This is a genomic window from Euryhalocaulis caribicus, from assembly GCF_000412185.1.
GTDB lineage: Bacteria > Pseudomonadota > Alphaproteobacteria > Caulobacterales > Maricaulaceae > Euryhalocaulis > Euryhalocaulis caribicus.
This window is the reverse complement of sequence record NZ_ASJA01000008.1, coordinates 53,305-106,736: the sequence shown is the minus strand read 5'-3', so window position 1 is coordinate 106,736 and position 53,432 is coordinate 53,305. Positions and strand designations below refer to the sequence as shown.

General features: G+C 61.8%; 66 protein-coding genes (2 of these 66 only partly in view). 13 read left to right on the top strand and 53 right to left on the bottom strand.

Translation table 11 applies throughout. The annotated features are described in order from the left end of the window. Window positions 1–2,094, top strand: partial view of a S46 family peptidase gene (locus L338_RS08555; RefSeq protein ID WP_027068397.1) — the 3' portion only. Its footprint begins 78 nt before the window's first position; the window shows 2,094 of its 2,172 coding nt (coding positions 79–2,172); its start codon lies beyond the left edge, outside the window; its stop codon occupies window positions 2,092–2,094. Between the two features lie 166 nt (window positions 2,095–2,260). Beyond that, window positions 2,261–2,596: an Hpt domain-containing protein gene (locus tag L338_RS08550; protein ID WP_022697960.1), complete on the top strand. Its 336-nt coding sequence runs from the start codon at window positions 2,261–2,263 to the stop codon at window positions 2,594–2,596. On the opposite strand, the gene L338_RS08545 is transcribed toward L338_RS08550, so the two are convergent. From L338_RS08545 to L338_RS08525, 6 genes are all read right to left on the bottom strand, one after another. Further along, window positions 2,561–3,688: a hypothetical protein gene (locus L338_RS08545; RefSeq protein WP_152485855.1), complete on the bottom strand. Its 1,128-nt coding sequence runs from the start codon at window positions 3,686–3,688 to the stop codon at window positions 2,561–2,563. The genes L338_RS08550 and L338_RS08545 overlap by 36 nt on opposite strands. A 74-nt stretch (window positions 3,689–3,762) precedes the next feature. Then, on the bottom strand, window positions 3,763–4,122 hold the full coding sequence (locus tag L338_RS17825) for a hypothetical protein (RefSeq protein WP_206740810.1): 360 nt from the start codon (window positions 4,120–4,122) through the stop codon (window positions 3,763–3,765). Between the two features lie 9 nt (window positions 4,123–4,131). Continuing rightward, window positions 4,132–5,190 carry a glycosyltransferase family 2 protein gene (locus L338_RS08540; protein ID WP_206740809.1) on the bottom strand — a complete coding sequence of 353 codons (1,059 nt, stop codon included), beginning with the start codon at window positions 5,188–5,190 and terminating at the stop codon, window positions 4,132–4,134. Then, entirely contained in the window at window positions 5,187–6,242 is a 1,056-nt protein-coding gene (locus L338_RS08535) for a HEAT repeat domain-containing protein (RefSeq protein WP_022697958.1), read from the bottom strand. The genes L338_RS08540 and L338_RS08535 overlap by 4 nt, the downstream gene beginning before the upstream one ends. Next, window positions 6,242–7,312, bottom strand: coding sequence for a YaiO family outer membrane beta-barrel protein (locus L338_RS08530; RefSeq protein ID WP_152485854.1), 1,071 nt, complete (start codon window positions 7,310–7,312; stop codon window positions 6,242–6,244). The genes L338_RS08535 and L338_RS08530 overlap by 1 nt, the downstream gene beginning before the upstream one ends. Window positions 7,313–7,344: 32 nt before the next feature. Continuing rightward, a complete protein-coding gene (locus L338_RS08525; RefSeq protein ID WP_022697956.1) occupies window positions 7,345–7,725 on the bottom strand; it encodes a response regulator transcription factor in 381 nt (126 codons plus the stop codon). A gap of 154 nt (window positions 7,726–7,879) precedes the next feature. Between L338_RS08525 and L338_RS08520 the strand changes: the two genes are divergently transcribed. After that, window positions 7,880–9,751 (top strand): polysaccharide deacetylase family protein, encoded by a 1,872-nt coding sequence (locus L338_RS08520; RefSeq protein WP_022697955.1) that lies wholly within the window; start codon window positions 7,880–7,882, stop codon window positions 9,749–9,751. A gap of 9 nt (window positions 9,752–9,760) precedes the next feature. Here the strand turns inward: L338_RS08520 and L338_RS08515 are convergent, their stop codons facing one another. From L338_RS08515 to L338_RS08495, 5 genes are all read right to left on the bottom strand, one after another. Continuing rightward, window positions 9,761–10,147 carry a response regulator gene (locus tag L338_RS08515; RefSeq protein WP_022697954.1) on the bottom strand — a complete coding sequence of 129 codons (387 nt, stop codon included), beginning with the start codon at window positions 10,145–10,147 and terminating at the stop codon, window positions 9,761–9,763. Then, complete coding sequence (locus tag L338_RS16510; RefSeq protein ID WP_022697953.1) at window positions 10,147–13,629, bottom strand: PAS domain-containing protein; 3,483 nt, start codon at window positions 13,627–13,629, stop codon at window positions 10,147–10,149. Before L338_RS16510 ends, L338_RS08515 begins: the two co-directional genes overlap by 1 nt. A gap of 2 nt (window positions 13,630–13,631) precedes the next feature. Then, a complete protein-coding gene (locus L338_RS08505; protein ID WP_022697952.1) occupies window positions 13,632–14,030 on the bottom strand; it encodes a response regulator in 399 nt (132 codons plus the stop codon). A 308-nt stretch (window positions 14,031–14,338) separates the two neighbouring features. After that, window positions 14,339–14,863 carry a hypothetical protein gene (locus tag L338_RS08500; RefSeq protein WP_022697951.1) on the bottom strand — a complete coding sequence of 175 codons (525 nt, stop codon included), beginning with the start codon at window positions 14,861–14,863 and terminating at the stop codon, window positions 14,339–14,341. 49 nt (window positions 14,864–14,912) lie between these two features. After that, entirely contained in the window at window positions 14,913–15,566 is a 654-nt protein-coding gene (locus L338_RS08495) for an SOS response-associated peptidase (RefSeq protein ID WP_022697950.1), read from the bottom strand. A 92-nt stretch (window positions 15,567–15,658) separates the two neighbouring features. Here L338_RS08495 and L338_RS08490 point away from each other — a divergent pair, with 92 nt between their 5' ends. From L338_RS08490 to L338_RS08470, 5 genes are all read left to right on the top strand, one after another. Next, window positions 15,659–15,892 carry a hypothetical protein gene (locus L338_RS08490; protein ID WP_022697949.1) on the top strand — a complete coding sequence of 78 codons (234 nt, stop codon included), beginning with the start codon at window positions 15,659–15,661 and terminating at the stop codon, window positions 15,890–15,892. A 74-nt stretch (window positions 15,893–15,966) separates the two neighbouring features. Then, complete coding sequence (locus L338_RS08485) at window positions 15,967–16,149, top strand: hypothetical protein (RefSeq protein ID WP_022697948.1); 183 nt, start codon at window positions 15,967–15,969, stop codon at window positions 16,147–16,149. Beyond that, window positions 16,150–16,509 carry a hypothetical protein gene (locus L338_RS08480; protein ID WP_022697947.1) on the top strand — a complete coding sequence of 120 codons (360 nt, stop codon included), beginning with the start codon at window positions 16,150–16,152 and terminating at the stop codon, window positions 16,507–16,509. Continuing rightward, window positions 16,500–16,877, top strand: a complete 378-nt coding sequence (locus L338_RS08475) for a thermonuclease family protein (RefSeq protein WP_022697946.1) — start codon at window positions 16,500–16,502, stop codon at window positions 16,875–16,877. Before L338_RS08480 ends, L338_RS08475 begins: the two co-directional genes overlap by 10 nt. A gap of 44 nt (window positions 16,878–16,921) precedes the next feature. After that, window positions 16,922–17,491: a hypothetical protein gene (locus tag L338_RS08470; protein WP_022697945.1), complete on the top strand. Its 570-nt coding sequence runs from the start codon at window positions 16,922–16,924 to the stop codon at window positions 17,489–17,491. Between the two features lie 83 nt (window positions 17,492–17,574). Here the strand turns inward: L338_RS08470 and L338_RS08465 are convergent, their stop codons facing one another. From L338_RS08465 to L338_RS08440, 6 genes are all read right to left on the bottom strand, one after another. Next, window positions 17,575–17,913, bottom strand: a complete 339-nt coding sequence (locus L338_RS08465; RefSeq protein ID WP_152485859.1) for a helix-turn-helix domain-containing protein — start codon at window positions 17,911–17,913, stop codon at window positions 17,575–17,577. A 32-nt stretch (window positions 17,914–17,945) separates the two neighbouring features. After that, window positions 17,946–18,359, bottom strand: coding sequence for a hypothetical protein (locus tag L338_RS08460; RefSeq protein WP_022697943.1), 414 nt, complete (start codon window positions 18,357–18,359; stop codon window positions 17,946–17,948). Window positions 18,360–18,468: 109 nt separating this feature from the next. Beyond that, complete coding sequence (locus L338_RS08455) at window positions 18,469–18,858, bottom strand: DUF1353 domain-containing protein (RefSeq protein WP_027068394.1); 390 nt, start codon at window positions 18,856–18,858, stop codon at window positions 18,469–18,471. Window positions 18,859–18,860: 2 nt separating this feature from the next. Then, window positions 18,861–19,355 carry a hypothetical protein gene (locus L338_RS08450; protein ID WP_022697942.1) on the bottom strand — a complete coding sequence of 165 codons (495 nt, stop codon included), beginning with the start codon at window positions 19,353–19,355 and terminating at the stop codon, window positions 18,861–18,863. 67 nt (window positions 19,356–19,422) lie between these two features. Further along, complete coding sequence (locus tag L338_RS08445; RefSeq protein WP_022697941.1) at window positions 19,423–19,983, bottom strand: glycoside hydrolase family 108 protein; 561 nt, start codon at window positions 19,981–19,983, stop codon at window positions 19,423–19,425. A gap of 13 nt (window positions 19,984–19,996) precedes the next feature. Next, window positions 19,997–20,419, bottom strand: a complete 423-nt coding sequence (locus L338_RS08440) for a hypothetical protein (RefSeq protein WP_022697940.1) — start codon at window positions 20,417–20,419, stop codon at window positions 19,997–19,999. Window positions 20,420–20,493: 74 nt separating this feature from the next. On the opposite strand from L338_RS08440, the gene L338_RS17590 reads away from it, so the two are divergent. After that, window positions 20,494–20,670, top strand: a complete 177-nt coding sequence (locus L338_RS17590) for a hypothetical protein (RefSeq protein WP_161624614.1) — start codon at window positions 20,494–20,496, stop codon at window positions 20,668–20,670. Here L338_RS17590 and L338_RS08430 read toward each other — a convergent pair. The 8 genes from L338_RS08430 to L338_RS08395 are packed head-to-tail and all read right to left on the bottom strand — an operon-like array spanning window position 20,663 to window position 31,951. Next, window positions 20,663–21,400 carry a hypothetical protein gene (locus L338_RS08430; protein ID WP_152485852.1) on the bottom strand — a complete coding sequence of 246 codons (738 nt, stop codon included), beginning with the start codon at window positions 21,398–21,400 and terminating at the stop codon, window positions 20,663–20,665. The genes L338_RS17590 and L338_RS08430 overlap by 8 nt on opposite strands. 39 nt (window positions 21,401–21,439) lie before the next feature. After that, complete coding sequence (locus L338_RS17820) at window positions 21,440–23,938, bottom strand: hypothetical protein (protein WP_022697937.1); 2,499 nt, start codon at window positions 23,936–23,938, stop codon at window positions 21,440–21,442. A 4-nt stretch (window positions 23,939–23,942) separates the two neighbouring features. Beyond that, complete coding sequence (locus L338_RS08420; RefSeq protein WP_022697936.1) at window positions 23,943–24,158, bottom strand: hypothetical protein; 216 nt, start codon at window positions 24,156–24,158, stop codon at window positions 23,943–23,945. 40 nt (window positions 24,159–24,198) lie between these two features. After that, window positions 24,199–27,561, bottom strand: a complete 3,363-nt coding sequence (locus L338_RS08415; RefSeq protein ID WP_022697935.1) for a phage tail protein — start codon at window positions 27,559–27,561, stop codon at window positions 24,199–24,201. After that, window positions 27,554–27,964 carry a DUF6950 family protein gene (locus L338_RS08410; RefSeq protein WP_022697934.1) on the bottom strand — a complete coding sequence of 137 codons (411 nt, stop codon included), beginning with the start codon at window positions 27,962–27,964 and terminating at the stop codon, window positions 27,554–27,556. Before L338_RS08410 ends, L338_RS08415 begins: the two co-directional genes overlap by 8 nt. Then, window positions 27,961–28,647, bottom strand: a complete 687-nt coding sequence (locus L338_RS08405) for a hypothetical protein (RefSeq protein ID WP_022697933.1) — start codon at window positions 28,645–28,647, stop codon at window positions 27,961–27,963. The genes L338_RS08410 and L338_RS08405 overlap by 4 nt, the downstream gene beginning before the upstream one ends. A gap of 2 nt (window positions 28,648–28,649) precedes the next feature. Next, entirely contained in the window at window positions 28,650–29,264 is a 615-nt protein-coding gene (locus L338_RS08400; protein ID WP_022697932.1) for a hypothetical protein, read from the bottom strand. Continuing rightward, window positions 29,264–31,951, bottom strand: a complete 2,688-nt coding sequence (locus L338_RS08395) for a tape measure protein (RefSeq protein WP_022697931.1) — start codon at window positions 31,949–31,951, stop codon at window positions 29,264–29,266. Before L338_RS08395 ends, L338_RS08400 begins: the two co-directional genes overlap by 1 nt. On the opposite strand from L338_RS08395, the gene L338_RS08390 reads away from it, so the two are divergent. Further along, window positions 31,932–32,639, top strand: coding sequence for a hypothetical protein (locus tag L338_RS08390; protein WP_152485851.1), 708 nt, complete (start codon window positions 31,932–31,934; stop codon window positions 32,637–32,639). The two genes, L338_RS08395 and L338_RS08390, sit on opposite strands and share 20 nt — an antisense overlap. Here the strand turns inward: L338_RS08390 and L338_RS17585 are convergent. The 19 genes from L338_RS17585 to L338_RS08300 all read right to left on the bottom strand — a co-directional run bounded on the left by L338_RS17585 (window position 32,636) and on the right by L338_RS08300 (window position 44,464). Further along, window positions 32,636–32,776, bottom strand: a complete 141-nt coding sequence (locus L338_RS17585) for a hypothetical protein (RefSeq protein WP_022697929.1) — start codon at window positions 32,774–32,776, stop codon at window positions 32,636–32,638. The two genes, L338_RS08390 and L338_RS17585, sit on opposite strands and share 4 nt — an antisense overlap. A 62-nt stretch (window positions 32,777–32,838) precedes the next feature. Further along, the gene (locus L338_RS08385) at window positions 32,839–33,231 is read right to left on the bottom strand and encodes a gene transfer agent family protein (protein ID WP_022697928.1); all 393 of its coding nucleotides are present in this window, start codon (window positions 33,229–33,231) and stop codon (window positions 32,839–32,841) included. Next, the gene (locus tag L338_RS16505; protein WP_022697927.1) at window positions 33,231–33,680 is read right to left on the bottom strand and encodes a phage tail tube protein; all 450 of its coding nucleotides are present in this window, start codon (window positions 33,678–33,680) and stop codon (window positions 33,231–33,233) included. The genes L338_RS08385 and L338_RS16505 overlap by 1 nt, the downstream gene beginning before the upstream one ends. 98 nt (window positions 33,681–33,778) lie before the next feature. Then, the gene (locus L338_RS08375; protein WP_022697926.1) at window positions 33,779–34,201 is read right to left on the bottom strand and encodes a DUF3168 domain-containing protein; all 423 of its coding nucleotides are present in this window, start codon (window positions 34,199–34,201) and stop codon (window positions 33,779–33,781) included. Continuing rightward, window positions 34,185–34,427, bottom strand: a complete 243-nt coding sequence (locus L338_RS08370; RefSeq protein ID WP_022697925.1) for a hypothetical protein — start codon at window positions 34,425–34,427, stop codon at window positions 34,185–34,187. The genes L338_RS08375 and L338_RS08370 overlap by 17 nt, the downstream gene beginning before the upstream one ends. Before the next feature lie 3 nt (window positions 34,428–34,430). After that, on the bottom strand, window positions 34,431–34,841 hold the full coding sequence (locus L338_RS08365) for an HK97-gp10 family putative phage morphogenesis protein (protein WP_022697924.1): 411 nt from the start codon (window positions 34,839–34,841) through the stop codon (window positions 34,431–34,433). Beyond that, window positions 34,841–35,206, bottom strand: coding sequence for a hypothetical protein (locus tag L338_RS08360; RefSeq protein ID WP_022697923.1), 366 nt, complete (start codon window positions 35,204–35,206; stop codon window positions 34,841–34,843). The genes L338_RS08365 and L338_RS08360 overlap by 1 nt, the downstream gene beginning before the upstream one ends. 3 nt (window positions 35,207–35,209) lie before the next feature. After that, window positions 35,210–35,569, bottom strand: coding sequence for a DUF4054 domain-containing protein (locus L338_RS08355; RefSeq protein ID WP_022697922.1), 360 nt, complete (start codon window positions 35,567–35,569; stop codon window positions 35,210–35,212). A 4-nt stretch (window positions 35,570–35,573) separates the two neighbouring features. Then, entirely contained in the window at window positions 35,574–35,942 is a 369-nt protein-coding gene (locus tag L338_RS08350) for a hypothetical protein (protein ID WP_022697921.1), read from the bottom strand. A gap of 102 nt (window positions 35,943–36,044) precedes the next feature. After that, window positions 36,045–36,998, bottom strand: a complete 954-nt coding sequence (locus tag L338_RS08345) for a DUF2184 domain-containing protein (RefSeq protein WP_022697920.1) — start codon at window positions 36,996–36,998, stop codon at window positions 36,045–36,047. 60 nt (window positions 36,999–37,058) lie between these two features. Next, window positions 37,059–37,502 carry a structural cement protein Gp24 gene (locus tag L338_RS08340; protein WP_022697919.1) on the bottom strand — a complete coding sequence of 148 codons (444 nt, stop codon included), beginning with the start codon at window positions 37,500–37,502 and terminating at the stop codon, window positions 37,059–37,061. Beyond that, complete coding sequence (locus L338_RS08335) at window positions 37,502–38,635, bottom strand: DUF2213 domain-containing protein (RefSeq protein ID WP_022697918.1); 1,134 nt, start codon at window positions 38,633–38,635, stop codon at window positions 37,502–37,504. The genes L338_RS08340 and L338_RS08335 overlap by 1 nt, the downstream gene beginning before the upstream one ends. Before the next feature lie 14 nt (window positions 38,636–38,649). After that, the gene (locus L338_RS08330) at window positions 38,650–39,264 is read right to left on the bottom strand and encodes a sulfotransferase (RefSeq protein ID WP_022697917.1); all 615 of its coding nucleotides are present in this window, start codon (window positions 39,262–39,264) and stop codon (window positions 38,650–38,652) included. Continuing rightward, window positions 39,261–39,866, bottom strand: coding sequence for a hypothetical protein (locus L338_RS08325; RefSeq protein ID WP_022697916.1), 606 nt, complete (start codon window positions 39,864–39,866; stop codon window positions 39,261–39,263). The genes L338_RS08330 and L338_RS08325 overlap by 4 nt, the downstream gene beginning before the upstream one ends. After that, window positions 39,836–40,126, bottom strand: a complete 291-nt coding sequence (locus L338_RS08320) for a hypothetical protein (RefSeq protein WP_022697915.1) — start codon at window positions 40,124–40,126, stop codon at window positions 39,836–39,838. The genes L338_RS08325 and L338_RS08320 overlap by 31 nt, the downstream gene beginning before the upstream one ends. Continuing rightward, window positions 40,123–40,926 (bottom strand): phage head morphogenesis protein, encoded by an 804-nt coding sequence (locus tag L338_RS08315; protein ID WP_022697914.1) that lies wholly within the window; start codon window positions 40,924–40,926, stop codon window positions 40,123–40,125. The genes L338_RS08320 and L338_RS08315 overlap by 4 nt, the downstream gene beginning before the upstream one ends. A gap of 4 nt (window positions 40,927–40,930) precedes the next feature. After that, entirely contained in the window at window positions 40,931–42,826 is a 1,896-nt protein-coding gene (locus tag L338_RS08310; protein ID WP_022697913.1) for an anti-CBASS protein Acb1 family protein, read from the bottom strand. Further along, window positions 42,826–44,265 (bottom strand): PBSX family phage terminase large subunit, encoded by a 1,440-nt coding sequence (locus L338_RS08305; protein ID WP_022697912.1) that lies wholly within the window; start codon window positions 44,263–44,265, stop codon window positions 42,826–42,828. Before L338_RS08305 ends, L338_RS08310 begins: the two co-directional genes overlap by 1 nt. Further along, the gene (locus tag L338_RS08300; protein WP_152485850.1) at window positions 44,234–44,464 is read right to left on the bottom strand and encodes a hypothetical protein; all 231 of its coding nucleotides are present in this window, start codon (window positions 44,462–44,464) and stop codon (window positions 44,234–44,236) included. Before L338_RS08300 ends, L338_RS08305 begins: the two co-directional genes overlap by 32 nt. 205 nt (window positions 44,465–44,669) lie before the next feature. On the opposite strand from L338_RS08300, the gene L338_RS08295 reads away from it, so the two are divergent. Continuing rightward, the gene (locus tag L338_RS08295; protein WP_022697910.1) at window positions 44,670–45,197 is read left to right on the top strand and encodes a YfbU family protein; all 528 of its coding nucleotides are present in this window, start codon (window positions 44,670–44,672) and stop codon (window positions 45,195–45,197) included. 262 nt (window positions 45,198–45,459) lie between these two features. Then, the gene (locus L338_RS08290; RefSeq protein ID WP_022697909.1) at window positions 45,460–45,906 is read left to right on the top strand and encodes a helix-turn-helix transcriptional regulator; all 447 of its coding nucleotides are present in this window, start codon (window positions 45,460–45,462) and stop codon (window positions 45,904–45,906) included. A 191-nt stretch (window positions 45,907–46,097) separates the two neighbouring features. Here L338_RS08290 and L338_RS08285 read toward each other — a convergent pair whose 3' ends face one another. The 9 genes from L338_RS08285 to L338_RS08245 form a co-directional block, all read right to left on the bottom strand. Beyond that, window positions 46,098–47,075 (bottom strand): hypothetical protein, encoded by a 978-nt coding sequence (locus tag L338_RS08285; RefSeq protein ID WP_152485849.1) that lies wholly within the window; start codon window positions 47,073–47,075, stop codon window positions 46,098–46,100. 578 nt (window positions 47,076–47,653) lie between these two features. Continuing rightward, on the bottom strand, window positions 47,654–48,325 hold the full coding sequence (nusG, locus tag L338_RS08280) for a transcription termination/antitermination protein NusG (protein ID WP_022697907.1): 672 nt from the start codon (window positions 48,323–48,325) through the stop codon (window positions 47,654–47,656). Further along, window positions 48,322–48,552 (bottom strand): hypothetical protein, encoded by a 231-nt coding sequence (locus L338_RS08275; protein ID WP_022697906.1) that lies wholly within the window; start codon window positions 48,550–48,552, stop codon window positions 48,322–48,324. Before L338_RS08275 ends, nusG begins: the two co-directional genes overlap by 4 nt. Beyond that, window positions 48,549–48,920 carry a hypothetical protein gene (locus L338_RS08270; protein WP_022697905.1) on the bottom strand — a complete coding sequence of 124 codons (372 nt, stop codon included), beginning with the start codon at window positions 48,918–48,920 and terminating at the stop codon, window positions 48,549–48,551. The genes L338_RS08275 and L338_RS08270 overlap by 4 nt, the downstream gene beginning before the upstream one ends. Continuing rightward, window positions 48,898–49,695, bottom strand: coding sequence for a hypothetical protein (locus L338_RS16500; protein ID WP_152485848.1), 798 nt, complete (start codon window positions 49,693–49,695; stop codon window positions 48,898–48,900). Before L338_RS16500 ends, L338_RS08270 begins: the two co-directional genes overlap by 23 nt. Before the next feature lie 599 nt (window positions 49,696–50,294). Then, window positions 50,295–50,906 carry an SAM-dependent methyltransferase gene (locus L338_RS08260; protein ID WP_022697902.1) on the bottom strand — a complete coding sequence of 204 codons (612 nt, stop codon included), beginning with the start codon at window positions 50,904–50,906 and terminating at the stop codon, window positions 50,295–50,297. Between the two features lie 307 nt (window positions 50,907–51,213). Then, window positions 51,214–51,600 (bottom strand): helix-turn-helix domain-containing protein, encoded by a 387-nt coding sequence (locus L338_RS08250; RefSeq protein ID WP_206740808.1) that lies wholly within the window; start codon window positions 51,598–51,600, stop codon window positions 51,214–51,216. Continuing rightward, window positions 51,597–51,764 carry a hypothetical protein gene (locus tag L338_RS17580; RefSeq protein WP_161624613.1) on the bottom strand — a complete coding sequence of 56 codons (168 nt, stop codon included), beginning with the start codon at window positions 51,762–51,764 and terminating at the stop codon, window positions 51,597–51,599. The genes L338_RS08250 and L338_RS17580 overlap by 4 nt, the downstream gene beginning before the upstream one ends. A gap of 193 nt (window positions 51,765–51,957) precedes the next feature. Beyond that, window positions 51,958–52,422 carry a hypothetical protein gene (locus tag L338_RS08245; RefSeq protein WP_022697899.1) on the bottom strand — a complete coding sequence of 155 codons (465 nt, stop codon included), beginning with the start codon at window positions 52,420–52,422 and terminating at the stop codon, window positions 51,958–51,960. Window positions 52,423–52,883: 461 nt separating this feature from the next. On the opposite strand from L338_RS08245, the gene L338_RS08235 reads away from it, so the two are divergent. Beyond that, window positions 52,884–53,432: the 5' portion of a hypothetical protein gene (locus L338_RS08235; RefSeq protein WP_152485847.1), read on the top strand. Its footprint extends 24 nt past the window's final position; the window shows 549 of its 573 coding nt (coding positions 1–549); its start codon is at window positions 52,884–52,886; the stop codon falls past the right edge of the window.

Sequence of the window (53,432 nt, the reverse complement as noted above, 5' to 3'; positions counted from 1 at the left end):
GACCAGCTGCCCGAGCTCTCTGACGAGCTTGAGGCGCTGGGTCTGGACATTCCCGCCAGCCAGCTTTCCGACCTCACTGAATGGCCGATGAACGCGGTGATCAGCCTCGGCGGCTGCACCGCCTCCTTCGTCTCGCCGCAGGGCCTGGCCGTGACCAACCATCACTGCGCCTATGGCTCCATCCAGTTCAATTCCTCGGAAGAGAACAACTATCTGGCCGACGGCTTTCTGGCCGAGACGATGGGCGACGAGCTGCCGGCCGCGCCGGGCAGCCGCATCTATGTCACCACGGCCATCGAGGACGTGACGGACCGCGTGCTGGAAGGCCTGTCGCCGGAAACCGATCCGCGCGACCGCTATCAGCAGATCGAGGACCGCGAAAAGGCCATCGTCGCCGAGTGCGAGGAACAGGAAGGCCATCGCTGTCAGGTCGCCGGGTTCCACGGCGCCAAGGAGTTCCGCCTGATCGACCGTCTGGAAATCCGCGACGTGCGCCTGGTCTACGCGCCGCCCGAATCCATCGGTAAGTTCGGCGGCGATATCGATAACTGGATGTGGCCGCGCCAGACCGGCGACTGGGGCTTCTACCGCGCCTATGTCGGCCCGGACGGCCAGCCGGCCGACTACGCCGAAGAGAACGTGCCGTTTGAGCCGGACTCCTATCTGAAGGTTTCCTCCAGCGGTCTGGGCGACGGTGATTTCGTGATGGCCGCGGGCTATCCCGGCTCCACCAGCCGCTATGCCCGCCTGTCGGAAGTCGAGTCCGCCTTTGACTGGCGCTATCCCACCGTGAAAGCGATCTACGAAGAATGGATCGACACGATCGAGGCCGCGACCGCGGACAATGAAGACGCGGCGATCAAGTACGCCTCCCTCATGGCCGGCCTCAACAACGCCTCCAAGAACTATGGCGGCCAGATCGAGGGCGCGGCAAAAGTCGGTCTGAAGGACCGCCGCGCCGAGCGTGAAGCGGCCCTGAACGCCTGGATCGCCGAGATGGGCGAGGATGGCGCGCAATACCGCGAGGCCATCGACGCGATGGACGCGTTGGTCGAGGAGAAACAGGCCACGCGCGAACAGGATTTGTGGTATTCGCTGGTCACCCGCGCCGCGCCTCTGTCCACGGCCCAGCGCCTCTACCGCCTGTCGGTCGAGCGCCAGAAGCCGGACGCCGAGCGCGAGCCCGGCTACCAGGAACGCGACATGGCCTTCTTCAAGCAGTCCATGGAAGCCATGGAGCGCCGCTTCGACCCGGCCGTCGACAAGGCCGTATGGCTGATGTTCCTGGAAGACTATCTTGAGCTTCCGGCCGATCAGCAGATCGCGGCCTACAACACGGCCATGGGCATCGATGAGTCCACCACGCTGGAGAGCCTCTCCGCCAAGCTGGACACGCTCTATGCCGAGACGGACATCACCGATCTGGAGACGCGCCTGGCGCTCATGGAGGCCGAGCCGGCCGACTTCGAAGCCAGCGAAGATCCGTTCGTGGAGCTGGCCGTCGCCCTGCACGATTATGAAATGGCGGAGGAAGAGGCCGACAAGACCTATGCCGGCCACATGCAGGCCGCGCGTCCGCAATATATGGAAGCCATCATCGCCTGGCAGAACGACCAGGGCGACGCGGTCTATCCGGACGCCAACTCAACCCTGCGCGTGACCTATGGCACGGTGAAACCGGCCTGCCCGGAAGACGGCCTCTGCTACACGCCGTTCACCACGCTGGAAGGCATCGCGGCGAAATATACCGGCGAGGATCCGTTCGACTCCCCGGCCCGCCAGCTTCAGCTTATCGAGGAAGGTTTCTATGGCGATTACGCCTCGGACGCCGTCGGCTCCGTGCCGGTGAACTTCCTCTCCACGCTGGACTCCACCGGCGGCAATTCCGGCTCTCCGACGATGAACGGCAACGGCGAACTCGTCGGCCTGCTGTTCGACGGCACCTATGAGAGCATCAACGCCGACTGGCTGTTCGACGACACCATCACTCGCACCATCCATGTGGACTCGCGCTACATGCTCTGGGTCATGGACCATGTCGACAACGCCGACCGCCTGATCGAGGAAATGGACGTGGTCTCCGCTGAGGAGTAACGCGCACCTTTCCATTCTGGACAGGCAATCAGCCCGGCGGGAGAAATTCCGCCGGGCTGATTTGTTCCGGAAACCGGCCATCGGCAACGCGCCCCGCAACCTGTTAGGCTCAAATGCGACCGAACCTGTTCGTATTCATTCAGGGATATTTCTCTAGGGTGGCCCCATGGACGAAGATGAAGCCAGAAGATCAACCGAACAGGCTATCGCGCTTTTTAGAAGCCGGTTCATAGAGCGGTGCGCCAATGATGGGGAGGCCGTTCGGGACTGGCGAAAGGGCCGCCTGTCAGACGATCAGGACATCATAAGCCGCCTCCACAAACTCGCCGGCCTCGCCGGCACTTTCGGTTTCCCGGAACTTGGCCGTGAGGCCGCCGGTATTGAGGACGCATTAAGCGATGGCGATGAAGTGTCCGATGCGGCCTGGGACTCCTTCCTGACGCGGGTTGATAATGTCGTCTCCGGCTCAGAAGACCCCGTGCAGGGCAATCCCGGCGAATGAGGGATGCGCGGCAAGCCGCGCGCGGGTCTCATTCAACGCCGCTTCAAGGGCTTCCCCGTCACCCAGGAAACTGACCCGGCTGGCCGGCGCGGTGACGGAATGGCTGTAGCTGAACGCCGCCGCATCACCCTGCGGATGAACCGCATCGCTGAACAGACTGACAGTCTGTTCCGGCCCCTGGTCAGGTGACAGGAGGAGTTCGCCCGACGGGCTGCGCCTGTAGACGAACAGATATTCATCCTCCAGCGGCCCGGCCTCCAGCGCGACGTTTACGGGAAGGCCCAGTTCCTGTCCTGCCGCCAGGACCCCGGACGCCGCGGACGCGATAGCATCAGGGTCGGTACGGTAGGCCATGGCGGTCAACGAACGGATCGACGGTGACGCCGCGGTCAGCGCCGGCATTCCGCCCGGCGCGGCGGGCATCCAGAACGGAATGACCGCGCCGACGCGGTCTCCGTAAGCCGCCGACAACGCCGTAATTGCGGCGGACCATTTTTCCAGAACGCCGGCGGGATCGGCTTTGTAAATCTCGAGAAGATAAGGTTCGATATCGTATTGCAGACCCGCCAAAGGCGTCTCCGGCCGTACCTCGTTATAAGCGGCGATCGCCCGCGCCCGGCCAAGGGCGTATTCCAGACCTTCCGGAGTCACCATCCGCGGATCGCCCTCAACGGCCAACACCTCCACGCCCTGCGCAAGACCGCTGCGTATGAAGGCCGCAAGGGCGTCCTGATGGGCCACCACGCCATCTTCAATTTCCAGCGCGATAAACAGCCGATCGTAACCGCCGTCAGAGGCGCGTTGGAGCAAGCCCAAAGGATCCTCCCGCCAGAGGCCGGTTTCCCAGATCCAGGCCGACTTCCGGAACGTGTAAGCCTCCGTTGGCGGCGCGGGTTCGGTAACAGGCGCTGGCGGCGGCGGCGATGTCTCCGCTTCGTCCGTCGGGCAGGCCGAGAGTTGAGGTTCGGCCCGCAAATAATCCAGCCGGCCCTCTGCCTGCCTGTAATAGACATAGACGGCCTCGACGCAGGACAAATCCGTCACGTGGACAGGGGCGGTCCAGACGGCGGCGCGCGCATCATCCTGCGCCATCGCAATCGTTCCTTTCAGGTTCAGAACAAGCACGGCGCAAATGAGTAAAACGCGTTGAGACGCGCGGATCATGCTCATGCTTCTTCCTGGTCAAATCCCTTGCGGGTCATGACGCCCCAGCTGTCCGACCCTTTCAAATATTGCCACCAGCCGCGCATGCGCCAGAGATTGTTGAGTTGCCGGTATCCAAAGTTTTCCAGCACCGCGGCGATGGTCAGAACCGCGAGATCGCGGGCGCGTGGAAAGCGCCGCAGCTGGATTTCCTCTAGCGCCAGCGAACAGACGCTGATGGTTATGCCAAAAGTGAAACTCACCGCCAGGAACGCCAGAAGATATTCAACCGACAACAGGCCCAGAAGCCACAGGATCGGGATCAGCAGATAGCCGAGAATTTCGATTACGGGGCCAAGCACGTCGACCAGGAAAATATGCATGAAGCCGATCTAGCCCACACGTCCGTAACGCGGGTTCAGGAACATGCCCAGGTGCCGGAAAAAGGTCTCAAGGGAGCCCCGGTGCCAGCGCGCCCGCTGGCGTCCTAGAACGCGCAGCGATTCCGGCGCTTCGGTCCAGCATACCGGCTCCGGGATATAGGCAATGCGGTAATCCCGCTTTTCGCGGCGCATGTAACGATGAAGCTTCACGACCAGCTCCATGTCCTCGCCCACCGTGCCGCGCGTATAACCGCCGACCTGCAACACAGGCTCACGGCGGAACAGGCCGAACGCGCCGGAAATGATGGTCAGCGCGCCAATACGGCTCCACGCCAGCCGCGCCATCAGGAAGGCGCGCAGATACTCCACCGTCTGCAGCAGGGCGAGCGGGTTTCGCGACACTCCGATTTTCGTCACGCGGCCATCACTGATGGTGCAGCCATTGGCAAGGCGCACCGTGCCGCCGACCGCGATCACCCGCCCCGGATCCTCGACAAACGGGCGAACGGCGCGCAGCAGGGAGTCCGGTTCAAGGATCGAATCCGCGTCCATTGAGCAAAGCACCGGCGCGCGGGAAATATTGATCCCGGCGTTCAGGGCGTCGGCCTTGCCTCCGTTTTCCTTGTCGACCACCACCAGCCGGGGAATCCGCTCCGATCCATAGACGCCGCGGATCGGCTCATGATCAATCGCAAGATCATAGGCCCTGGAGACAGGCTTCAGATCGAACCCGTCGATAAGACGCTGCAGGGTCGAATCTTTGGAACCGTCATTGATGACCACCACCTCATAAGAGGGGTATTGCAGGGAAAGCAGCGACCGCACGCTCTGAACGATGGTCATTTCCTCGTTGAAGGCGGGCGATAGCAGCGAGATCGGAGGCGCCAGATCGGCGTATCGCCGCCACAGGATAGCCGACCGCCTGACGGGAGGGTCCGCAGACAGCGCCCGGCCCGCGATCAGAAGCTGTATGAGATAAAGCGCATTCTGGGCCAGCCCCACCAGAATGATGGCCAGCGCGGTCCAGCGCGCAATCTGTTCCCAGTCGAAACCCGCCAATGCGCTCATGCCATCGCCCTTTCGGCCAGCACCAGCGCGGCTGTTCGGGCGCCTCGCTCTCCCTTGCCGTCGGCGATCAGGCGCAGCCGTTTCCGGCCATCCTCGCCAAGCTCGACCAGCGCATTCGCCGCACGGAAACGGACGCCCCAATCGAAATCGGACAGACGGGCTTCAAGCGCGGGCATCAAATCGACCAGCGCCGCCTGGCCAATGGCTTCCGCCGCTTCCGCCCGCACGTCCGGTTCGGGGTCGTCGATGGCCGCGGCCAGCGTCTCCTTCGCCTCTGGCAGCCCGAGGCGTCCCAGAGCGTCGACAGCGGCCGCGCGGATGCGGACATCGCTGTTGCACGCCTCGCTCAGAAGCAGGGGCAGCGCGCCATAGACCCTGGCGCGGCCCATCACGTCGATCATCATCGCCCGCACCGAGGGCGGATCAATATCCTGTTCAAGCCGATGGCTCAGCACCTCGGGCTCGCCGGTTGCGATTGCTGTGAGTATGGCGGAGAGCTCGCCCGGCGCGACCGTGTCATCGATATCGAAGGCAGAGAGCAGATCGCCGATATCCGGCCTCTCCCCCATCGCCAGCAAAGCGCGCCCCGCGGCGATTTTCAGACGAAGGCTGACCCGGCGGGACAGCACGTTTGTCAGCGCGTCACGCGCCTGTTTCGTGCCAAAGAAACCCAGCGCCTCCGCCGCGGCCAGGCAATCTTCCCGGTTACGGCTGGTCAGCAGGGCCAGGATGCGCCGCTCGGCGCCCGCACGCCGCAGCTTGTCGAGCGCGGCTTCGAATTCCCCGCCCCGCACCAGAGTCGAAAATTCAAGCAGAACCTGCGCGGTAATTCGCGGACGCTTCACCAGAGTCTCTGGAACATCGGCCTGCTCGCCGGCCTCTTCCCCGGCCATCATCAATTCATGGAAAAGGGCGTCCCTGATCTGTTTGTCCCGGCGCATCCGTATCGACCGCAGCCAGCGCAGGATGATCAAGACCAGCATCAGCACCAATGACGCGCCGGCCAGCAGGATCGACGACGCCCACAATAACAGGAGCAGGGAAAGGTCCATCAGAACCGCCAGCTGGTCCCCAGAACCACCCCTGAGCGGTCATAGGCGGACCGCTTTTCGTGGATGAAATAGGCCTGAATCCCGACACGGTCATTTACATCGTAACGCAAGCCCGCCGTATATGACTGAACGTCAATGGTGACGTTTTCGGAGGTCTCGGGCGCATCCGCATAGCCCAGTATCAGGCGCGCCGGGCCGGCGAACTGCCATTCGGCGTTCAATGCGAACCCGTGGCGCGTGTCGTTGTTTTCGTCGACAAGCGTAATCAAGTTTGCGCCCATGCGCGCCTGATCGCCGGTAAAGACATAGCGGAGACCGCTCGTCAGTCCGGCGACTTCGCCGGTCTGATAGCGCGCGGCCGATCCGCTCAAAACGCCGTATAGACCACGCGCATCTCCGGCGTCTCCGGTCAGGGGAAATGTTATCCCCGCGAGCGCGGCAAGTTCCGGACGGAAATCGGCGGACGGCGCGCCGCCCAGGGCGACATACGCCGCAACCCTTGGTCGGATGCGCTGATCCCAGCGCGCCTGCAGATACACATCTTCATCGCTGAAGCGCCGGGCGTATTCCACCAGACCGGTTACGCTCGCCCGATCACTGACCCGGCGCCCCAGCGCCGCGCTGGCTTCGGTCCACCCCGGCAAATCCTGCGTCAGTTCGCTGCGGCCAACGGTCAGGTCGGCGCGCCAGGGATTTGCGCTGTTTGCGGCCTCTGCGGCCTCGATCTGGGCCAGCAAGGCCCGCGCGTCATCGCGGTCGCCCGCCTGTCGGGCCAGGCGCTTTGCCTCTTCATAATCCCCCCGGTAGAAGGCCAGCCGCGCCAGACCGATCCGGGCGTCCTGGTAATCAGGGGCAAGCTCAAGGGCGCGCCGGAATGCTGCGGCGGCCTCATCATATCGCTCCAGCGGAATCAGGCTCAGGCCCAGCTGGACCCAGGCGTCCGAATTCTGCGGCTGCTGGTCGACTTCCTCACGGAAATATCCTGCCGCGGCGGCGAAATCGCCGTCCGCCCGTGCGTCCATTCCGGCCTGGTATGGCGTTTCCGCCACGCCCTGCGCCGCAATCAGCATGGCGCCCGCATATGCAAGACCGGCCAGCGCCACTAGGCGGCGAGCTTTTTAAGCGTGCGGTTGATCCGGCTGACCAGTTCGTCGGGAGAGAACGGCTTCACCAGGTAATCCTCGGCGCCGTCTTCCAGGGCGGAAACGATGTTCTTTTCGTCCCGCAACGCGGTCAGCATCACCACCGGCAGGTCGCGGGTCTGGTCATCCGCCTTGAGATTCTGAAGCACCGCAAACCCGTCCATGACCGGCATCATCGCATCCAGAACAATCAGATCGGGACGTTCGGCGCGCGCGGCCTCCAGCGCCTCCACGCCGGTCTTGGCGGTCAGGACCTCAAAACCCTTCACCGATAGCCGGTGTGACAACAGGCCGATCAGCAGCTCGTCATCGTCGGCGACAAGAATTTTCTGTTGCGGCATACCGCCTCCTGTTTCTCGTCTCCCCCAGACCACAGATTAGCGGACACAGGTTGCACACAGATTACCAATTACAGTCAGTTTCAGTGAGACTTTATATACCTCGACGTCTCACGGTGAGGCTGGAAATGAGTGAACACGAATGAATGAAACCTGAATGAGTCCCCGCTGGCGCCTGATTATCTTTTTCGGTGTGATCCTCGTCCTGATCGCCGTCGTGACCGCTATCCTTCTGGGGCGGCGCACGCCCCTGGAAGCGTTCGGAGAATTTGAAGGTCCGCTGCAGGACAGCCAGGTGGCGGCCTTTTCGGCCGCGGACTGGCGCGACTATTCCGGCGGCGAAGAGGCCCGGCTGGCGATTTTCCTCACCCAGTCAGACTCCGCATGGCTGGGTCTCGCCCATGGCCTGAAATCCATCGGCGTGCCCTTTACAATCACCGACGACGCCAGCCAGGCCGTGCGCCACGAAATGGTGATCGCCTATCCTCTCATTTCAGGGCGCGCCGTTTCCGGCCCGGATCTGGACCTGCTGCGGGCGCACGTCGAATCCGGCGGCGTCCTGTTCGCAACCCAAATCCTAGGCGGCGGCATGCAGGATCTGTTCGGCTTCGAATCCGCGGTCGAAACCCGTGAGAATTACGAAGTTGTCTTTGCTCCCGGAAATACGGAGACCGCCTTTCTCGACGATCCGCGCGAGCAGACCGTCCGGCTGGGCAATCCGGACCGTCCCGAAACCTGGATCGGCGCCCAGGAATTTTCGGGCGCCGGAACCGTTCTCGCCAGTTACCAGGACGGCGACGCGGCCTTTATCGTCAACCACCGTCCCGAGGGCGGCGCGGCCTATGCGCTTGGTTTCGATCTGGGGTTTTTCATCCTGAAAGCACAGAACGACCGGGACGCCGGGGCGTCGCGCACCTACGCCAATGCCTATGAGCCTTCGGTCGATACCTGGCTGCGCATCATCAGGGATATTTACCGGCGCCATGAACCGCTGGCCGCCACCATCCATCCGGCGCCAGCCGGCAAGCAACTCGCCGCGATCGTTTCATTCGACGTCGATTATTCCCGGTCGATTCTGAATATGGGCGCTTACCGCGACCTTCTGGCGGAGCGCGGCCTGACGGGCACGTTTTTCATCCAGACGAAATATTACCGGGACTATTTCGATCAGGGCTTCTTCAACGACACCACGCTGGCCGCTGTCGAATCGCTGACCAATGAAGGGATGGAGGTCGCCAGCCACTCCGTCAGCCATACCGATGCTTATGCCAGCCTGCCTCTGGGCGATGGCCGCGAACGCTATCCGGAATACCAGCCGCGCGTGGTGGGCGAAGGCGAAACCCAGGGCGCCACCGTGCTGGGCGAAATGCGTGTCAGCAAATATCTGCTGGAAGCGATCACCGGCCAGGACGTCGTGTCGTTTCGCCCCGGTTATCTGGCGACGCCCAACACCATGCCGCAGGCGCTCGAGTCCTCCGGCTACCGTTTTGCCTCATCAGTCACGGCGGGGAATGTCCTGACCCACCTGCCCTACCAGATGACCTATGACAGGAAATATGGAGGACAGACCGGCATCTACCAGTTTCCAATCGCGGTGGAGGACGAAATTCCCCCGCCAATGGAGGAACGCGTCGACAGCGCCATTCAGCTGGCGCGCACGCTGGGCGAATATGGCGGCGTATTCATCATCCTGACCCACCCCGATGTTCTGGACGGGAAACTAAGATTTCTGGAGGAGATTATTCCCGCCATTGAACCCTTCGCCTGGTTCGGGACGCTTGAACAATATGGCGCGTGGTGGGCGGCCCGTGACGCGATGGAAATCGACGTGGTCCGGGAGGCGGAAACATTGGTCGTGAGCATTGATGCGCCGGCGGCGGTAAGCGGCGTCACGATCACGCTTCCAGAAAGCTGGACGCCTTCCGGGGCATTGCCTGAGGGAACAACCTATTCGGATGGAAAGCTGTTGCTCGGCCCGATGAAGGGCGACAACGAAATCCGTTTCACATCAGGCGAGGAGCGTTCCTGATCGCGCCGCTCAGGCGATCACGCGGGACCAGATTTTCTGTATGTCCACGCTCAGCGTCATCGGGTCGAAGGGTTTGACGATCACGTCTACGGCCCCGGCCGCGATATATTGCTGAACTTCGGCAGGCTGCGCCTTGGCGGTCATGAAAACAACCGGCGCGTCAGGCTGGCCGCCGTCGTTTTTGAGCGCTTCCAGAACCTCCAGCCCGTTCATGCCGGGCATCATCATATCCAGCAAAATCAATTGTGGATCGGCCCCCGCCAGCCCCTCCAGAGCCTTGTGGCCATCAGCGAACAGGGTGGCCTGATAACCGCCAATATCCACCAGGGCCAGTTCCAGAATGGCGCGAATATCGGCGTCATCTTCTACGCAGGAAATTCTTTTGAGCTCGGTCATCAGGCGGAATGCCCCTTTTCTGAGTCATTCTCTTTGTTAGCGCCCGCAGGCAAATCCAGAGCATGGATGATGCTGTTGCGCAGCTGTTCGTTTTCTACCCGGGATTTCACAAGGCGCGACTGGATGAAACCGGGCGGATTTTCCCGCGTGTAATCAAACACCGAATAGACAATGAAAGGCGTGCGCCGCCGGTTCCGTTCGAAGGACTCGATAATTTCTTCCCCGGAGCCGTCCGGAAGCTGAAGATCGAGCACCACCAGGTCGTAATCCTGCCGCTCCAGGCGGCGTTCGGCGTCCCGCAAGGTCGGCGCAACCTCGACATCGGCAAAGTCATCGACCAGATGCCGCAGCAGGGAATTGGTGTCCTGGTCATCTTCGATATGGATAATAAGCGGACGGCTGGAATCCATCTTGACGGCGCCGGAGCTTCCCTCCCGGGGCGCAGCCTGCGGATTATCCTTCCAGAGCGGCAATGTCAGGGTAAAGGTCGCGCCCTCTCCCGGCGGGCTGGAGACCGAGATCGTTCCGTCGTGCGCCTCGGCGATTGCTTTCGAGATGGACAGCCCCAGCCCCGTTCCCTCTTTCGTGCGCGTATCGCCCGAGTCCGCCTGCACAAAGCGATTGAAGATCGCATCCAGCTTGTCCTCTGGAATGCCCGGACCATTATCTGTGACGGAGATGGAGACGTTGTCGTCGTCGGATTCTATCCGCATCTCGACCCGTCCGTCCTCGCCGGTGAATTTGGCCGCGTTGGCCAGGAGATTGACCAGAACCTGCTGCAACCGGTCCGGGTCCGCGCACACGGTCACGCCCTGCGTGTTGTCGGTCAGGGAGACCTCGCACCTCTGTTCAGCCGCATAGGTCTGGTTCTGCTCGACCGCTTCATGAACCTGTTCGGAGACCGAAATCCGCCGCTTGGCGAATTCCAGCTTGCCCGCCTCAATCTTCTCGATATCAAGCAGGTCATTGATCAGACGGACCAGACGCTGTCCGTTCTTCTCGGCAATGCCCAGCAATTGTTCGGCGCGCTCATTCAAGGCGCCGAACTTACCCGACCTGACAAGACCGATCGCCCCCATGATGGACGTCATGGGGGTTCTCAATTCGTGCGAAACCGTTGAAACGAATTCGCTTTTCAGGCTTTCCGCGCGCTTGCGGTCGTCAATATCAAGGATCGACCCAATCATGCGGCGGGGCGCGCCGGTTTTGTCCCAGACCGCCTGTCCGGTGCCCAGGAACCACCGGAACCCGCGTTTTTTCGTGTTGAGACGATACTCCACCTGGAAATCGCCCTCGCCGGCGAAGTGCTGCTCCAGCCTCTGGAACGCCCGCGAATGATCGTCCGGGTGCAGAAGCTTCTGAAAACTTTCTACCGAAGCCTCGATTTCGCCCGGGGCGTAGTCCAGAAGCCTGTAGAATTGATCCGACCAGATTTCCTCGTCGGTCGTGACATCCTGCCAGTCCCAGATACCGACGCCCGTCCCCTCCGCGGCCAGCGCAAAGCGTTCCTCGCTCTCGGCGAGTTCTTCCAGCGTGCGGCGGCGTGAAATCTCGTATCCCAGCCAGTTGGCGATGAGTTCGACCAGCACGATATCCTGCGCCGTGAAATCGCGCGCGCGGGGCGTGGGGCTGGAAAAATTGACTGTTCCGTACCGCACGCCGTCCACAAACAAAGGCGCGCCGATATAGGCTTCCAGTCCGAACATCTTGTAGCAGGGGTGGCTGCGTATTTCGCTGTTGGCCACGTGATGGAAAGCGCGCACGCCATCGGCGTTCAGGACATGGATGCAATAAGTGTTTTCAACTTCAAACTGGTCGCCGACACTCAATTCGCCTGCTGGCGCAACGACGTTTTCAACCAGATAGTCGCCGTTTTCGATATGAGCGACGATCCCGAATTCAAGTTCAAAATAACGGCTGGCCTCAATCAGGATATTTTGAATCTTGTCGTTCAGGCCCATCGCCTGGTCGGTCAGCGTTTTCCAGATCAGCTCCCGAAGGAGCCGGCCTTTATGCTCCTGGGTCTCGTCGACAAACGATCCGGAGAGCTTGACGACCTTCCCGCTCTCTTCGGCCTCCGCCCGTCCCCGGAAAGCGATATGGCTGTATTCGCCGTCTTCACGCTTCAGGCGGATTGTCGCGCTGTACTTTCCCGCTTCGGCCGCGCCGGGAGATAACAGGAAAACGGCGGTATCCCGGTCTTCCGGATGCACCAGTTTTTCCAGCGCCGCGCTATTGAGCGGCTGGCTTTTCGGCCATCCGAGCAATTGGCGCATCAGGGGCGTCCAGTAATAGCCATCCCCTTCCAGGTCTATTTCCCAGAACCCGATTTGCGCCCCGGACATGGCCGTTTCATAGCGCGTCTTGGTCTCGCGAATTTCGGCTTCGTTGCGGCGGCGTTCGGTAATATCCTGGAACACGCCAAACAGGGCGATGGTCCTTCCCCGTTCATCAAGACGGCATTCGCCCTTGGACGCCACCCAGCGGAGATTGCCGGCGGCGGTGAGAATACGGCGTTCAAACTCGAAATCGGTTCCCTGCTCGATCGCCGCCTCGATAAATCGCGTCACGTCGGCGCGGTCGTCGGGATGATAGAACTCGATCGCCTTGTCCAGAACCGGCGTATATTCGCCCGGCGCGAGGCCGTGGATCCTGTAAACCTGATCGGACCAGAAGACCGTCCCTGCCTCCAGATCCACGTACCAGTGGCCGATTTCCGCAATCGTCTCCGTCAGTTTCAGCCATTCCGCCTGACGAAGCTCGGACTCTTTCTGCGCCTGTTCTTCGGTCGCATCCTCGGCGAATACGGAATATCCGCCATAATCGCCCTCCCGGGTCAGGTCGCCGACAATGGTCAGGCGAAGGGCGCGCTGGCCGCCATCGGACGCGCGCGTGCGCAATGTGCGGACAATACGGCTCTCCCCGCTCCGTTTCAGCAAGGCGGAAAGGTCGAATTCTTCACCCGTCTCGAACGCCTCGGACCAGCGCATGCCTTTCAATGCCTCGCGGTTCCGGTCCACGAGTCCGGCAAAACCCTCATCCGCGAAATCATATTTTCCGCGCGCATTGATGCGCGCCACGCCGTCCGTTGCATGCTCGAAAGCGCGGCGCATCAGGACCTGATCAGTGATCACCTCGGTGAACATGATCATCCCGCCAATTTCGCCGTTTTCATCCCGCCACGGAGCGTTCTTCCAGCGCACCCAGTCCAGGCTGCCGTCATCGCGCGGGAAAGGATCGGCCTCTGCGCTCAGCGTTTCACCCGCCAGCGTCCGGCGATGCAATGCGCGCCAGTCTTCCGGAATTTCGGGAAATATCTCGTAGTGCGACTTGCCGATTATGTCCTGACCGGCCAGCCCGTAATCCTGGTACCAGCGGTCGGATGCAAACAGATAGCGGAGCTCGCGATCGAAAACCGCGGTCGCCATCGGAGCATCCTTGTAGATTGAAGGATCGAAAGAAGGCGCGGTTTTTTCCGGCATCGCTAACTCCCGTTTGAAGCCTTCCGGGCTTCCTCAACCCTCATTGCCTGATCCAGGGAGTCGCGCAACTGGCTGGACGTGAAGGGCTTTCTGAGGCCGGCATTCGCTCCGGCCAGCCGTGCGATATCCAGCAATTTATAATTGGACCGCGACCCGCCGGCCGTGATGGCGACAACTGGCAGGGCGGGCCTGTCCCGCCTTATGCTCAAAATCGTCTCTATGCCTTCATTGACGGGCATGATCAGGTCGACAATCACGGCATCGGGCGGTTGCGCGTCGATTTCCTTCAACAGCTCCGCGCCATCGGCGGCATAGCGGACGTCGTGAGAAAATTCCTTCAGCATGGCGCCGATCGCGCTCCGGGCGAGCTCATCGTCGTCCGCAACAATTATAGAGGCCATCGTAATCCCGCTGAAGTTGCAAGATTAACCAAACAACCGGGTATTCATTGAAAAAGAATGAAACAGCCTGCCCGGCGGAAGCGAAGCAGAGCACAGGTCAGGTCGGCGCGCCGCCCTGTCTGAAATTGCCCATCAAGGGAAAAAATGGTGAGCCGGCAGGGGTTCGAACCCTGGACCTACTGATTAAAAGTGATCAGCAGGCCATTGAAATACAACGCCCGCTTCCAACGATTCTGCGTTTGTTCACGGGCTGTAAAATCAATGGGTTAAAAGTCGAGTTGGAAGGATTGGTCGCCATGCTGCGTTGCTCAATCCAGATCAAAAAGGCCAGCTCCTTTTGGTGCTACTTCCATCAAGGCATTCACAATTTCGTCTCGCTGGGCAGCATCGTGCTTCAGCGTCATAAGTGCGTTTAGTTCATGAGTGGACTGCATGCAGCTCTCGGCCACCTCATAGATCTGTTGCGCTGTCCATGTTCGTCGTTCGCCATCTTTAAAGACCGTCACGCTTGAAGAAACAGCTTCATCTGGATGCTCACTCTTCCCCCACAGCCAATGGACGATCTTGTTCCGGTCAGTGCGTGCCATCCTGATGCGTGCAAACAGTCCCGCGATGTCTGCTCCTGAGCATTCGGGCGATTCTTCCATGAGACACTGAAGCAGGGCCAACTGGTCCAACGTTCTCATCCGACCAGCTATAATTTTTGCCGCGCTGAAGCGATCGAACAGAAACGTTGCGATTCCGGCAACAACCGTCTGGTCGAGTTGACTGGCCCGCGTGGTGACCGCGGTTATAGCGTAGTGATGGTCATCTGGAAGAAATGGCAGAGCCATAGGGTGTCGCTCAGGCATATGTGAATCCTGCTCCTGCATTTCATGCGATCTAATCAAGTCGGCGGATCTGTTCAGCGCCAGTTTCGTTTCTTGGCACCTCAAAGATTTCGAGCTCAGCCGTGACGGGCGTGTGAAGAATGTGGATCGGTCCGCTAAGAGGGTCTGTCCACGCTCCCTCCAATCCTTCAGGCAATATCAGCGGCATGCGTTTGTGATACCTCATCGCCTGGGCAGTGGGTTTCGTGGTGAGGATCGTGAAGGTATCAATCCGCTCGCCGTCATCCTCAGCCGTCGTCCATAGCCCGGCCAGCGCAATTGGGTCGCTAGAGGGGCTTGTGAAATACCAACGACGCTTGCCGCCCTCGCCATCAGTCGTCCACTCATACCAGCCGTCCACCGGGACGACGCACCGGTGAGCATCCAGCAACGGCCGATAAAGCGGCTTTTTTGTCACCTCCTCCGCGCGAGCATTAAACGTGGCAAAGTTCTTCGTCTTCTTCATCCAAGGCTGCCAAATACCCCAGCGCATAGCAGACAGCTCTTGGTCGCCATCGCGACGGATGATCACGCCGGCGGTGTCGGTCGGCCGGACATCGAAGTTCTCAATTAGGTTTGGGAGACGCCGTTGCTTAAATCCGAACGCGCGAATGATCTCGGAAGGAGGGCGGTGCTGATCGAAACGGCCACACATGGCCGCCATCATGCCCGCCCTGTCCTCATGGTCAATCGGATTGACTCCGGAAGAAATGTTCTGCTTCCGTTCTCGCCATGACATCGAAGCCTGGACCGCCACCCATGAACCGCGAAATGCCTGTCCGCGAAATGAGCGACAAGCGGTTTACGGTGTCCTGCGACAGATGTCCGCGGCTCAAGCGTTTCAGCTACGGAGAGTTTCTGGTGAAGACCAAGCCGCATCCGAACGAATACCTGGACGAGGTCGCCAAGCGCTTCCGGTGCTGGGTGGCGCGGGAACACAAGCGCGCCTGTCCCATCCGGATTGAAGTCGAGCGTGTGAAGGGGCCGAGTTGATCCAAACCGTCCAGCGATGGGCGCCGCGCAACTACCCGGTTATGATTTAAGGGATTTTGGGGAGGCAGAGCTTGATGCGCGTTTCAGAATATGACCGCGGGGTGGTCGATGGACTGCGCCGCGCCGTGAGCCGTCTTCATGAGGAAGCCGGAGAGATGAACGACCCCAAAGCTCGCGATATCCTGAACACTGCGGCCCTGTCGATTGCAACGCTGATCCGGGACGCCAAGGCCGCCAGACAGGGCAAAAAAGACTGAATGGCCGGTTGGCGCGATACCGACTGGCCGCGCGGCCTGGATGGCTCACCGCAGATTGTGGGCGCCGTGGCTCATTGCCTGAACGGCCTTTGCCGCCGCCGGGCCTTCATAAAGGCATCCGCTGAAGAGCTGGAGCGCATTCGCGCCAAGGCGGTCTGTTCTCACTGCGGGGACCGAAAGGCCGGCGTGAGCATCGAAGCCGTCTGGTCTGCTGGACTGGCGGGATCCGGCGGGCCAACACCGGAGCGGATTGAGCAGGATCGGCAGCGTCTGCGTGAACTGCGCGCCCACATCGACGCCACTCCGAAACTGCAGGAGCTGGCCGACCCCGGACCGAGAGGAAATGACGAATGGGATTGATTGCTCTCGTGATCATCGGCGGCCTGATCGCCGGGTCCGATATCCGCGTTATCGACGGCGACACATTCGAGGTGCTGAGCACGGGCGAACGGGTCCGCATCGAGAATATAGACACGCCTGAAGTCGGTGGCCGGTCGGAGTGCCGCGCGGAACGCCAGCTCGCAGCCCTGGCGACCACCTATGCGGAGTCGCTGTTCGAGGGCGCCGCGGTCGAGATCGAGCGTCAGGGCGAGGATCGCTACGGGCGGACCCTTGCCCGCGTCAGTGTCGACGGGAGAGACTTTGGGGAGGAGATGATCGCCGGCGGTTATGCGGTCACATGGACCGGCCGCACGGCTGATTGGTGTGGTGCCGACGTCGACCTATAGTTCGGTGCTTTTTCGACTCAGCGAAGTGACGGCATAGTCACAACATGGACCAGAAATTCTTTGCCCGATCTGAGGCGGCTCTCGCTGAGGCAGAACGCTTTCTTCAAGAGCTTGAACAAGAGCAGGATTTGGCCAGACAGGCGGCTGCCTGGGCTAATTTCCTCAACCATTTTAAGAGATCCGTAGTCCGGTTGAGTGATGCCACAAATCAGACTGGCACAAAGAACTGGTCCAACGCTTATCAGAATGAAAACAAATCGGACCCGCTCATTTCATATCTGATTCAAGCCAAAAACGCCGATGAGCATGGTGTCCACGAGGTGAGCAAACAGGAGCTAGGCCACACTGCGATCAACCTCACAGGCGACACATACATCCGCAATCTGGTCATCGATGGCGATCGGATTTACGGCGACGGGTATGGCGCGCCACTAGCCGTGACCGTGGTCCCGCCTCACTTGGAACTGGTGAATATCGAGAACAGAGGCAGGGTATATAGAGTGCCACGTTTCCACCGCGGAAAGAGGTTGACTGAACTTACGCCGCTGACGGCTGGCCAAACTGCCTGCGCCTGGATGAGCAAGAAGCTCAACGAAGCGCGACAGCTGGAATGAAAATTTCCGAGCTGAACAAACAAACAGGCCCGCGACATGCGAATGTCGCGGGCCATGTAATCTCATCCGAATAAAGACCTGTGTCAGGCCTCGCGAAGCACGGGGTCTCCGTCCTCTGCCCCACTGGTTTCTCGCACTTCATCTGCGACCTTCGCGACCAAATCCGGCGCGTTTTCGATCACCTTGAGCAACATGACGGCCGAGGGATTTGGGAAACGTCGTCCCTGCTCCCAATTTTGGACCGCGGTCAGTTGAAAGTTGAAGCGCTCAGCGAATTCCGATTGAGAAAGATCTAATGATTGTCTCAGTGCTCTCACATCAACATGTTCTGGCACCTTTAAGGTTTTGACTCGAGCGCTGCCTTCGCCTCTCGCGAAGGCCAGTGCTTCGTTCAGGCCCCCAATGATTTCAGACCCAGACATCTCTTTCTCCATAAGCAAGTATAAAAGCCTTTTCAGGCGGCAGAACCTGCTTTCCTCCTGTTTTTAGCGGCATATTCGTTTACAATTTCATCTACCAGGGAACGCATACTCGCGAGTTCAGTTTCCGAGTACCGAACTTTCTTCGTTTTTTCATATGCGGCGATCACGAATAGCGGCATGTTCAGATCGTAAAAAAAGTAGACGATCCTGAGGCCGCCACTCTTTCCTTTTCCTTTGCAACCCGCCCGTAGTTTCCTCAAGCCCCCAGAATCCGGAATACGATCTCCCGCCTCAGGGTGCATGGCGAGCTCGTCGATCAGCCTGTTGAATTCCTCTTCGTTCAGCGCGCCCTGTAACGCCTTTTCAGCCCGCGGCACCACAGCCACGGTAATCCAATAATCACTGCCCCCACGTTCGGAGCGGACAACCTTCAATGAACCGTTCACGTGTTCCTCCACGTATCCAAGCCATACCGCGTCTCCTATCCATTGGCCCCATTTATTTATACGCCATTGGCGCACAGTTAGCAAGTTAGGTTATTACATGGGGAATGGATCAGTTGCCCCACCCTCTGCCGCCAAAGGTCCGCACGGTCCGGAAGATGATCGTCCGCCGCCATGCCTCAACGTTCGCGGCGATCATGCCCTCGAGGAATATCCGGTCGGCCACCTCCCGCTCGCCGATCCGGTTGGCGTAGAGATAATCGTGGATGACCGCCGCGCCGGCATAGGGTCCGCCGGGCGGGGCAAACCGCCAGAAAAAGCGCGGGACAGAGGCGAAGTCCGTCTCGAACCCGACCGGCGCCGCGATGTCGTATTCGGCCTCACCGACACGGCACTGAAGGCGAAACTCCTCCAGCACCTTCCAGATCGGCCGCCCCGAGCGGCGCTTTCCGGTGAGCTCAACGCGCAGCGGGAGGCTGAACCGCGGCAGCTCGTTCGCCATGGCTACAGATCCTGCAGGGAGGCGGTGAGAACGGCCAGACACGCATCGCGCGTCTCGGATGGGCCAAGCCCCCTCGCCTCAAGCTCTTTGGCGCCCTGCAGCGCGTAGCGGGCGATACGGGCTGATTCCGCCAGCTCGCCTGCTCCATTGAGGCTGACGCCCCGAACCAGCACCGAGCCGACACGCTCGATCGCGGTCTCAGCGATGATCTGTTCGGCGCCACTGCGCGCGGTGTAGGCGCGGAGTTCGGCAAACGGCGCATCCGGCGGCAGCGCGGCCAGCGCCGCGGAGGCCTCCGTCAGCACCGTTTTGACGCCCTGCCGCTCCGACAGGGTGAGCTGGCGCGTCTTGGCGGCCTCGGAGACGCCCAACAGAAGCGCGCACGCCTCCACGTTGGGATCCTCAATGGCGTCCAGACGGCTGGCGAGATTGCCGCCACAGGCGGCGAGAAGCGCGCACGCGAAAGCGCACGCCAGAAGGCGTGTGAGAGAGTTCATGGGTTTTCTCCGGTTATGAAAAAGCCGCCCAGCGGGCGGCGGCGGTACGGTTAGATGAGGGGGTTTGCTATGGGCGCTGTGGCCAGCTGACGCGATGGTCCAGCCAGCCGTTCATGAAGTCTTCGTTCCGGTGATCGCCCCCCGGCGTGATGTCGAAGTAGCGTGCGCCCTGCAGAACATTGAGCGCCTTCACCAGGCGCGCCTCTGCTGGCGCGCCGTTGCGGTCCAGATAGGCCGACAGCGCAGCGCGGGTCACCGGCCCGGCCTGCCCGTCCTCCACGATGTCGGCATAGTCCCGACCGCGGCGGTTCAGCTTGTTCAGGGCGCGCTGAAGGAGCTGCGCGGCAACGACCGGCCCCATGTTCACGCCAGTGTCGAAGACCTCCTCGGCCACCAGCACGCTGAGATCAGCCAGCCTGTCGAAGCCCGGCCCGGACCAGTAGCGGCGATCATAGATTTCCCGGGCGACTTCCCTGGGGAGGTCACGCATGGCTCCGTCATATCCATGCGCACGGGCAACGGCCTCGGTGATGCCGAAGCGGGTCTTTCCGCCGGCGTCGGATGCGTGATCGGAGTAACCGCCCTCACGCTCGATCAGCCGCTCGAAGAAGCGGTCGAATACGCTCATGGTGATCTCCTTGTCAGTGAAAGAGGCGACCTATCGCCGCGAAAAAGCCGGTGAATTCCGTCCACCAGGCTTTGAACGCCGCTAACGCAGCAGCCAGCGTCACCACGCCGGGCAGCACGCCGCGGAAAAACAGAACCCGAGCATCGAGCGCCACCTTTCGCCAGCTGAGAGACTGGTCGTCGTGGCGCCGGATACGGCGCAGCATCTTGAACTGCGTAGCGCGGTGTTTTCGGGCGTCCTTCTCAATCTCATCGAGGCGCAGGCCGTGATCACGGAGCGCCTTGGTGACGTGTGTTGAATGATCCTGAAGCCTGCCGACCGCGAGACGCGTATCAGTCTGCACTTCCTGCATCGCATCCATGCGTTCGTGAATGCGCGTAAATCCTCGATCCATAGCGGCGAGGATGTCGGCGTGAGTCAGCTCAGTTCCTGCCATGCGTCATCCGTTCGGCCCTTGCGTCCGTTGCGCAGCCCTTGGCTGATGTTTTCATGTGGGGTATCTCTCGGGTCATGAGTGAGAAGTGCGCAGACTGCCAAGAGGCAATCTCGGAGCCGATACCCGGCAATGACGGGCGTCCGCTGTGCGTGTTCTGCTCTCTGGACGAGATGACCCAAAAGGAGGAGGCGCAGAACCTTCTCCGCGATGAGCCTGTTGTTGAGCTGGAAGCCTACAAGAAGGCTAGGTGAGCTTCAGCCAGTTGACGCCGCCGAAATAGCGATCAGCTAGGCGTTCGTTTTCCTCGGAATACTCATCGACAATGCGTTCACGCATTTCATCGGTCAGCACCGCGTCAGTGGGCAGTTTGTTCACCACCGCGTCAGCCGCCGAGAATGCGTCGTCGTAATCAAGCCCTAACGCTTTCAGGAAGTCGGAGACCAGAAGCCCATCGCGGAAGGCCGCCTTGCTGTAGGGGCGAACCTCAATCGGTCCGTTCCATTCCTCAAGGCGGTCCAGCTTTCTCTCATAGTGCATCTGGCGCTGGGCCTGAGCGTAATATTCTTCAAGAGATCCGGCGAAGCCTTTGCGACTCACCATCGTGGCGTAGGCCGATATCAGATAGTCCGTCTGAGGACGAAGATAGGCAATAATGCGTGCGTCATGACCGGCCCTGAAATCACTCAGAACCTTCATGCCGCTACCCCAGAACACCTCGGCCGAATAAAGCAGGTTGTCGCCACGCTCCAGTGCGTCCAGGTGCGCCCGCCATTCGCTGTCAAAGGCCTTCACCCCCTCCAGATGCCGGCACAGATGATTGGCGTTCCCCGCAGTCGTCTGTCCCTCTCTCGCGAATTTGTCGCCCGGCCCCACCGGGTAGATGTATCCCCTTTGCGCCAACGTTTCGCGGTTGCGGGCGCAAAACGCCTGAATTGCTGAAGTTCCGGTCTTGTGTGCGCCAATGTGAACGGTGAGAGACATGCCGCCCTTATAGGCGGTCAGCGCCTAGTCGCAACCAGCCTAGTCAACGAAATAATGGCCGCTGATTTCGACAATCACGCCAGTCGTTGAGGCTGGAATGTTCGCGGCCGATATATTCCCTGCAGGCAGGGCGTCTCTGGGCGTGGACAGATACATGGCGTCGGTGGCGTTGCTGAACATGATGCCCGCAATGCCATAAGCATTGTTGACTACGTCGATGTTGTAAATGCGGCCTGCAATGGCCGTCTGATGTCCATAACTGGCCGACCATGCTGGCAGACCAAGAATTTTGATACCGCCGCTCGCTGACGAATATGCGTTCGCGTCAAAGTCCAGATTGATGTTGAAGAAGACGATCTTCCCGACCTGCTTATAAAACCCTGTCTGGGTGCTATAGGTCGGCGAGAAGTCACCGTTTGTCGCGAACTCCACTGTCGGCGTAAAGCTCACCGGCGCGTCATTGAACTCTGGAATGTCCAACGACCCATAATGCTTCGGGTCGCCGTCCCCCGGATAGAACCAGCACTCGAAATCTTCGTGCGGATCGCTCCAATAGGTATCGTCCGGCAGGTAGAAGCTGTTGCCTGAGCCGCGCAGCTTGGAGAAGTCACTGAACAGATTATTGTCCGGGTTGCCGACCTTCACCGGGCTGCCCTGCAGGTTCAGCGTGGTCAGGTCTTCAACATCAATGACTGCCAGTGATGTATGCGTGCTGGCGTCGGTATGTCGGAAATCAAAGAATGTCGGATTGTCGGTGAACTTGTTGCTGATCTTGATGGAGGAAACCTGCCCGTCCGCCTCGCTGTGAAGGTAGGACAGATCGAGGCTATATTCCGTATTGACCGGCCAAATCTCCACGCCGCACGTGTCGAAGCTGGTCGTGTAACCCCGGTATTTGTGCCCCTTGGTGTTGATGAGCAGCATGGCCGCGCCCTTGCCGCTGCCCTGCCAGCCATCGACATAATCGATCTTGCGGATATTGACGCCCTCCATCTGGACGCCATTGAAGGGCTGGCTGGTGTTGGGTGTCAGGGACGTGGCCTGGTCGGTGAAGCGCGTAATGTCGAAATAGTTGTAGCCGTCAGCGATGTAGCCGAATGAGCGAACCTTCGTGTCCCCGGACTCGCCGTGGAACATGATCGGGCCTTCCCAATTGGCACTGTCCCCAGAGGCCTTGCGGTAGATGACCAGCCCGCCGCCAAGGCCGTCCGCGCCGTCGCTGGACAGGAAGACGAAGCCCTCTGCTTCCTCGTCATGCGTCGAGCGGTTGGCGAACGTATCCTCCGCCCCGATATCGGCGTCAGGATAGGCGTTCCAGATCGCCGGGTCCGGCCAGCTCAGAAGCTCCGATGCCGCGTTATGAACGCCGGCCAGAGAGAAGAAGCCCTTGACGATGGGCGGGTTCACGAAGTCGTGCTCTCCCGCAGCCTGACTATCGAGGCGGCGGCCCATCAGATAGCCTGCGGCGGGCATATTGACCGGTTCCGGCGACCAGATATGGGGCGGCGCGCCACAAATCATCCGTGAACCGATCATGTCGAAAATGGACTTGCCGGCGCACGTGGCGTCAGGGACCAGGACCGCGCCCCGCGCATCAAATTCCAGCCCGTCGCGATTGGCGCCGAGATCAATCACCGTCTTGTCGGCCGGATCGCAGCTCAGCGCATAGACGCCGGGCGGGATGCGAACGATTGCGTTGGTGTGTATCAGCCCATCTGCGAGAACCGCGTTCGCCGCAGCGATGGCTGCATTGATAGCGTCCCGGTTTTCCAGCCCGGTGGCGCCGCTTGAGGCTCCCTCGCGCGCTGCGTCGAACTTCTGGCCGGTCGTGGCCTGCGCCTCGGAGAGGTCTGACGCGCCAAGCTCGTCCAGGATTTCCTGAAGCCCGTCGACCTGCGCGATCGTCGCGGCGAACATATCCAGCACGTCGGACCAGTTTCCGGCCGCGCCCTCGCGCCGGTAAAGCACCGTCCCGCCGCCGCCGCCCGCGGCGCCATCCGTCGAGGCGAAGATGAAGCCCTCGTCCTCCGCATCAAAATCGCCCCGGTCGGCATAGACGCCGGTCGCGTCGATCTGCAGCCCCGCGCCTCTCGGAATTCCAAAATCAAACTCGGCCGCGCTCGACGTGCCTGAGTTGGTAACCGTGGCGTCTTCCCCGGGATCAAGAGTTGTGACCTCGCCCACAGCGATGGTGGCTGCGTCGCCGTCATTGCCCGCCATGAGGAAATCAGGCTCGCCCCAGTCCCCGGCGTCTTTCGGCCCATAGAACGCCTTGTTGGTCACGTCGAAGGCATAATTGCCGTCAATGCCCGTGCCGTTGTCCGGCGGGCCGTCCGTGAACAGCATGGGGGCTTCCAGACGACCCAGCAGGCTGACGATCCTCTGCGCCAGCCGGGCATTGGAGACGGATAGGCCCGACCAGTCATCAAGCGTCGTCTTGAAATCCGCCTCAAACTCGGCCTCCGTGATGTCCCCGGCATTAAGCCGCGCGACCAGGCTGGCGACTTCATCGGCAAATTGCGCGTTGGAAAGCGCCATAGGTCTAGCCTTTCAGCTTGGCCTGAACCGCCGGCAGGACGGTCTTCGTGTTGTGACGGAGGATTTTCAGAAGCTGATCGACGGGAGCGGCCAGTTCACCGCCCAGCACTTCGGCGCGCTCCGCTTCCAGATCCGCAATGAAGGCGTCCAGCTTTTCGGAGATTGCCCCGGCGCGCTTGGCATCGGCGTCAGCAATCTGCTGCTTGAGAGAGTTTCCCATCAGGTGTTTCCTTCTTCAGTTGTGAGTGGTGCGCAGGCGCTTAAGGGCTGCGCTTGGCCGTCATCGTGCCTTCAGACGTGAAGTTGCCGGTCGAGCCGGGCTTGTAGACCTGAAGGCGGAATTGGAGGGTGCCGGCCCCCGGCGCGGCCTTGGACCCGGCATAGGAGCCGTAATAGCTGGTGTAGCGGGTCATTGAGCCGCCACCGCCATCGTCAATCTGGATTTCCTCGGTGCGCCAGTCGCCGTCCAGAAGATCGGTCCAGGCGCCCGCGCCGAGCTTGTATTGAACGCGGTATTCGCCGCCGACGGCCGCGCCGGTCGTGGCGTTCGTCAGGACATTGATCTTACCGTCCGCGGAGATGACGCCGGTTCCGGGCACAGTCCCAAGATTGACAGTGGCAAGCGTCGTCCACGCATTTGAGACACTCGTGATATTGGCGTCTCCATCGTCCTCTCCGAGCTGGGTCTTCACATCGTCGGGAAGAGACGCGTAAACAGAGCCGCTGACGTTGTTCCACCACTCGTCTCCGCTCGTGTTGTAAGAGCGGATAATTCCCGTATTCCAGTCGATGCGGTGCGTAACTGTGCCGTCACTGGCCCGGTAGGTGGTCTGTCCTCCAACCCCAGCGTTCGGATCGTGAACCACGCTCTCGGATGCGAAGTTTTTGCCGTAACTCCATTTTTGCCCGTACTGGTGGAGGTGGCTCCCGCCGCTCGACGCCTCAATCTGGATGCCAGCCTTGTTGCCGCTCGCCTCGACTTCAATGATCCGCGTAGCCGACTGCTCTTCAAGCGTGGACACCGCGAGGCTGAGATCGGTGACTGACGCTTCCAGCCCCCCGAAATCGGCCTCTATCGTGGTGAAGTCCTCAGCCAGCGCTTCCTGATCGTCCACGACAAGGCCGACCTGGCTGAACAGCGTCGCCGTATCCTCTTCCACCGCGGCGACCGCCGTTGTCCGGGCGGTCACCTCCGCGCTCAGATCATCGGCAACGACCGTGATTTCGTCTTCCAGAGCGGCGAGACTGGAATTGAACGTGGCGGCGAACGTGTCGACCTCGCTGCTGAGCGAAGAAAGGTCGCTGGCGATGGTCGTGCGCTCGGTTTCGGCCAGCGCGAACGCGCTCTGGGTCGCGGCATATTGCGTGGTCCGCGTGGTGACTTCGGCTCCCAGATTGCTGGCCACCACCGTGATGTCGTTTTCCAGTCCGGCGAGCGCGGTGTCGGTCTGCGTGCGATAGGTCTCGCTGAGCGTGATGGAGGCCTCCAGATCGCCCTCGACGATCTCGATTTCCTCCTCCAGCGTAGCTTTGATGCCGAGCGTGCGGTCCCAGTTCTCGATAATCCGCTCGCGGCGGTCCAGAACATCCTCGATCAGCGCTTCGGCGGCGCGGTCGGCTTCCTCCTGAAGCTCGCGCATCCGCTCACGACCCGGCCCGCCTTCTGTTAGGTCGGGGACGGTCCAGTCATCCGGGCTCGCCGTGGTGTCATAATCGGACCATTCCGACTCCTGGTCCCCGACATAGACCTTCGCCCTCACCCGGTAGGTGGCGCTCTCGACAATGCCGTCCGTGGTCGTGCGAACGCCGGTCTCCGGATTGATCCCGATCACGCGGGCCTCGATCCATCCTCCGGCGCCGTCGCTTTTCTCGATTTCGGCAATGATCCGGTCCCGGCGCTCGTCCAGGTTCGTCACCGTGATCTCAACACCCGGAACAGATGAGTTGTCGCCAGTTACAGAAACGCCCTCTGCTGAAACAGAGGGCGTATCGACGGGGATCAGGCCCGGATCGTGGTCCGGCGGCGGCGGGGCCGGCGGGTCTTTCGCATCGCTCGCCGTCCATGCCAGGTCCGAGGGGTCCACCTCCCGACCGAGAATACTGACCGTCCCGGCCTCGTGGTCATAGGCCGCGTCAATGACCTCGAATTCCTTGCCATCTTCGTCGAAGCCGTGGAAGTCCGATTTCCGGACGAACCAGTCTCCAATCTCCAGCTTCAGAGGCGAGACGCCGCCGGCGGGGGCGTTGATCAGGAATTCCTCGGCAATCACCCCTTCCCGGCGCGCGCGGTTGGCGACAAGGGTTGCGAGGCGCTGGGCGCGCTCCACGCTGATCTCGTCGGGCAGCTCCAGGGGGAGCACGCGCGGGCGCTCTCCGTCCGCCGTCACCCAGTCCGGGTTTTCGATCCGGGGGTAGTCGACCGACTGATAAAGCTGGGACGGATCGGAATAGCGCCCCTCCACCGCTGTCACCTTTTCGGAGCGGGACTTCTTGTCCGAATAGCCGGTGGTGGCCAGCTCCGCCACGTCGCCGTCATAGAGGGTCAGGACCGGGGTCTTGACCTCGCCCGGGATGACGATCGCGCGCCCGTTATCGTCCGCATCCTCGCCGCCCATCTGGACCGCGAAGCGTTCAAATACGTCGGCATAGTTGGCGTCCGCCGTGACCACGCCGTTGAATTCGTATTTCTTCTGCGAGCCGCCGCTTTTCAGACTTACGGTTTCGTCGCAGAGATCGGCGCGGGCCTCGAAATCATCATAAGGATCGACTTCCGGGTCATCGCCGGGGCCGAACATCCGGCGCCCGTTATTGTGGATGACGCCCTGCCGGTAATGGTCCCGCGCCACCGCGGCGTTGGTCGAATACTCCCACGTGGACGGATCATCCAGCCGGTGCGACCCGGACCCGCCCGCCGTGGTGTCCTTGCGGCGATCATAGAGCCGCGCGCCCTCGATCTCGAACAGCCATGACGGATACTGCGTCATGGAGTCATCATCGTATTTCATCTCCACGATGACGTAGGCCAGCCCGGCCAGCTTGTGCGCCGTGGTCCAGCGGCCAATGACGTTGAAGCCTGTCGTCTTGGCGATCAGGTTCGGGTCCGCCGGCGCGCCCGCCCGGCCGTCATAGAATGTCATCCAGACGCGGTTACGCCCCACGGCGCCGCCCACGTCATCGTCGTTATACGCGGTCAGCGGCGTGCGAACGCCATGCTCCAGCGAGCCGTGCACTTCCAGGCCGTCTCCCATGACGCGCATCAGGCTGTTGATCCGGTGATCGGCCAAGACGATGACCAGCGCATGGGTGTCGAACTTGTCGCCGCCCACGCTGTCGAACGCCACGCGGTCAGCGATGGAGCCGGCGATCATCCGCTTGCCGACAACCCAGCGGCGCGGCTCGTCGGAATTGACGCTGAGCTCGACCTCCGTTCCCGGGTCAGGCACCTTCCTCGCGGCGCCCGCCGCCACGGACGAAAGCGCCGATCCAAGAAGCAGAGCGCCCTTGAAGGACGTGGCAAAGGCCGCCGCGCCATAGGCCGCGCCCGCCGCAGCAGCCGAGCCGGTGACGGCTGCGACCGCGTTTGCGACGGCGGATGCTATCGCGACTGAACCGCCGTCAGGCATTCTCGCCAACCCTCCATGCGGCTTTCATCTGGAGCATGGAGACGTGTTCCAGCCCCCGCTGCGTCGGCCCCACGGCGGTCTTGCCGACCTTGATCCCGAAGAAATCCCCGTTCGGACCCTCCAGCATGACCAGATCGCCCCGCAGGGGCCGCTCCGTGCGGGTCAGGAAGGCGTCCGCGATGTCCTCAAGGGTGTCCCACCCCTCATCGCGCATGAGTTTCGTAAAGCCCTTCTTCGAACGCACCTTCACGCGGAAGCCCTTCGCCAAGTCCTCGCCGGTCATCGCCTTAATCGCTCCGGCCGCGCGGAAGGCGCAGTTGTTCCGGCCCCAGTCATGCGGGACGTTCAGCGTCTCCCGATGCCATGCGTGAAGGCGTTGCTCCCAGTCCTCCCTGCGCTTCATTGGATCCTGATGCTCCCGCCGCCGGGGCCGCCAATGCGCCCGCCGCCGGAACCGCCAGAGCCGCCGCGGCCCGGTATGGCCGTCCGGCGCTTCCACCACGGCAGGGTCTCTTTCACCGCCGTCGGCGTGCGCTCGAAACAGAGGTCTCCGGGCGAGAAAAGCTGCTGGTCGGCATAGGTGCGGGTGTGATTGGAGGCGTCGTTGTAGAAGAAGGTGCCGCTCTCGCAGTTGATCTCGATTTCGGTCGGTCGGTTGCGCGCCCCGCTCCGTGTGCGGAAGTCCAGATAGCCGTTCCACTCGCGAACGATGCCGATCTGCTGGCTGTGCGAGGTTCCGGGCGTGAACAGAATTTGCCGGATGCGGACCTTGCGCTGGGACCAGGTACTGTCCAGAAACCGCGCGGAGACGCTTTCCTCGCCCGGCGTGGCGTCATCCAGCCCGTCAGAGCCATCCATGGTAATAATCAGCGGCTCCGATGACAGGCCGATCTTGGAGCGCATCTCGCCCTCGATGCGGATGCGGCCCGCCATGCTCTCATAGTCTTCGTCATCGACCGTGATGGCGCCGTATTTGTCCCAGCAGCGCAGCGTGTCCGGCAGGACGTAGAAGTCGAACAGCCATGCGCTCTCCATCTGGCGGCTCGCCGCGGCGGCCTCCACTTCGGTAGTCCAGTTTTTCGGCATGACTATCCCCGGATGACCTGAACGGCCGTCAGCGTGATGGACTTGCGGCGGTGGGCGTCGGTCAGCTGGAAATCCTCGGCCAGCCGGAATTCGCCCAGCGCGTTCGTGCGCCGTGGCTGCGCCGTGGAGGCGTGGGGCGGAAACGGCGCCGGTTGAACCGGGATCGTGATGCTCCCGCCTGACGGATTGGCGTCCGCCGTCGCCATGCCGCACCAGTAACCGGAATTGGCTGTGTAGAAGCTCAGCATGTCGCCCGCCGTGGCGCTGCGCGTGCCCGCTCCCGAGAGGGTGATGGTCGACACCGCCCGGTCGATGGAGGCGACGCCCAGGCCGCTATCGTCGGTCACGCCCGCTTGCGGGTTGCGGCGGAAGATGCGCGGCGCGGTGAAGCTGAACCGGCGGCCCTGTCGCGCGATCAGAAACGCCTCCCAGGCGGCGAAATCCGCATCCCCGGTCGCCCCGCCGAACGCGACTTCAATCTGGCGCGTCCAGTAGGGCTCGCCCAGCGCATTGATGATCTCCCCGCCGTTGCGGCTCCGGTTCATGCTCTGGACGTAGTTCAGGCGCCAGTCATCGCGGATCACGCCGCAAAGCGGCATGGGGTCGCCGTTGGCCATTACAACTTCCTCCGGCGGATAGAGTCGCGCACGCGCTGGTCGATGGTCGGGCCGATATTGCGGAGCGCGGCGCTGTGCGCGGCCACTTCCTGACGGAGCGCCGGAAGCGAGTCCTCCGTCACGTTGCCCTGCACGATGAACGAGCCGTCGACATAGACGGAAACGCCGCCTCCCGAGCCGCCGGACATGGCCTCCGGTATCTTCGGGATGATCGTGCCCGACTGACCCGGAACGAACATCTCCGGGCGCTTCTCGCCCACCACATAGGCCTTGCCGGCGGAGACCGGCCCGCCCGACGCGCGGAAGCCCCCGAAAAGGGAGCCGAAGAAGCCTTTCCCGGCGCCGCCGATCAGGCTGTCGAAAAGACTGTCCGCCAGATTGTTCAGAACACTTTCCAGGGCGCGCGTCGTGTATGTGCGCCACCAATTCGAAAGAGCCTCGCCGGCGTTTTCGTCCAGGCCGGCCAGAATGCCGTCCTTGAAGCTGTCACGGAAAAACTGCCGAAACTCGGCGCGCTGACTTTCTAACTCGCGCGTTTCTTCGCCCTCGCGCCGCGCCGCCGCGCGCTCGTTCGCGCTGCCGGTCGCCTGAGAGCGGGCGCGCTCATAGTCGACGCCCTGCCCGCGCAGCCGCGCAATTTCCCGCAGTATTTCCAGTTCACGCTCAAGGCGCTGGATCGCCGTCTCGTCTCCGCGGAGGCGGGCCAGCTCCAGCTCATAGTCGAGCTGTTCAATCTTGGTGTTTCGGATTTCCTCTTCGACCTGGAGAAGAATCTCCGCGAAGTCTTTTTCGCTCTGCCGGGCGCGAGCCGCGTATTCGGCGGCGGAAACAGCCTCCATTTGGGCATTGGCGCGCTCGCGGGCGTTGGCGTATCCGGCGCTTTCGAAATCGGCCGTGAGCCGGGCAAGCTCCAGCTTTCGCTCCGCCGCGCGGATTGCCATCTCGTCGCCAGATGCCTCCGCCAGCGCCAGCTGGTTTTCCAGCTCCAGCATCTCGCGAAGCCGGGCGATATCCTCTGGCGAAGGCCCCTTGGGTTTGTCCGTATCACCGTCGGAGCCAAGCCGGTTTTTGTCGTCATCCCGGCTGAAGGCTTCCGCGCCGAGGTCGTTTACCCGGTCAAACTCCGCCTCAATCGCGTCTATATCGGCGCGGCGGTTCGCGATCTGGCCTTTAAGGTCTTCGATCTGGCGCTCTGTCTGTTTGACAATCGGCGTATCGATTCCGAGAGACGCGCGCTCGAAGAATTTCAGCTTGCCCTGGTATTCCTCGACCTGCCGGTTGAGGTCGGCAATATCGATGCGCGCCTGGAGGCCGGAGAAAGTCAACTCGCTCAGCGATGCGCCTTTGCGCGCGTCCGCCAGCTCATAGAGCTTCTGCGCCGCCTCTCCGACCTCGCCGGCAAACTTCTCGACCTTGGGGGCCGCCGTTTCGGCCTCCTTCCCAGTCTCCTTGATCGCCTCCGCCCCGTCAGAGCCATATTCCTTGACCTTCTCGACAAGAAGGTCCGCCGCCTCGCCGTTGCGCTCGATTTCGCGGCGCTGGTCCGCAAGCGCTTTCTCCGCATCCAGCGCCCGCTTGGACAGCAGCGCCACCGATCCCGCCACCGCGGCGATCGCAATGCCTATAGGACCGCCGAAGAAGGCCATCGCGCCCTTGAGCGCCGTGGTTGCACGTGCCGCCGCTAGGGAGGCCGCCGTATAGGCCGTGAAACCCGCCGTCGCGCTGCCAAGCGAGGCGCTGAGCGCGACAAGGCTGGTTGTGGCGGCAAGAACCGCGCGGGCGGCAAACGCGCCCCCTAGAGCCGCCGTAGCCACCACGGCTGCGTCCGCAAAGGTCTCCATGTTGTCGGCGGCATAGCCGATGAACTTCGTCAGCCCCTCGGTGGCGCGGGTCGCGTCATCCAGCTCGCCGACAAAGCGAATCGCCTCGGTGCGCAAATTGGTTAGCGAGTCGCCAATCGTCTTGTCGGTCGCGGCGAAGGCCGTTTCGATGCCGGCGGACGCGCCAAGGATCGCCTTCACGATCCGGTCGGAGGTCAGTTCGCCCTGGCGGCCAAGCTCTTTTAGCTGGCCGATCCCCACGCCGAATTCATCGGCAATGGCCTGCGCGACCAGCGGCGCGTTCTCACGAATGGCCCGCAGTTCTTCGCCCAGCAGCTCGCCCGATGCGAGCGCCTGCGAGAGCTGGAGGACCGTCGACCGGCGTTCGGCCGTGCCGCTGCCGCCCGCCACGAAGGCCTTGTTCAGCAACTCTGTAGTGCGCAACAGCTGCTGTTGCATCAGGTCAAGGTCAGCGCCGGCGCGCGCGAGGCGTGAATAAAGGTCAGCCGTCGCGGCGAATTCTGAGCGGGTTGTCTTGGCGAGGTCCGCCAGCTCGCCCTGCGTCGCCAGCTGACCCTTGAAGATGGTTTCGGCCGCCGCGACCTTGTTGCCGGCCTCCGTGTAGGCGTCGGCCAGTTGGCCGACCTCGCGCACAGCGATGGTCACGCCGATGGTCGCCAATGCCGTGCGCATGGCGGAAGACATGCCGCTCGCGGAAGTCCGGACCTCGCGCTCTGCGGAATTCACAGAACGCTTCACGCGGTCCATGTTCCGGTCGAAGCGGCGCCGCGAGTTGTCGATTTCAGCGTTGTAGCGCGAGGTCTTAGCCTCAAGCGTCACCACAACCTTGTCAGCGGTCAGCGCCATCGATGATCCTTACAAAGGTCGGCCGCCGATTGTGATCGGCATGGACTGGTTTTTTCTCGGGAGAGAGGTCATCCTCCGCATGCAATCGAGGGAGGGTGCAATGAACCGGATATTGATCGCCGCCGTCGCCATGATCTTGGCGGGCTGCACAACGACTGCGCAGCAGAGCGCCAACCTGGCGACGCTTGGCCCGGACTATTTCTATGAAAACGCAGAGGTGAAGGGTGACGCTCTGGATGAGACCATTCAGGTCAACACCCGCAGGGCATCCTATTCGTCCGCCAGCTTTCAGGAGCTTATGGCCGGCACGCCAACAGCAGATCCATTTGTCCGGGCGTTCAAGGACAAGAATACCGGCGAGATTGATGCTCAAATTTATGTGCCGATCCAGCACCAGATGAGCAGCTGGCTGCATCCCTATCAGGCCAACTACGGCTCCCCTCTCACGACCGGTGAGACCGTCCGCATCGGAACCGATGTAGATTGCAGCTACTCCGCAGGCTGCAGATATTACGAAACGGTCGGCTTTATGCTCGACACGGAAACGATTGAGCGGGCCGGGGCGGCCCCTACCCCGTCAGGCTCGTTCGTTTTCCGCATCAAGACACAGGGCGGCGTCGACGTGGACTCCGAGGTTCCATGGGCTGAAATCGCGGGCGCGCTTCGTCGAATTAGAGACGCCGGCTAATTCAGCCTCACGCCTTCGCGCCGCATCAGGTTGCGCTCGAAATCATCCCACTCTTCATCGTCCGCGCTGGCGGCGTCGTGCTTGCCCTGGCGCCGGCGGAGCTCGGCGTTCATGCTGGTCAGCTCGTAGAGGGACATTGTGTTGACGGCGCCCGGATCGACGCCGGATTCGAGAAAGGACGCGCGGAAGGCCGGGACGTTCAGATATCCGTCCCGGCCTCCGGCTCCCCCGGCGCGTCCGCCGCCTCCGGCACCTCGTCCAGTCCGTAGAACACGGCCATCAGGATCACGTTCGCGACCGTCAGCGGCGCGGACGGATCGCCCTCGCGGGCCAAGACGCAGCCATCGACATACTGGTCGACAATCGTCTTGGCCTCGGTCGGGGGTATGCCGCCGCCGATCAGGCCCAGCCGGATCGTCTCGTAGATGTCCTTGATGTGGAACTGTCCGCCCATGACGCGGCGGCCGATCTCGCCGATCCCCGCGCCACAGTTGCGCTGCAACTCCTCGATGCGCTTGATGTCCAGCTTGAAGAGATGGCCCTTCTCACCGGAGTCGCCGAACTGGAGCGTGACCTCGGAAGACGTGTTCATTACGCTTGCGCGTCCGTCCAGGTCGGCTTGCCGGAGAAGGTGATGCCGATATTGACCTGCCAGCGCTGGCCGCGCTCGCCGGTCTCTTCGAACTGGGTCAGCAGCGCTTCGCCTTCATAGTGACCGCCGCCATTGGCCGCGGCCAGATCGGTCAGCCAGCGGACATTCTTGAAGCCGCCGGTATTGTCCCATTCGCGCCACGTGTCGAGCGCCTCCTGGGCCAGCAGGCCGGAGCCGCTGAGCGTCATCTGGCGGGAAACCTCATCGACGGCGAGCCAGACGGCTAGATCGGGATCGTCGCAGTCGGGAATGGCCGTGGTGTTGGTCTCCACGTTGGTCTGCTTGCTCAGCGAGGTCAGGCCGCACGGGGCGGCGAACTCTTCGGAAGTCGATCCGTCACCCAGCAGGATCGCCTGAGTGCCGAACTTGATGGAAGTGGCTTGCGCCATGAGTAGGCTCCTTCTATGGGCCGGGCCGCTTCACAGCGGTCCAATACGCGCTTGCCCAAGGCGCGGATGAGAGGGCGTAACCCGCCGGGGCGGGATTTCTATTCGGCGAGGACCGTGGTCGTGGCCTCCAGGCGGATGATCGCGTGAAAGGCCTGCGTATCGTCTCCATCCACGATCACCTGCGTGTCCAGCCAGTCGAGCGAGATCAGGCCCAGTCCGTCCAGCGGCAGGGTGTCGGCGGAAAGGCTTGCGACAATTGCCGCGGCCAGCGCGTGACAGTCGTCTTCGTCCTCGCCCTTCGTGAAGGCGTGGAGCGTGACATCATGCTCGCTGCCGTCATGGTGGCCGGTGGCCTCGAACGGCGCGGCGATGGGGCCGTCATACCGGATGAACGGAAACTTGCGCGTGGCCGGCGTGCGAAGGCCGTAGACGCGGGCTTCAACAGCGTCGGAGACAGCTGCATCCGCCAGAAGGCGGGAAACGATCGCCTGGCGAAGCTTGAGGCTATGATCGGCCGGCATCGTCTTCGATGATCTCGGCCTGTTCGGTCAGGTCGATGCGCTCGCCCTCCGGCTCTTGTCCGGCGGGTTCGGCCTTGGGCTTCGCACTCTTGCGCGCCTTGCCCGCCTCGATCAGGCGTTCAGCCTCCGGGGTGGTGATGAGCGCCCGCGTTCCGGCCTTGTAATTGCGGAAAGCGCGGCGGGAGAGCCGGACGTCGGCGTTTTCGAGAAATTCAACCCACGGCATGACCTATCCTTTCCGGATGGTGAAATTGAGCGCCCCGCCAATCCGTTTGGCGAGGTCTTTTCCGACCGTCTGGGCGGCGGGCTTCATGTAGGGCCGGGCCGCCATCTTCGATGTTCCAAATTCCAGATGCGCCGCGTAGGGCGCGGTCGACTCCGCCACAGCCGAAAGCGGGCCGGTCTTGTGCGCGGCCAGTCCCGCGGCCAGTTGGCCCGTATCCCAGTTCGGCGGCTCGCCCGGACGGGACGGAACACGCTTCGCCCCCTGCACCGAGCCCTGCGAGATCAGCCGGGACGCCTCCGCCCTCACCCCGTCGGCGGCGACAAAGACTTCCTTGCCGAGCTGGCTGACCAGCTTGCGGCCCTGCATGGCCTTCAGGCGCTTGGCGTGCCGCCCGGCCCCGGTGACCTTCGCCATCAGTCCGCCGCGCTTACCGGCCGCCCCTGGAGCGTCCACGAGGCCTGCGCGGGGTCCTGCTGCACCTGGACCACGGAATATTCCTCTCCGCGCACGGTGATCCGGCTGTCCGTGTCCGGCGTGAACGCGACATCCTTCTGCAGGACGATGATCTTCACGTCCGTGTCGGGAATGCCCGCCTGAGCACGGTAGAACTCGCTGTAGCTCTCGATCATCAGCTTCACGGCGGCGGTCTGCGGCGTCCCCGCGGTCCATCCGCCCTTGCCGTCAGAGACGCTTGGAGCCTTGGTCAGCGTGCCGTCCAGCATCAGGGAGCCAAAAACGCTGCCGAACACGTCCTGAAGGTCGCCATCAAGAAGGCCCACGTCCTAGACCACCTTCACGGCGGGGACAGACCGGCGCATCAGCGCAAGAAACTTCTGCCCGTAGGTGGTGGAGGCAAAAGCGCTTGTGGAGCCGTCCCCGGCCTGGCGCTCCAGCTCCAGCGATCCAAGCTTGAGCCGTTTGAAGCCGGCCAGTTGCGCCTCGCGGGTCGCGCCAATGCCTTCAAGGGTGAGGTCATGAGCGGCGTGAAGCATTTCCGCCTCCGCCCGGTCATCCTCCAGCCAGCTGTCATCCACCGTCCTGCGGGCGCGGGAGAGCGCCGCCGTTATGACGGCGCCATCCACGCTCGCAAAGGACGGAAACCGGACCTGAAACGCCGCCGCGTCCGGCTGGACATAGGCCATAGACTTAAGCCTCGGCCTTGGCCTTCAGGGCCTCTACGATCTCGTCCTTCTTGGACTTGGCGTAGTCGTCGCCCAGGATTTTCACCGCAGCTTTGCGGAAGGTTATGAACTGGACCTCGGTGTCCTCCGCCATGGCGAGCACATCCTCGGCCGATTTCGGCGCATCGCCTTCTTCGGCGTCGGACTTCTTCGCGCCCTTGCCCAGCTTCTCGATCTTCACGTCCGGATATTCGGCGTTCTTGGCGGCCTCCTCAGACAATTCCAGATCGGCGAAACCGCCCGGCGGAATGGTCATGGCGCGGCCCGCTTCGGGCCCAGAGGGCAGAACGGTGTAGCTGCCCTTGCGATTGTTGGTGATACGATAGGAAGGCATGGCTTACTCCTTGCGCTAGCCGGGCCGCCTCCGCGTGAAGGCAGCCGGGAAGGCGCAAGGACGGGACGCGTGGCCCCGCCCTTACATTCCTCAGGCTTTCGATTACGCGGTAATGCCGTCGCGGTAGCGAACGGCGCCCGGGAGACGAATCTCCACCCCGCCGAGGCGGAAGTAACCGGGGACCTCGAACTTCATCGGACCCGTCTGCCAGACCGGCAGGAAGCGCAGCGGCACAGGAAGGTGCAGCTTCACGACCTGCGGATCCTTGCGGTAAACGATCATCCGGCCCGTGTTCGTCGCGCCATCGTCCTCCAGGCCGCGGAGACCGCGTACCGTGAGGGGCTGGCCCGTCTCGGCGGTGTAGATGTTCGTTTCCTTGATGAACTGCAGGATCGTCTTATTCGGATAGTCCGAAGACATCGGCTGCGTGGCGATGTAGGTGTAGGCCGAGATCGGCAGCAGCACCGTGTTCGCCATTTCCACCTGCAGCGACCCCTCATAGACCGCGGTCAACGCCTCGTTCACATCGCGGAGGATCTGTACCGGCGTCTTGTCGGTCCACAGACGGGACGAGGCGGAGCCGTCAGCTGCGACGTTGGCCGCGTTAACGCTGGCGTCGTTGGTCAGGCCCGTCCAGCCCTTCGCAGAGTCGCCGCGAATAGCCACGTCATAGACGAACTTCTCATACGCCATGCGGGCTGCATCGGCGCGATCGGTCGTCAGGTTGATGCCCAGACGCTGCGCGTAGCCGATTTCCTGGAGCGAATAGCCATAGCCAATCGCCGCCATCTCGACTGCGTGCGTATGCTTCTGGTATTGCGCATCGGCGCGCGGCACATCGTCAGCGAGGTGGTTGAACCACTCCGCCTGACCAAGCTTGTCCGACGAATAGAATTCGATGGACTGGGCCCAGTCGCCGGCCGACGTGTCCACGTCGATGAGCTGGGTGTAGTCAAAGCTTGGATATTTCTTCTGATATACAGTCGGCTCGATATGCGCCGCCTGGCGGGTCAGAAAGCCCAGTGCGGACTGGGCATCTATGAGTTCCATGGGCATGATAAAGGTTCCTTCTTAGGGCACAGCGCGCCTCGCGGCGGGCCTTTGTTTCGGTTGGCCTTATTTCAGGCGAATGCGAACGAGATCGCCATCAGCGCCGGAGTCGACGAACGTCACGCCCGAGAGCATCGTGATGCCCGAAGCGCTTTCCTCGAAGTCTCCGTCAGCGGCAACGCCAGCGGCTTCACCCGCTTCAACGTCTCCGCCCGCCGTCACCCAGATAACGCCCTGGGTGAGCACCGCCGCGTCGACGCCTTCGGCATATTCGTCAGCCGCGTCGTCGTTCTCGACGGTCACATCCTTGACGGTAATGCCGACAAACGCCGCGGAGGCGGTTGCGGTGATCTCTTTGTCGGCCGTGCCCTGGAACACAGCCTTGCCGAAGCCGATGCCGGCTTCATCCTCTACAGCGCGAGTAATCGCGTTGGAGAGTTCCATGTTGGCGACATGGCCGGCGACAGCCGCCGTCATGGCCTCGGAATAGGTGGATTGAACGACAGCCATTAGCGGGTCTCCTTCTGATCGTCAGCGCCGTTCAGGCGCTTGATGTAGTCCGCATGGGCCGCGTCGCGGACCGTCTGCGGGTTGCCGTCATTCGACGGTTTCGTGTCGCTCAGGGCGCGGGCCAGCGGGTCGGCGGGCTTCACGTCCTTGGCGATGGCCTTGAAGATGCCGGCGATCTCCGCATCGGAGGCGTCCTTGGCGAAGTCGTCACCATACTTGGAAGCCACCGCGGCGCGGCGAAGGTCGGCGTCTTTCACGCCCTTGGTTTCGATGGACGAATCCAGCGCCTGTACCGACGCCACCAGCGCGGCGCGGTCGGCGACCAGCTTGTCCAGGTCCTCATCGGACACGGCCTTGTCCTCGGCGTCTTTCAGCTTGGCTTTCAGCTCGCCGATTTCCGTGTCCTTGGCCTCGATGGCCTTGTCGTGCTCGTCCTTGGCGTCGGAGAGCGCCTTGCCGGCGGTATCCGCGTCCTTTTCAAGCTTGGCGATATGGCGCTGCACGATCTGCGCGTCCTGCGCGGGCAGTGCAACGGTGACCCCGTCCACGACGAGGCTCGTATTACGGTCAGTCATGGACCGGTCTCCTTTGTGGTCGTCGCCGATTTTCAGGTCAGAACCGCCCCTCGCACGGCGAACAACTGCGAGATGGTTCATCTTCATTGCGGTCTGCACGGCGTCATAAGCCTCCCCGTCGGGGGTCACGCCGTCCTCGAACCGCAGTTCCGTCGAGTAGCCCATGGACAGCTCCTTACGGCCGTCCTCGACCGCCTTGATGGCCTCCGCGTCCATGAGCACCATGGGCACGCGGACAAACTCTCCGTCGCGCGCCACCTCGTCCCCCGTCTGGCCAACGGCGTATTTGCGCCAGTTGTCAGCCGTCACAGCTTCGCTGGGATGGTCCAGCGTCACCGGACGGTGAGCAAAGCTGTGCAGGGCGTCCTTGTTGAAGACCTCCCCTTCGGGGCGATAGACGCGGACAATCTGGTCGGCGGCAAAACGCTCGCCTTTCGGGTCAACCTCGATGCCGAGATAAGTCTGGATTCCCGTGCGCGCGACCCGAACATCAGCGGCCAGATAGCCGTCAGTGGTGCGCCGCACGCTATCCAGCGCGAGCGTGTCATGGAGCTGCATAAGCCCCTCCTGGTCTATTTGTGATAGCGATCCGGGTTGATCGCGCCGCAAACCGCGCTCGCGTTGAATTCCAGCCCGCAATGCTCCGCGACCGGGCGAAAAGCCTCCGGGTCGTCGATGAATTTGCGCGGCCAAACCTCGATGGCGTCCAGTCCCGCGGTCATCATCGCCTCGAATCGCCGCTCGTGTTCTTCAACCCAGCGCGCCCACGCGGCCCGGTCCTCGCCGTGCGCGCGCATGAAGGAGGCCTTGATGCAGCTTTCGACAATCTCTTCGGTTTTGCGCCGGACGATGACCCATTTCGCCTCGGGAAACATCTTCGCCCAGGCCGGCCAGACAAGCGCCAGCTTGGCGTCCTTGTAGGCCCAGCGCCCCGGCCCGCCCTCCATGCGCTCGGCAATCGCGCGGCACAGGCCATGATGCGGCGGCAGGTCTCCCGTGTCCGGCAGCGGGTCCTGACCCAGAGGGTCGGCGTCCACGGCCCGCAGATAGGGTTTGAGCACCTGCTCCCGAATATCCGTGTTCTCGTAGAGGCTGTTGACCGCGCTCCCCAGCCAGCAGCCATGCGCCTTCAATATCTGCGTGGTCAGCGACGTTCCGGAGCGCGCCGCGCCGGTGATGAGGATCATGTCAGCGTCTCCCCGAAAGACACGGCCGGAAAACAGGTCAGAGCGCTTCCCGGCGTCGCGTTCACCACCCTCACGCCTCTGGCCGCCAGCTCCGGCGCCATGCGTTCGATCGCGGGCCGGAAATCATTCGCATACAGATGCGCCGCCGTCGGGCTCTGGTGCGCCTCGTGATAGTTTCCGGGCCTCATGTCGAAGCCGAGAAGAACGATCTCCTTCGCGCCCATGAGAAAGGCGAGATTGATGCACATGCCGCCCGAGCATTTCCCGGCCAGCGTGTCAGCGCGCGTCGATAGCGTCAGATTGGCGTCGTGACGCATGACGTGAAGCGGCCAGGGTGTTGGCTCTCGCGGTTCCTGCCGCTCGCGGCCCACACGCCAGAGGCTACCGTTCGCCTTGAGCCTGTCAGCGTTCCATTTGAACCAGCGGCGATCCGCGGCAAACAGCACGTCCGCGTCCGGCATGATGTCCAACGCGGCGTTGTTGGCGGCGATCACCCGGCCCCGCCCCCGTATCGGGTCGGGGTCGAAGCCTTTCAGCGACGGCCCGCCACCAAGAATGAAACCCCGCTCGCCTATGAAGGCGCGGGGCGCGGACCAAAACACTGATCAGGATTCAAGCGGATAACGATCTGCCCGCCTTCCACCGCCACCTCGCCCGGGGCGTTGGGGTCTTTTCCATCTTCGCGGGGCGCCGGCACATGCGCGGCCACGGTTTCAGCAACGTGGCGGAGATCATAATAGCCATCCAGCATGACGCTGGAGAGGTCGTCGGCTCCGATCATGAGATCAGGAGCCCCTTCGCCGCTTTCGGCCTGTTCAGCCATGCAGGCAAAGATGATTTGAACGATATCGTCCGCCGTCATTCCTCTTCCGCCTCAATCACCGCCGCGCCCGTACATCCGCAGTAAATCGCCATTCCGGGTTCATCGCCGCGCGGCTCGCCCATCTTGTAAGTCTTTCCGTTGCGCGCCTTGTGCGCCTCGCGGTAATTCTGCTTGCCGCTGTGAACCCAGCGGTAATGCGTAATCCCGGCCTCTTCCTGCCGGATGCGGTTAAGCTCCTGAGCCAGCTTCTGTGACTGGTCCACCGCGATCAGGTTGGCCCGGCGCCGGCCGATATTCAGCCGCTCGGCAAGCTCTTTCGCCATCTGCCGGCGCGGTGTCTGTTGCGTCAGGCCCCGCCAGATCGTCTCGGCTACGTCCTTGCGGGCGTTGGCGTCGATATCGCGTATCAGGCTCGTAATCCGCTCCAGGAACGCCTTGATGCGCGCATCCTGCGTCCGCAGATCCACGAAAGGAAAAACGTCCACCCCGACGCCAGAGGCCACGCGCGCCGCCCACGCGCCGCGGTGCCAGCGCAGCACCTCTTGCACCCAGTCCGCGACATCTGCCGAGACCTCGACGGCCACAGCGGCCACCAGCGCCTCGGAAAGCCGCAGGGCCTCCTTCATGTCATCGGCCACATCATCCCGCGTCAGGCCCGCCAGAGACGACGCATAGACCGGGAGGATCCGTACGGAGACCTGTTTGCGCCAAGCCAGCAGGGAGCGGTTGGCGATGCGGTAGAGGTCTTTCTGCAAGGTCTGCGTGATCTGGATTTCCCGCAGCGTAACCGTGCGTTTGAGCCCGGCCTTTTTCGCAAGAGCGGGCAGGTCGTAGTCCACGGTCCTAACCTTCCCGGACCTTCGCCTTCCAGTCCTCGATGATTTCCTCAAAGATTTCCGGACCCAGCACAATCTTGCCTGTCCACGGCTCCACGCCCTGCAGGTCAGGCGCATCGCCATAGGTCAGCGTGATATGCGGGCGGTATTCCTCGCGATCGGTGTGCGCGCCCAGCTCCACCATGCGCTCATGGCGCCACCGCAGCTCGTTCGAGGCGAATTCCAGCACCGCCGCGCCGCCGTCGAGCTCCTCCAGGGCGCGCGGACCGCCCGGCGATACCGTCAGGCTTCCGTCCTCGCCGGAGCCGGCCCAGCTCTCCCCGATCTTGAACCAGTCCACCGGCAGGCGGCTGAAGATCAGCGTAACGTGCATGTCTTCCGGTTCGACCAGGCTGGCAAAGCCCTGCCCCCGGAAATGCGCCGCGATCTCTTCGGCGTTCAGCACCCGGCGGCTGACATAGAGAGTGCGCGGGCGGGCGTCCTGCGCCGGGATAGCCCGCGGGCGGACCAGGGCCTTGGAGTCGCCCATTCGGACGATGCGCGGCGCGGCGTCTTCCTGTCCCTGCGGATCGCTCCCGGCCTCGGGCTCAGGCTCATCCTCGTGCGGATCGCCCGCCTCCGGGTCGAAGCCCTCCGCCCCGGTCTCGAATTCCTCCATGCCCTCTTCAAGGCCCGGATATTCCCCGCTCTCGACGAGCTGGCTGACCACGCCCTTCGACAGGGCCTGCGAGGGGATCAGGCCGGTATTGGCGTATTTCTCGGTCGTCTCGGCTCGTAGCTTGCCGATCTCGGCCTGCTCCTTCTCGGGAAGCTGCCAGAGCGAGACCCATTCATACCCCACCTCGGCGGGACGGGAGCCAAGCGCAGAGCGGATCATCACCTCGTCCAGCCGCTCCATGGCGGGGCCGACGGTTAGTTCCTGCTCGCCTTTGAGGCGATCGTAATAATTGCGCAGATCACTCTCGCCTGTGGCGTTCATGCCCTTGGGGGCCTGGCCAAGAAGCCGGGTCGCGGGAATGTCAGCCGCGCCGGCCGCGATTTGCATATAGGTGGAGATCAGCTCCGGCATCTGCGAGAAGCTGATCTGCTTGCGCTCCCACTCCTCTTCCTTGTCCAGCAGGAGGGTGTTGTTGATGGACTTCATGGTGGCGGCCAGGGTGAAGCGCTCGGTAAGCCGGTTGGTCGACTCCTCCGAGGTCAGGTGCTCCATCAGGTCCGGCACGCGGATTACGTCCACCTTGGCCTCGTGAATCAGCGAGGCGATGCCTTGCGAGGCGAGCGCGGCGTTATGAACCGCGTCATTCACCGATTGCAGGATGCTGTCGCCCCAGCCATGCGGGGCATAATTGGGGTCTGGCAGTTCGGCGCCGGAAAGGCGCACCACGCGAGAGGGGTGAACGCGCTGCGTCGCGCCCGCCCTTGTGGTGATGGTGTATTCCTCCGGCTCCCCATACCAGGGGCTCTCGATGTCGGCGATCCGCGTTCCCGCGCTGATCTCCCATCGCGACATCACATGAATGTATTTGAGCGCGCCCCTCTTTATGCTGTCCGGGCGAAGCGCCTCCTCCGGCGCACCTTGCTCGACGCCCATGACCAAAGCCGCCCCGCCATAAAGCCGCGCCTTGGTGATTGCCTGGTAGACCTTCAGCTGGAGATTGAAATCATCCTCCAGCGCCTTCATGGCCTCGACCTGTTCCTTCGATCCGCGCCATGTGCGCCATTGGCGCGTCATGTCGAGCGCGGGCGCGTCCACAATCTTGCGCGCGATCCAGTCGCCCCGATAGGCCGCGTCCAGCGCCGCGCGATCCAGCTCCTCGAAATGCCAACGGTCCGCGGCGGATTTGTCCTTGCCTGTGAACAGGCCTGCGACGAGGTTTTTCAGCGTGTCGAACGTGATTTCCATCAACGGACCCCTGCAAGTGTGTAGGTCTTGGCGCGCGGCGCGAAGGCCGAAATGAAGGCGTCCGCTTTGTTCGGGGACGGGATGTCCCGCTTTTCCAGATCCTTCTTGCTCTCGACCTTCACCTTGCCGCGGGCGTCGAAATCGCGGCGCGGCGTCGAAAGCTCATCGACCAGCGTGTCCAGATGGTCGCAGTCGCTGGATATGCTGATCATGTCGTCAGGGCAGATTTCCTCGCCCTTGGTGACCGCGTTGAACGTCTTGCGGAAGCGGTTTGCGACCTCCCACCATGTCTGGGCCTTCAGGTTGGCGTAGTAATCACCGTTCTTCGGACTCTTCGGATCATCCGGGTCGATGCGCCGCTCCTTGTGCATCACCTCGCCGCCGGCATTGAAGCGGTGATATGCGACCCGGGCGCCCTTTTCCTCGTTGAGCGCTTTGAAGTGGCCGCCAGCGAACGCCCCTACCCCGATGCTGTCGTAATCGATCTCCGCGTCGTGCTGGGCGGCCAGCGCATGAACGCGGGAGGCCGATTTCAGGAGCTCGTCTTCACGGCCCTTCCATTCATCCACGGCCAACGCCACGCCGCCATGAACCAGAACGCTGGCGTTCTTATCGTCGCCGCTATCGGCTACATCGAAGCCAATTCGCTTCAGTCCGCTGGGCTCGACGCCCAGCTTCTTGTGTGCGTCGATCGCCGCCATGATCCAGGACCGCTTGATGATGACGCTGTCGTCGTCCTCGCGCGGCTCGCCAAGATAGATGTGCCGGTATTCGTCCTCGTCCTCGTCCTTCTTCCGCGCGATCACCTTGAGGATGGTCTGCGAGAGGAAAGGATTCTCGTCGAAATTGATCTTGCGGCGGATCGTGGCGCCGATCTTACCGTAAATTTTGCCCTTGATGCGTTCTGATGGGCCGGAGCCAACGAACTTCCGGTAGACGAAATCCGTCACCAGGCGCGGGTTGAAGATGATCCAGAACTGGCTCGCCTCGCTCCGCAGAGTTGGCTCCAGAATGTCCCACTGCTCTTTCGTGAGGTTGTGAGCCTCTTCAATCCAGCAGACATCCACGCCTTCAGTGGACTTGATCTCGTCAATATGACGCCACAGGCCGTAGAAGATAAATTCCGAACCGGTGCGGTTATGCACGATGGAGTCGCGCAGGACCGTGAATTCACCCTGCAGGCCGAAGCGTTCGATCTGGATTTTCAGGAGCGTGTAAACGCTCTCCGCGATCTTGTTCTGGAACTGCCTGACGCACAGGAATTTGACGCGGTAATTGGACGCCAGAAAGATCGCAAACCCGGCCGCGTCCCATGATTTTGAGCTGGACCGCCCGCCATAGAGAACGCGCTCCCGCGCCCGTGTCGTCCAGAAATCCTTGAGAGCCGGATTGAGGGTCGGCTCCTCGCTATTCCCCTGACTGGCCGTAGAAGTCGGCAAGGGTCTTTACCTTTACCTCTCCACCCAGATTGAGCGCCTGCACCGGCTTGCCATAGGCGCGGTCGAGAATAGCGGTCGAGGCGGAGACGCGGGCGGCGGCCGGAGCGCCGCCATCGCGGGCGATGCTCACCAGCGTTTCAAGCGCAGCTTCCGCATGGTCCTTCGCCATGGCGGAGAGCTGGCGTTTTGCTCTGCTCACCTTTCCGGGTTTGCGGCCGGCGCCGGTCCGTTTGCCGCCATGCTGGGCCATCTTGAATTCCTTGAATTTCTTTCAAGCCGCAGCGAACTGGGCGTTGCATTCCTGCGCCGATTCTAATCTCAGGTGTGGCGCCACCGCTACAGCGATGTGGACATTAAGCCACCATTTAATGACCACCATTAACCAACTGTAAAGGAAGCAAACAATGGAAATTTCCCCTACTGAACGGCTCATTATCACGATGCTGTGTGACTTGCAGATCGCAAACAACGTCCGTGGCGAGGTCGATCCGAATCTCGTTAAGTCCGCCGTCATTCGCGGGCATGACTGGATGTTCAACTGGGAATATGAGGGCATCGTCGGACCGGAATCCGACAACGATGAGCTGCCCGGCGAGGTCGCAGACATTCTGGACATGTGGAGCATCATTGAAGTGGGCTTCGCAAGGCTGAGCGAAGAAGATCAGGAGCGCGTCCGGACCGAAGCTGAACTCCGCGGAGATCCGCAATTCACTGGCTTTGACGGCAACAATGAAACCGACCACTTCGCCGCCGCTCGCTTCATGGTGAACCAGATGGGTCGCTTCACTGAATTCGCTGACCGTACCTTGAATTCGCACGGGGCACGCCTGGAACGTTATCGCGCGATGTATCGGCAATTCCGCCCCATTCGGGACGGGCTTGGCGACCGCATGATGAATGTCGAGGAGCTTGTGACGCTGCTGAAACGCTAAAAAAATGATCTTTTTTGAGCACTACCGCTTGACTATCTGCTCAATTTTGAGCATTATAGTCAGGCGTTGAGGGGCGGGATGGTCCCGCCCCACGCAGCCTAGGAGGAGAGAATGGCCTACGAAGTCGCTCTCGTCCTGCAAGCTCTAGAAGTGATGATCGGACTAGCACTCCTCGTCATCACCGCTCTGGACTAGCAGGCTGGCTCGGTCCCCGAAAGGGGGCCGGGCTGGCCGCCTAGGTCTCCAATATAGGGGAAAACCGATGAAAGCGGAAGACTTTCGAGCCTGGCTGGAGTTTGAGGAGCTGATGGACGCCACCGCGGCGCGGATCCTTGGGATCGGATCCCGCAACACGCTCGCCAAGTACAAGAAGGAAGGCGCACCAACCTATATCGGGCTTGCATGCGCCGCGTATAGCGCCGGCATGGACGAATGGAAGTTCAACGGCCAGGAGCGCGCGACCATTCCACATTCTGCGGTCAAGGCGATGCTGGAGGGCGAAAACCCTATCAAGGCCCTCCGAAATGCTCACGGCATGTCGCGCGACGACCTGGCGGAGGCGTGCGGGGCCTCTTCAGCGTCCATTAAAGAGCTGGAAGACGAGATCGACCGTCAGACGCGAAGCGAGCCGCTACTGAGGCGGGTCGCCAATCAATTCGATGTGGATGTGGACATTATCCGGCCGCGGCTTGGCAGAAACGCTGGGTAAGCTGGATACAGCTCGCCCATCGCGATGGCAGGGTCCGCGCGTCTGGCGCTGGCTCTGCATCCTCGGGCCGTTTCGCTGTCGCGCCCTACCCGGCTTCTTCGCGTCTCGCTACTGGGCCGGCGGTTACAGCTACTGAGGTCTTACCTGAACCGCAATATGATGGCGTTCGCGGAAGGGGTCAACCACTGCATCTAGCACTCTTTCTCCTCCGGACAGGTGTCTACAAGCGCTTTGCAGTTTTGCCACTGCACCTCGAACGTACAGTTCTCCAGGCGTTTTGCCTTCGCGCGAATGACCATGCTTTCACCATCATCGCTCGCCTTGAAAGAATGATGTCGCTCCTCGACGGCGGTCTCGTGGATCACAAAAGCTTCGATGCTATCCTCTAACGGCGCAAACTCTTTCGGGAATATGATCTCAACGATCGTATTAGTGATCGGACTGGTTCCAGCTAGAAAGGCTAATTGACATCTTTCTGCATTGTACTCGTTGATAATTATCAACTCGGCCTTGCGTTCATTCACCACCCGATTAATCCAGAAAAGCCCTATCCTGTCGCACGTAGCGACCCATAGATTTGGGAGATACGTGGCCATAACATGTGTGGGTAGTTCGTCTTCAAATACCTCCTTGACTTCGATCCACTGCTTATTGCCCTGCTTGACGAGTTTGGCCGTGATGGGCTTTTCGTCTCTTGTCGATTCAAGAACGAGTGAACCCTCGTCAATCCGGCCGCAAAGCTGACGACAGCCTGAGCCATAGCTGTAGGCATCAATCCCTGGCCTGTTCGCATGGAAATGCTGGGTGCGTTCGCTGATCGCCGTGCTGCCATCCGGCTGGATCGTTAGCTTCACGTGTGTGGAAAGAACAGCGATCCCCGTTCTGGACCGCTCTATGTATTCTCCAACGCGTCGGGCAATTGCGAACGTGGAAAATGCGAAGACGCTCACCACCGCCAAAAACACCCACCCGATCATGAATCCTGGATAAATGTCGTTAACCGGCTTTATCAGCTCCCAGAGGACCTCCAGGAAGCTATTGTCTCCGTTTAAGAATGTATCGATAGGAGGCCAGAGGAATTGAAATATCCCGATGGCTGAGGCGCCAAAAGCGACCACTTCTGTCAGCGGCTCGCGCCGCAGTACTTTTCCGGTACCGTTTCCTGACAACTGCCCCTCCCAAGACGTTGGAAGGGTGAGGTTAGATGTTATAAATTATTCATCAACCAAAAATTGAAAAAGGGGCAACACAAGCGTTACCCCTTCAATGGCGGTTAGCGACCGCGCTGTTAGTGTGGTGGTGAAGATTAGATGGTTTCAGTTCCACGCATCATTTCCTCCATAAGGGGTAACCCCCAGGTTAAATTTTTCTTCTCAGCCGCAGAGGTTTATCCGCGACCGACGCCCAGCGCGCCCTGCAATTTGTAGTCCGACGAGCCTTACTATCCGCTTAAGGAGCCAAGGGCCGTCTGTCGGCTTCCGCGTTTGGTACGAGACAAGTAAGCGGTGGTCAAGCAGGTTCAATATTCGCGGGTGCAAGATTTAAACGAAGACGAAGTGGATTCTGTTCCGATTTCTTGACCCTCCTCGAAACTTTTTTCCTTTTCTCCAACGACTTATCGGCACACCAAACCACATAGTGCATTCTCAGTGGAACACGCCTAACAGGCGAAATTAAGGCCTATATTGCGGCAATTTAACCCCTGTGAGTGCGCACTAAACGAGAATCACCCTTCACATGTTCCTGCCTATCCGGCCTCAAGCTGGTACAGAGGCAGCTCCTGGATTGTCTCTTTTCCGAACAGTGTCAGTTTGATTCTGGCCTTGTCGCCTTCGAAGCCCACGATTGGAACCTCATGGCCCTCCAGCGATCCATAAGCGATCCGGGCCTTGTCCCCGACATTGAATTCCCGGTGCGTCGCCATGAAGCGGTGCTCGCCCGGGGCATGGATGACCGGCGTGGCGCTCTCCGCGGCAAAGCGCTTGATCGCCCGGAACGGGATCGCCTTTGGCAACCCGTTCTCGCAAATCACGCCGCGGATCACCTTGCCCTCGTATTGGGCCCGGGCGGCGACGAAGGGACGGCGACCGTTATCCCCTTCACGTCCCCTCACCGCGTCCAGCCATGCGAGCGCCGGCCAGTCGACGCCGTAGCCGCCCTCCTCGCTCGGCAGGCCCGCAAAGACGTAGCCGGGCATGATGGCGCGCAGGTAGCGCGTCTTCTTCCGCGCAAAGCGGTTCTTTTTGCGCCAAAGCTCCTCGGTCGGCGCGAAGGCTTCAAATCCCGCCAGACGCAGCGCCGCCTCCGCGATGATCTCACGCTGGGGTGAGACGCGCAGGACATACCAGCGCTTTTTCTTGAGCTGGCGGGCCCGGCGGTCAAACGGGCGGATCGGTTTTGATCGGTCGATACGGGTCACGCCGCGTCCTCCAGCGTCCAGAATTTCTCGACAGCCTCGCCCACCGGCTGGCCGCGCGTGATCACCATGCCGGACCAGTGGCGGGACTGGCCGCGGCCGCCCAGCTGGACGTGGACCTCAGACGCGCCACATCCGCAGCGGTGGCGTCCGGCGGTGGCGTCGTCCAGATCCTCCCGGCAGACCCCGCACATCGGCACGCGCTTGATTTGAGGATTGGCGTGGGTCATGCGGCGCCGCCTTTGCCTATACCGCGAACCGTTTCGCGCAGTCTGTCCGCCTGACGCTTGCGCTCGGCCAACTCTTCATCGCTCAGCGGTTCGCGTTCTGGCGGCGGGTCGTAGCGAACCGGACGGCGCGCCTCGATGCGTGTCTCCAGCTTTTCGCGAAGCTCCGACCAGGTCGGCCAGTAGCGGGACTGGTCCGGCCAACGCCGCAGAACATGAACCACGTCGCCGCGGGGATACTCCTTCAGCCGCCGGTTAAAGGCGTTCAGGATCACATCGATGTCATCGTCCATGCCCCGGCGCGGCATGCACAGCGCCTTGATTTCCAGCAACAGGAGGTCGAGCTCGTCATCCGTTGGCGGCTCGTGCATCTCGACGGCGTTCGAAGATGCTCCGAGAGTCAGAACCTGACCGGTTCCCTCGTGATGTTCGTTCATTTTTAAATCTCTGCGTGTCTGGGGCTGGGAGGCTGGCAAGACGGCGGTCGCGGGCGTCAATCACCGCATCGGTGAAAAATTTCCATGACCGGATGGGCGAGCCGCGCGGCTGGGACGTCTTGGCTTGGATGACCGGCAAGATGTCCGCCTCCAGGTCGCAGCCAGCCTGCAGCCACCGATCGATCTCAGGTGATGTCTGGATCAGGCCGGGTTCTTTCGCGGGGTCGGCCAAGCCAGGACCGGCGACCGCAAGGGCCGCCTCGCGCGCATGCGCCCGCGGGCGCTGAGTAGCTTCCTTTATTTCACCCTTATTCTCGTTTGCGTCGCTGGTGCGTCGCTCCTGCGTCGCTTCTGCGTCGGGGGGTGCGTCGCTCTGATTGGTTGAAGCCTGATATTTGTCGTAATTACAGAAGGTTATGACGGTGATGCCTGCGTCGGTGGCTGCGTCGATAATGCGTCGATTTTCGAGCATCTTTAAATAGCGACGCACCCGCGCCTCAGACCATTCAAACCGCTTGGCCAGGAACCGGGTGCTGTGCGCAAGCTGGCCGCGGCGAAGGTCCAGCACGGTCGATCCGACGCGCTTGCGACGGGTCTTCCAGCTCGCCTCCGCCAACATCCACAGCAGGGCCTCCCGCTGGGTCATTTCCCCGTCGCGGAAGTCGACGTCGTCCCAGAGGGCGCGACTGACCATGAAGGATCCACTCACGTCCGCCCCCGTCTCTCTGCTTCCCGGCGAAAGGCATGCATGGCCGTGGTGTGATCAGACCAGCCCATGAAGCGGGCAATCTCCGGCCAGGAGCGCCGATACTGGGCAGAAGTGGGCCCGCACACTGCCTTGGGGCTCTGCCGCAGAGCGAAGACAAGCCGCTGTCGATATTCATGCTCTGGCGCGCGATTGTTCAGGTCGCGAAGGCGAAGCACCTCGGCCGGGCAGCCCGTCCTTTCCGCCACCCGGCGGACGATATCGTCTCGGGATACGGTCATGCGCCTGCACCCGCGCCCGCCTGCGGCGGCCACTGACATTTTTCAGAAATTTTCGCAGAGAATTTTGTCGGTTCAGACGCGTTGGCCGATAAATACCTGTGAACTCTGAAATTACCAGAGCTTCGTTGAAAGCGACGCGACGAGCGCGAAGCTGGCGATAACCATTTGAAAGAAGGTATTTTTTATGCTTACGATTAAGGCAAATATTAGCGTTGAGGTCGCAATTTCGCTTCCTGCGGCTCTGACGATCGCACTTATTCTGAAGACGCTCGCAGAGGTCTTCGCCGGCGGTTAGCGCTGGAGCGATTGTGAGGTGGTGGGTCATGCCGCCACCTCGCGGCGCAACCATCCCATGTGAGTCGCGGAAAACGGCGCCGTCTTATCCCAGACCAGCCAAACCCAATCCGCTGAACCGCCTTTCGCCTCACCGCCAGCTTTCAGATATTCGCCAGGCGGGCACGAAACACGCGGCGTAATAATCCAGACCCGGTGCGGCGGGTGTTCAGCGAACAGCCCGTTGGCGCGCTTAGCGCCGGCGATGAAACGAATGTCAACGAACGCACAAACCTTACCGGTCGCCAGCTCCAGCGCGCGACGGATAAAAGCCTCCGCCCCTTTCGCCCGAAAGAATGGCGGGTTCATCACGAAATTCTCGTAGCGCGCCAGTTCGGCGGAATAGCCGCTCAGGAAATCAATGTGGCCCGCCCAACACCGGTCGAACTCCGCCCGTTTCACCACGTCGCTGGCGCAAGCGTCGTGCCCGGCCGAGCGAAGCGTGTTCACGATGTTGCCCTGTCCAGCGCATGGATCCACGATAGAGCCGACGAACGACTCCACGGTCAGCAGCGCTTCGGTTGCAGCGGTCGGCTCAACATACCAGTCGAGTTCGTCACGCTCCCAGACGTGGGCGTTTTTCTCTGCGGCCTGGCTCATATCACCACCGCCTTCCCGCTCCGCGTCCGGGGCTGCCATCTGCCGCCGATGCGGACCATCTGAACCTCCGGGCCACTCTTTCGCGGACGCGGAATGATGCACTGGCATTGCGTTGGAAGGCCGTTCACCATGTCGGATCGGACGCCATGAACCGCGCCGGTGGTGGGGTTGTTCAGAGAATTGCCGTCGCCATCAAAGCGCATGCACTGGATCACCTGGCAGGAGACGTCATACCCCCTGCCCTTCCAGTAAGCGGTCACCCTCTCAGCCAGGGCAGCGTTGTAATCGCGTTCGTGAGGACGGGTCTTCATGCGGCCTCCGGCATTTCGAGGGTCCGCGTAAGCCGCGCGCGCCAAGCCTCGCGGTCTTCAAGCTGATAGCCACGGCCATAGTGGTTCGTGATCGTCAGGCCGTGCGGCTTGAGCTTCCGGCGAAGGGCGCAAAGGTGCGCCTTGAATGAATTGTTCGGATTATCGAGTTCTGCGAGACCCCGAATTTCACGCGAGACCTCCCAGGTCCAAACGGTGACCACCGGGTTTTTCAGAAAAAGCGTCAGGATCGCCCGCTTCTCCAAAGACAGGCGCCAGCTTTCCGGGAAAACGAACTCCTCTCCGCCGCTCAAGACGCCTTCCAGCCAACCGATACGGGCTTGAAGGGCGTCGATACGCTCCTGGCAACAGGCGCACACGCTCACGTCCACGCCCTCCCCATCTCGGCCGCGAGCTGACGGTTTACCGTGTTTTGGTATTCCCGGCGCCGGCGTTCACGCTGGCCTTTCGGGGCGCGCTCCCAAGCGAGACGGGCTTCGTTCACTTCGGCGTTGGAGGGCGGGTTCAGGGGATTGGGCAGTGTGCTCATGCGCCCCTCCAGCGGTTGCTGGCGGACACCCACTTCACGCCGTTGCGGCGGCACCAATGGGATAGGCCGGTGAACGCTATGCCCAGCTCCATGGCCGCTGCCTCCAGTGTCCATAAGGGATCAGCCGCCATAGCTTTCCGCTTGGCGATTTCATCCTCAGACAAGCGGCATCGAACCTGATTAGGTCTAGCCATCACGCCGCCCCCTTCACTTCACGCGGGCCGCTGGCGTCGAATGCAATGATGTTGCGGCGCGCCTTTTCAGCTGCATCGATCAGCTCTTCGAGCTCGCGAAGCTTCTCACGGGAGGGGATGGATTTGTTCAGGAGCGCCGCAACCGCTTCGCCGCCTTCGCGGGAGACATCGCCGGCCAGCATGTTAGGATCGTCCTCGCAGGGCTTTTGGCCGCCTGCCCGCTCTTCATAAAGCCGCTGATAGGTGCAAAGCAGAGGTCCAGGCTCTCCCGTCTCCGCCGAATATGCGGCGTCCAAAAGAAGTGCGTAGTGGATCGGCAGGATCTGAACGTGATCCGGGTCGCAGGCGTTGCGGAGATAAGACTCGTTCCGCTTACCAATAACCGCTGCAGCGTCCTGAAATGTCAGGGCCGCGCAGACCTGCGTAAGAGCGTCCTCAAAAGACCGCGGCTTGCGCACTTTCACAAAGCGCCTCCCCAATTGTGAATGAAGCCCCGCGCGAACGTCGCTACGCTCGCTCCCGAAAGTGAGGGGCTATGGACTGGATGAAGATGAGCCGGGCGCAGGCCGAGCGTGCGCGCTCCGCGGACGGAGACAGGGCGTCTCTCGCTAGAGCGCGCGCGTCGGCGTTCCTGCGCCGGGCGATGGGAATGAGGGCCGGTCTTGTCGTCATTGAGGGAAATGTTGACGGGGCCAAGAATGGCGTTGCAGCGCCGGACCCGTCCCCCGGCCCCTCTCGCATGACGACCTTTTGTAAACGCCCGTTGACCGGAACGGCTGCGCCGGAGGCTGCCGGGGACGCGACAAGGAATTACGCCGAGGCTGGGGGCGCTGCCCCGGCGCAAGCCCGGCCGGCTCTCGGCGAACCGGGCGGGGAGGAATGAAACGGGTTGCGGATATGCGCCCGGCGCCGTGTGATGCGGCGCATGGGAATTGCGAACGAAGTCCTTCAGTGGTTCGCCGCGCTTGGGTTGCCGGTCATCTTGGTGCTGACACAGCGGTACTGGTTGAAAAGCGATCGCGCCGAGGAAGAAGAGGAAGACCTCTCCAAGCTGATCCATCCTCACATTTCCGGGGGACGGCTGCACATTTTTTTCGACACGCCGGACCGCGGCGCGCCTCATACTCTGAAACTCAAAGCGATATCGCGCGGTTTGAGCTTCTCCGACGAAGCAGACGTCATTCGGGAAAAGCCGAGAGACCGCCTTCGCCCCTTCGACCCCGGCAAAGCGATAGGTGTTCTCGCCGGCCAAACCGAGGTTCGCATCAAGATGCTGCTCAACGAACGGCTTCGTTTTTATACTCGACACCAAGGTCATCCGTTCGCCTCAGTTGTTTTGGTCGGCGAACCTGGAACTGCCGAACTGGAGATCACGTGGGTCAGACGACGGCGACGCCAGCGCCGAGCAGAGCGAATATTGGATATCCCCCAAACGATCGATGTCCCGGTGATCAGCCCGGAAGAAGCAAGGGCA

What these genes read in the sequence shown, in the direction of transcription:
- L338_RS08550 (WP_022697960.1), top strand. Translation starts at nt 2,261, where the DNA reads ATGGACGAAGATGAAGCCAGAAGATCAACCGAACAGGCTATCGCGCTT.
- L338_RS08545 (WP_152485855.1), bottom strand. Translation starts at nt 3,688, where the DNA reads ATGGCGCAGGATGATGCGCGCGCCGCCGTCTGGACCGCCCCTGTCCAC.
- L338_RS17825 (WP_206740810.1), bottom strand. Translation starts at nt 4,122, where the DNA reads ATGCATATTTTCCTGGTCGACGTGCTTGGCCCCGTAATCGAAATTCTC.
- L338_RS08540 (WP_206740809.1), bottom strand. Translation starts at nt 5,190, where the DNA reads ATGAGCGCATTGGCGGGTTTCGACTGGGAACAGATTGCGCGCTGGACC.
- L338_RS08535 (WP_022697958.1), bottom strand. Translation starts at nt 6,242, where the DNA reads ATGGACCTTTCCCTGCTCCTGTTATTGTGGGCGTCGTCGATCCTGCTG.
- L338_RS08530 (WP_152485854.1), bottom strand. Translation starts at nt 7,312, where the DNA reads ATGCTGATTGCGGCGCAGGGCGTGGCGGAAACGCCATACCAGGCCGGA.
- L338_RS08525 (WP_022697956.1), bottom strand. Translation starts at nt 7,725, where the DNA reads ATGCCGCAACAGAAAATTCTTGTCGCCGACGATGACGAGCTGCTGATC.
- L338_RS08520 (WP_022697955.1), top strand. Translation starts at nt 7,880, where the DNA reads ATGAGTCCCCGCTGGCGCCTGATTATCTTTTTCGGTGTGATCCTCGTC.
- L338_RS08515 (WP_022697954.1), bottom strand. Translation starts at nt 10,147, where the DNA reads ATGACCGAGCTCAAAAGAATTTCCTGCGTAGAAGATGACGCCGATATT.
- L338_RS16510 (WP_022697953.1), bottom strand. Translation starts at nt 13,629, where the DNA reads ATGCCGGAAAAAACCGCGCCTTCTTTCGATCCTTCAATCTACAAGGAT.
- L338_RS08505 (WP_022697952.1), bottom strand. Translation starts at nt 14,030, where the DNA reads ATGGCCTCTATAATTGTTGCGGACGACGATGAGCTCGCCCGGAGCGCG.
- L338_RS08500 (WP_022697951.1), bottom strand. Translation starts at nt 14,863, where the DNA reads ATGGCTCTGCCATTTCTTCCAGATGACCATCACTACGCTATAACCGCG.
- L338_RS08495 (WP_022697950.1), bottom strand. Translation starts at nt 15,566, where the DNA reads ATGATGGCGGCCATGTGTGGCCGTTTCGATCAGCACCGCCCTCCTTCC.
- L338_RS08490 (WP_022697949.1), top strand. Translation starts at nt 15,659, where the DNA reads ATGAACCGCGAAATGCCTGTCCGCGAAATGAGCGACAAGCGGTTTACG.
- L338_RS08485 (WP_022697948.1), top strand. Translation starts at nt 15,967, where the DNA reads ATGCGCGTTTCAGAATATGACCGCGGGGTGGTCGATGGACTGCGCCGC.
- L338_RS08480 (WP_022697947.1), top strand. Translation starts at nt 16,150, where the DNA reads ATGGCCGGTTGGCGCGATACCGACTGGCCGCGCGGCCTGGATGGCTCA.
- L338_RS08475 (WP_022697946.1), top strand. Translation starts at nt 16,500, where the DNA reads ATGGGATTGATTGCTCTCGTGATCATCGGCGGCCTGATCGCCGGGTCC.
- L338_RS08470 (WP_022697945.1), top strand. Translation starts at nt 16,922, where the DNA reads ATGGACCAGAAATTCTTTGCCCGATCTGAGGCGGCTCTCGCTGAGGCA.
- L338_RS08465 (WP_152485859.1), bottom strand. Translation starts at nt 17,913, where the DNA reads ATGTCTGGGTCTGAAATCATTGGGGGCCTGAACGAAGCACTGGCCTTC.
- L338_RS08455 (WP_027068394.1), bottom strand. Translation starts at nt 18,858, where the DNA reads ATGGCGAACGAGCTGCCGCGGTTCAGCCTCCCGCTGCGCGTTGAGCTC.
- L338_RS08450 (WP_022697942.1), bottom strand. Translation starts at nt 19,355, where the DNA reads ATGAACTCTCTCACACGCCTTCTGGCGTGCGCTTTCGCGTGCGCGCTT.
- L338_RS08445 (WP_022697941.1), bottom strand. Translation starts at nt 19,983, where the DNA reads ATGAGCGTATTCGACCGCTTCTTCGAGCGGCTGATCGAGCGTGAGGGC.
- L338_RS08440 (WP_022697940.1), bottom strand. Translation starts at nt 20,419, where the DNA reads ATGGCAGGAACTGAGCTGACTCACGCCGACATCCTCGCCGCTATGGAT.
- L338_RS17590 (WP_161624614.1), top strand. Translation starts at nt 20,494, where the DNA reads ATGAGTGAGAAGTGCGCAGACTGCCAAGAGGCAATCTCGGAGCCGATA.
- L338_RS08430 (WP_152485852.1), bottom strand. Translation starts at nt 21,400, where the DNA reads ATGTCTCTCACCGTTCACATTGGCGCACACAAGACCGGAACTTCAGCA.
- L338_RS17820 (WP_022697937.1), bottom strand. Translation starts at nt 23,938, where the DNA reads ATGGCGCTTTCCAACGCGCAATTTGCCGATGAAGTCGCCAGCCTGGTC.
- L338_RS08420 (WP_022697936.1), bottom strand. Translation starts at nt 24,158, where the DNA reads ATGGGAAACTCTCTCAAGCAGCAGATTGCTGACGCCGATGCCAAGCGC.
- L338_RS08415 (WP_022697935.1), bottom strand. Translation starts at nt 27,561, where the DNA reads ATGCCTGACGGCGGTTCAGTCGCGATAGCATCCGCCGTCGCAAACGCG.
- L338_RS08410 (WP_022697934.1), bottom strand. Translation starts at nt 27,964, where the DNA reads ATGAAGCGCAGGGAGGACTGGGAGCAACGCCTTCACGCATGGCATCGG.
- L338_RS08405 (WP_022697933.1), bottom strand. Translation starts at nt 28,647, where the DNA reads ATGCCGAAAAACTGGACTACCGAAGTGGAGGCCGCCGCGGCGAGCCGC.
- L338_RS08400 (WP_022697932.1), bottom strand. Translation starts at nt 29,264, where the DNA reads ATGGCCAACGGCGACCCCATGCCGCTTTGCGGCGTGATCCGCGATGAC.
- L338_RS08395 (WP_022697931.1), bottom strand. Translation starts at nt 31,951, where the DNA reads ATGGCGCTGACCGCTGACAAGGTTGTGGTGACGCTTGAGGCTAAGACC.
- L338_RS17585 (WP_022697929.1), bottom strand. Translation starts at nt 32,776, where the DNA reads ATGTCCCTCTACGAGCTGACCAGCATGAACGCCGAGCTCCGCCGGCGC.
- L338_RS08385 (WP_022697928.1), bottom strand. Translation starts at nt 33,231, where the DNA reads ATGAACACGTCTTCCGAGGTCACGCTCCAGTTCGGCGACTCCGGTGAG.
- L338_RS16505 (WP_022697927.1), bottom strand. Translation starts at nt 33,680, where the DNA reads ATGGCGCAAGCCACTTCCATCAAGTTCGGCACTCAGGCGATCCTGCTG.
- L338_RS08375 (WP_022697926.1), bottom strand. Translation starts at nt 34,201, where the DNA reads ATGCCGGCCGATCATAGCCTCAAGCTTCGCCAGGCGATCGTTTCCCGC.
- L338_RS08370 (WP_022697925.1), bottom strand. Translation starts at nt 34,427, where the DNA reads ATGCCGTGGGTTGAATTTCTCGAAAACGCCGACGTCCGGCTCTCCCGC.
- L338_RS08365 (WP_022697924.1), bottom strand. Translation starts at nt 34,841, where the DNA reads ATGGCGAAGGTCACCGGGGCCGGGCGGCACGCCAAGCGCCTGAAGGCC.
- L338_RS08355 (WP_022697922.1), bottom strand. Translation starts at nt 35,569, where the DNA reads ATGGCCTATGTCCAGCCGGACGCGGCGGCGTTTCAGGTCCGGTTTCCG.
- L338_RS08350 (WP_022697921.1), bottom strand. Translation starts at nt 35,942, where the DNA reads ATGCCTTCCTATCGTATCACCAACAATCGCAAGGGCAGCTACACCGTT.
- L338_RS08345 (WP_022697920.1), bottom strand. Translation starts at nt 36,998, where the DNA reads ATGCCCATGGAACTCATAGATGCCCAGTCCGCACTGGGCTTTCTGACC.
- L338_RS08340 (WP_022697919.1), bottom strand. Translation starts at nt 37,502, where the DNA reads ATGGCTGTCGTTCAATCCACCTATTCCGAGGCCATGACGGCGGCTGTC.
- L338_RS08335 (WP_022697918.1), bottom strand. Translation starts at nt 38,635, where the DNA reads ATGCAGCTCCATGACACGCTCGCGCTGGATAGCGTGCGGCGCACCACT.
- L338_RS08330 (WP_022697917.1), bottom strand. Translation starts at nt 39,264, where the DNA reads ATGATCCTCATCACCGGCGCGGCGCGCTCCGGAACGTCGCTGACCACG.
- L338_RS08320 (WP_022697915.1), bottom strand. Translation starts at nt 40,126, where the DNA reads ATGACGGCGGACGATATCGTTCAAATCATCTTTGCCTGCATGGCTGAA.
- L338_RS08310 (WP_022697913.1), bottom strand. Translation starts at nt 42,826, where the DNA reads ATGGAAATCACGTTCGACACGCTGAAAAACCTCGTCGCAGGCCTGTTC.
- L338_RS08295 (WP_022697910.1), top strand. Translation starts at nt 44,670, where the DNA reads ATGGAAATTTCCCCTACTGAACGGCTCATTATCACGATGCTGTGTGAC.
- L338_RS08290 (WP_022697909.1), top strand. Translation starts at nt 45,460, where the DNA reads ATGAAAGCGGAAGACTTTCGAGCCTGGCTGGAGTTTGAGGAGCTGATG.
- L338_RS08275 (WP_022697906.1), bottom strand. Translation starts at nt 48,552, where the DNA reads ATGACCCACGCCAATCCTCAAATCAAGCGCGTGCCGATGTGCGGGGTC.
- L338_RS08270 (WP_022697905.1), bottom strand. Translation starts at nt 48,920, where the DNA reads ATGCACGAGCCGCCAACGGATGACGAGCTCGACCTCCTGTTGCTGGAA.
- L338_RS08260 (WP_022697902.1), bottom strand. Translation starts at nt 50,906, where the DNA reads ATGAGCCAGGCCGCAGAGAAAAACGCCCACGTCTGGGAGCGTGACGAA.
- L338_RS17580 (WP_161624613.1), bottom strand. Translation starts at nt 51,764, where the DNA reads ATGAGCACACTGCCCAATCCCCTGAACCCGCCCTCCAACGCCGAAGTG.